The following is a 55,117-nucleotide window of genomic DNA, read 5'->3' on the forward strand; positions in this document are numbered from 1 at the left end:
CGAATTTTATGGCAGTAATGAATTTTGGTGGATTAGAACATCATAAAGTACTTTCATCTTTAGATTTATTTGGTAAGTATGTAATTCCTGCATGTAAGTGAAAAATTGATTGTTCCCCAAAACAAAAAAATGAATGTAATTCTCATAAATAAATATAGAGAAAAAATTTCCTTTGAGGATACTTCAAAATCTTAGAGAAATGGGCAGGGTTTTTTATGCCTTTCTTTATTTCGGAAAATTCTCACTTAAACTATTGACTTTATGATTGTGTTTTTTATAGAATTATATCTCGACTGAAAAAATTGGAACGGACAGGAGGGAATCATCAAATGAGTAACATATTTGAAGAAGAATTACAGAAAATGAAAGATATTTTATGTACGATGGATGAGCAATTAGAGCAGCTTGAAAAAATCCCGGTTTATTATGGAGAAGATTTTAAAGAGCAAATTCTTGAAAGTATGAGGGAGTCTAATAGACAAAACTTACGTATTGGTGTGCAAGAGCCGTATTTTGGAAGATTAGACTTCCAGGAGGATGGCAAAGAAGATGTTATGCCGATTTACATCGGTAAAGTAGGTGTTTCAGATAAAGATACGATGAAACCGATGGTTATTGATTGGCGAGCACCTGTCGCAAGTATGTTTTATTCATTTACCGGTGGAGAAGAATTAGCGTTTTATCATTCACCAGACGGGTTAGTAGAAGGCGATGTTTATTTAAAAAGAAATATTTCCATTCGAAAAAGAGAGCTTGAACGTGTTGTCGATACATATGTGAAAGGAAATGAAGATGTATCGCATGCTGATGATTTTCTTCTATATCGATTAGGTGAGAATAAAGATAATAAATTGAAAGATATCGTTTCGACTATACAATCGGAGCAAAATGATATTATTCGTGCGGAAAGAAACTTACCATTATTAATTCAGGGGGTTGCGGGAAGCGGAAAAACAACGATTGCTTTACATCGTCTTGCTTTTTTAATTTATGAATACCGTGAACAACTAGAGGCGGAGAGAATGATTGTATTCGCTCCAAACAGTTTGTTTTTAGACTATATTTCGAGTGTACTTCCTGAATTAGGTGTAGGCAATATTAGTCAAACAACGTTTCCAGATTGGGCATTACGTACGTTAGATGGTTCGGTGAAACTAAAGCAGACAGAAGAAAAATTGAAAGAAGCTTTTTCAATTAATCGTGATGAAAAAAAGGTTATGCTCGGTAAATTGAAAGGCACACTGGAATTTAAGTCGTTTATTGAAGAGAGAATGGTTCAATTTGAAAAAGATTTATTACCGACAAAAGATTTTGAGGCGTGGGATAAAGCAGTTATTCCAGTGGAAGACGTTAAAAAATGGATGCAAGTTGAATATAAACATTATCCATTAAAGAAAAGAAGAGAACGTTTAGTCGGCCGTATGAAGCGCTGGATTGAAATTGAACTTAAAAAGTTTGGAGAAACAAACGAGAAAAAGTTACTAAAAAAAGAAGCGACAAAGAGATTGAACACATATATGAATTTTTGGCCGAAAATGAGCCCACTTTCACTGTATAGTTCAATGTTGAAGAGTAAAGAAATACTCGAAGTATTACCTGAAGAGCTTGTTCAAGAAACAGAAAAGAATTCTCGTAAAAAAGAAGTGTATGTAGAAGACTTACCAGCTTTAATTTACATACATCATCGTATAACAGGAATTGAAATCGGACAGAAGTTTCATCACGTCGTTATTGATGAAGCGCAAGATTTTTCTCCTTTCCAAGTTTATGTATTAAAAGAAATTACACTAGGTAATTCTTTCACTATATTAGGTGATTTATCTCAAGCGATTTATGATTATCAAGGAATTGAAGACTGGGGTGCTTTTAAGGAAGTATTCCAAGAAACAGGTTATTATGAACTGACGAGAAGTTATCGTTCTACAAAAGAAATTATTGAATTCGCGAATGAAATAATTAAAAATGCAGAGATTCCAGTGGGACTGGCAACACCCGTTTTTCGTAGCGGTGAAGATGTTAAGGTAATCCATACAGAAGATCAATTCACTGACATTATGAAGACTTTACAGCACTTGCAAAATGAAGATGTGAAAACAATCGCGGTAATTGGAAGAACAGACGATGAATGCCGTGTTATATATGAGAAGTTAACAAATGCAGGACTAACTGTTAACGTGATTGAAGCAGATCAAAGTAAATACGAAGGTGGTATTTCGGTAGTACCTGTATATTTAGCAAAAGGCTTAGAATTTGATGCAGTACTTCTAATCGACGTTGATGAGGAACATTACAAAAATACAAAACATGATGCGAAATTATTGTATGTCGGATGTACGAGATCGCTTCATGATTTATGGATTTTCCATAGCGGGGAAGTATCTCCGTTAATTAAGAGATAAAAATTCAAGAGGCTTTTCTAGTAATGAATAGAAAAGCCCTTTTATTTTTTTATAAAAATATATAGGAGAAATGATAATGATTACAAAAGTAATAACAAAAAGAAATTGGGAAATCGCAAAAACAACTGGAGAAATTAATGAAGAATCACTTATAGAAGAGGGATTTATTCATTGTTCATTATTTGAACAAGCTTTAAAGGTTGCTCAAAAACATTTCAATCATGAAAAAGATGTTTTATTACTTACAATAGATCCATCTCTTGTAAAAGCAGAAATAAAATATGAACTTGCTTCAAACGGTAAAGAATACCCGCATGTATATGGAGTAATCAATGTTGAGGCGATTGTAGAGGTTGTCCCATTTTCTAAAGAAAAAGGAGAGTTTATATTACCAGAGATACAAAGTTAAGCGTGTTATAGTTATTTAAGTTGGCTAGAAAAGCACAAATAATATAGTTTGTGCTTTTAATTATGTATTTTTTTAGTAAATAATCATTGTTTTTGTCACACTAATACTGTACGATACATAGTATAAAACATATACTGTATGACATATAGTAATAGAAATGAGGTGAATAAATGGATGCTTTATTAAATTCGTTAATTACTGAGCTAAGAAGAGGGACATTAACATTAGCGGTTTTAAGCCAATTAAGAACGCCGCAGTATGGATATTCACTGGTCCAATTATTGGAGAAATCGGGGATTATAATTGATCAAAGTACTTTATATCCACTACTTCGCCGATTAGAAAAGCAAGAACTAGTGACGAGTAGTTGGGATAAAACGGAGAGTAGACCTCGAAAGTATTATGTTTTAAGTGAATATGGATTAGAGATATTTCTGCAGTTGAAAAAGGAATGGATAAAGGATTCGAAAGAACTTTATAACCTATTGAAGGAGGAGGACGAGAATGAGTTTGATTGATATGTACGTCCATGAAGTTGCGAAGAGATTACCTGAAAAAAATCGTGAAGATATTACACTTGAACTACGGTCAACGATAGAGGATATGTTACCTGACGATTATAATGAGGAAGATGTAAAGAGCGCACTCGAAAAGTTGGGAAGTCCAGTTTCTTTGGCTAATGGGTATTTGGATAGACCGATGCATTTAATTGGACCACGTTATTTTGATGTATATACGACGTTATTAAAAATGATTATACCAATTGCAGCTGTTATTGCACTCATTTCGATGGTTGCAGAAAATTTTATAGGCTATAGTGGTGATCAAGCGGTATTAAATGTTATTTTACAATTGATAGGTAAAGGTATTGGGGAAATTGTCGAAGTAGGCCTCCATGTATTTTTCTGGTTGACACTTGTATTTGCTGTTATAGAAAGAACTGATAAAGAAAAGGATCCACACCCATTAACAACAAGTTTAAAAAAATGGACGCCAGATGATTTGAAAAAGATTTCGTATATCCCGAAGAAAAAGGCGATCTCAAAGTTTGAAGTTTTTGGAGGTTTAATGTGGACGGCAATATGGGCTACACTTTACTTTTATGCGAATCATCTTGTAGGTGTATATAATGGTACGGCAAATGGACTGAAGTTTGTCGCGCCAACTTTTAATCAAGATGTTTTACTTCAGTACTGGCCGATCGTTGTAATAATGATCGTTTTCGAAATCGGTATATCTCTTTATAAGTTAGTCCAAGGACAATGGACGCAAAGATTGGCAATTGGGAATGCGATTCTTCAAGTAGTCGGAACAATCATATTCATTGTAATTGTAGTAAATCCGCATTTATTTAACGAAGGATTCATTACGTATGTGGCAAATGCATTTACTATTTCTCCAGAGGAATTTAAAACATGGTTAATCGGCGGTGGAATTTTCATTTATATACTGTCTGCTGTAATAAATATATTTGATGGTTTCCGAAAAGCTAGAATTCGTATATGGAAATGAGTCTGAAATTTCTGTAAGATAAAAGTGATAAAAGGATAGTTAAAGAAGATAATCACTATGAAAGGAAGAAAACAATGATAAGGGAAGCAATGAAAAAAGATGTAACATTTATTTTAGAAATTTATAATGATGCAATACTTTATACAACAGCTGTATATGCGTATAAACCTGTAACCCTTGAAAATAGAATGGATTGGTATGAACAAAAAAAGGCTGATGGCTATCCAATTTTCGTATACGAACTAGATAATAAAGTAGTAGGATTTGCGACATTCGGTCCATTTAGGGCGTGGCCTGCTTATAAATATTCAGTTGAACATTCTGTGTATGTTCATAAAGATTATAGAAAAAATGGGATTGGGACTTCTTTAATGAAAGCATTAATCGCAATTGCTAAAGAAAGAGAATATATGACCTTAATCGCTGGAATTGACGCAGAAAATGAAAAGAGTATTGCCTTACATGAAGACTATGGATTTGTTCATGCAGGGACAATAAAAAAAGCTGGTTACAAATTTAATAAATGGCTAGACTTAGCCTTTTATCAATTGGAGTTTGATGGTCCTGAAAATCCTATAGAAGAATAGAAGTTTTTCGGGGAAAATATATGGTTTTAGGTAGCGTAGAGTAATTCTTGCTACCTTTTTCTAATTGTCATAACAAATATAACTTGTCAAAAAAGGTTTTTTATATTCCATATTGAATTATTAGAAGGTGATATAACGATGTGAAAAGAGGAATGGAAATGGAAACTGTCATTCAAAAAATGAAAGAGATACAAGCGGGTCATGTAGGAGTAACTATTTATTCTACAAAAAACGAACGTATAGTTGCTTCATATAATAGTGAAATATATATTCCTTTAGCATCGGCAGCAAAAGTAGTAATTGGATTTGTAGCAGCACAAATGGTGAAGGGAAATAAACGTAATTGGAATGATATACTTCATCATATTAAATTTCATCCACATGAAGATAGTGCACAGTTATATCCGCATCTACAAGGAAGAAGTACTTTAACACTTAGTAAAGCAGTAGAAGTGATGATAGCTTGTCACGACAGCTATATCGCTCAGTCAATTGTTATGCACTGCGGAGGATGGGATACTATCAGAGAATATGTTTCAACGAAATTTTCCAAGATTCATATACAGGAAAACCCTAAAGATGAGAAAAATATTGGAGAATTAAAACAAGTTCTTTCGCTTTTATTACATATTTTCCAAGGATATAAATCCGCACCCGAATTATGGGAACCAATTATAAGTGGAATGGTAAGACAACAAGGAGAGTATGAAGGTATACCTTATTATCATCTAGCACATATGACCGGTGGATTACCCACGGCTACAATAAATATTGGTATAATAGGAATGTTTCATGAATTTCCGTTTCTTTATGTAATTGGAGGTAAAGATTTACCTAATCGATTTCATAATAAAGAGGTTGATGAAACCGTTACAACAGCTTTGAAATACATATACAAAGCATATAGTGAAAGCATGCTAGGAGTGAGCGATTGAAACGAAACTTAAAGACTTCAACGATTATCATTTTAATTGTAACAATTATAGCTTTGGAAGTTGGCATCGCGTTATATGATCGTACATTGTCATTAGATACTATTTACTTTGCAGCGATTCTTATTTGTGTTGTATTGCTTTTTGGTACACGTGTTTCTGAAGAGAAAGAACGTACATCGAAACAGAGACGAAGAAAAACGTCTCTTATATTTTGGCCATCTATTTTAATGTTAATTACTAGTTTTGCAGTTATAAGTTATGTACGAACAGGCTATGTTTCTGTTCCTGGGATAATTGGTTTTTCGTGTTTTGTTACATATGGTGGATTTGTATTCATTAGTATTTTAAAAAGACGAAATAAAAATTAGATGCAATTTACTAAGTTGAAAGGAAGAAATATATATGAAACACATAGAGAATGGTACTCGTAACGAAGGAGAATACATTAAAAATAAAGTCATTCAATATAATATGTCCATCTTAACAGATGAAGTAAAACAGCCGATGGAACAAGTAAGCCTTGTAGTGAAAGATGAGGAAGGGAAAATCTTTGGCGGTGTAACAGGAACGATGTATTTTTATCATCTTCATATCGATTTTTTATGGGTTGATGAATCCGTTCGTCATGATGGTTATGGAAGTCAACTGATACATAAAATCGAAGATATTGCGAAGGAAAAAGGATGTAGACTCATATTACTAGATTCATTTAGTTTCCAAGCACCGGAATTTTATAAAAAGCACGGCTACCGAGAATATGGTGTCGTTGAAGATCACCCGAAAGGGCATAGTCAACACTTTTTAGAAAAGAGATTATAATAACATTATGTATACTAGATAGTGGGGGAAAGAATATGTACACGTATAAATTACAACATGAACGACCAATCTGTGCAGAGAAAATAAAGAAGCTTTACGATTCTGTCGATTGGTGGCCAGAAAGAAAAGAAATCGATATTGAAAAAATGTTAAAGAATAGCATAGCAATTGGAGTATGGGAAGAAAATGAATTAATTGGATTTGCTAGAGTCGTTTCAGACGGTGTTTTTCGAGCGTACATAGAAGATGTTGTCGTACATGAAAGTGTAAGAAATAAAGGTATTGGAGAGAATATGCTTACAATGTTACTGGAAGAGATATCTCATATTGATATTGTTAGTCTATTTTGCGGAGAGAAACTCATAAAGTTTTATGGTGAACAGCAATTTAAAGCGACGAAGCAAATTGTGATGCATCGTGATCAAATAGTGAAAGAATAAGAGGTGCCATTTAGAATGAATGCAACGAGAGCATATTGTTTATCAAAAAGAAAAGCGACAGAGGATTCTCCAGATGGCTGGAGTGCAACATGTATGAGACTTAATAATAAAATATTTGCAATTGTAAACCATGAAGAAGGTGAAAAATCTACGATTACATTAAAATGTGATCCAGAGCTCGCTTTACGAATAAGAGAAGATTATCCAGACACAATAATTCCAGGGTATCATATGAATAAAAAACATTGGAATACAGTGTATATACATAAGGGAGTAGAACAGGAGCAAATTAATAAAATGATCGATTGGTCGTATGATTTGGTACTACAATCATTTTCAAAGAAAAAGCAGCAAGAGTTATTGGATTAAATACAAAGTGAAGTCGGACATAAATAGCTAGTAAAATGATTATATTTTACTAGCTATTTATAGTTTTACATTATATATTAGGAGATTTTGAAATGAATACGAAACGACATAGATTGCTATATGCGGTGTTTACTATCATTGTTATTATTTTAGGTCTTAGTTCAAGAAAGTTTGCTTTTGCATTACCTGATCTATTAAATGATTACTTAGGTGATGCATTATGGGCATTAATGATTTTCGCTGGATTCGGATTTTTGTTTCCTAAAATAGCAACGAAGAAATTAGCTTTTATTAGTTTGATATTTTGCTACGGGATTGAAATTAGTCAACTGTACCATGTACCTTGGATTGATAATATTCGTGCAACGACTTTAGGTGGACTCGTATTGGGATACGGATTTTTGTGGAGTGATTTAGTTGCTTATACAATTGGTGTAGGAGTAGGAGTGCTTTGCGAGTTTATGTTACGGAAAAAATAAGAGATTTAAAAAAGGGTGATTTGTATATGGAGCATGCACTGGAAATTGCAAAGTTTTGGTTTCAAGATAAAGATGTCACAGCTACTGAAATTCAACCTAACGTAACGAAGATTCATTGTAATAAAAAAGCGTATATTTTAAAGGAAAAGGGATCGATAAAACAGTTTTTAGTTGAACTAAATGTATTAGAACAGCTTCATGAAAAAGGAGTTAAAGTACAAAAATTAGTAAAAACGAGAAATGATGAAAGGTACGTATTTTATAAAGAGAAGAATTATTGTTTGTACGAATATGTTACCGGAAGTGTACTAGAAATAAAAGATACAGAAAAGCTAAAAGTGCTAGGAAGCAAAATTGGAGAGGAAATAGCTAATTTACATCACGAACTAAATTCAGTGAATAGTGCTAACGAGTTAATAAAAAGAGAGTTATATAAAGTGGTATACGAATGGGCTTTACCGAATTTAGTAAAGAATAAGCATATTCATCGGAATGTAATTCAAAAAATGGGTCAAATACATACAGCTTTCAAGGAAACGGTTCACTCATTACCGAAACAAATTATTCATCGCGATATGCACTTATCAAATGTAATCTTTAAAGAAAGTGATTTTCAAGGGTTTATCGACTTTGAGCTTCTAGAAGAAAACGTTAGAGTATTCGATTTATGCTATTGCTGTACAAGTATTTTAAGTGAGATATTTAGTGATGAAACATTAAGAGGGAAATGGTTACAAATTGTAAGTGAAATTTTTAAAGGATATTATAAGCAAAACATTTTAACGAGAGAAGAGCTACAATCAATTTGGTATGTAATGCTTTCAATTCAAGTTATATTTATTACTTATTTTGTTCAGTTAAAAGATTTACTAAAGTTAAATGAAGAGATGTTTTTATGGATTTTTGCTAATAAGGAAGATATTGAGGAATCTATAGAAAGAATCGTACTCATATGAAAAAAATCATATTAATTGGTTCTGGTGGTTCAGGAAAATCTACATTAGCAAAGCAGTTAGGAAATAAACTAAGTATAAAGGTGCATCATCTTGATGCATTGTTTTGGAAACCGAATTGGGTAGGTGTTCCGAGGGAAGAACAAAGAACAGTTCAAAATAACTTAATTAAAGAAGAAAAGTGGATTATTGATGGGAATTATGGGGGGACGATGGATATAAGAATTAATGCAGCGGATACAATCGTTTTTCTGGATATTCATAGGACGATATGTGTTTATCGTGCTTTTAAAAGAATTGTGCAATATCGGAATAAAGCAAGGCCAGATATGGGCGCTGGATGTGAAGAGAGGTTTGACTTGCAATTTTTTAAATGGATATGGGAATATCCTAAGTCGAAAAGACCTGCAATTATAACAAGACTAGATCAATTAAAAAAGGATAAAAGAGTTATTATTTTAAAAACCCCAAATGAGGTTCAACGATTCTTAAAGGAAGTGCAGTAAGTATAAATTAGTGCATTAAAAGAATTAAATTATATTCTATTTTGAATTGGAGGGATAATATTGAATGAAATCATTCGCTCGATTGATTCTTATATGGTAAAAATCACGGCAGGAGAGATAGTATTAAGAGATGATCGAATAAAAAAAGAATGGCAAGTTCAAATGAAACCATTTCTTCTTGCAAAGTATGCTGTAACGATGGAAACATATTATGCTATTGCGAATAGTACAGCAAATGATTATAAAGATAATCATAAACCCGTTGTTAATATTTCTTGGAATGCTGCGATTGCGTTTTGTAATTTACTTTCAAAAAAAGCGGGATTAAAAGAGTATTATTCTATTAGTGATGGCGGTCAAACGGTTAGTTGTAATTTAGATTCAAACGGCTACCGATTACCTTCTGAAGCAGAGTGGCAATATGCGTGTAAGGCAGGAACTACTGGATACATATATGGAGAGCTTAAAGAGATTGCTTGGTATAGTGAAAACTCAGATGAACATATTCATGAGGTCGGTAAAAAAGAACCGAATGCATGGGGATTATATGATATGTTAGGGAACGTTTGGGAGTGGTGTTATGATTTGTATGATGAAAAGGTGTATGGATCGTACCGAATTTTCCGAGGCGGTAGCTGGGCTGAGGAAGCGAGAGGGTGCGGTGCTACTTGTCGCCGCCGTAGCCATCCTACATTTCGTATAGATGATCTTGGGTTTAGGCTCGCTAGGTCCATTTAGAAGGAGAATAAGAGATAGGAGTATAGGAAGTGCCCGTACTCCTAATGACTACATGGAAATCATTTAATTTAAGGAGTGTTTAAAGTGGCACGTATTTTATTCATTAATGCTGGATCAGAAGGTCATATTAATCCAACAATTAAAGTTGTAGAAGAACTTATTTCACGCGGGGAAGAGGTAGTTTATTTTTCAATAGAAGCTTTCAGGGAGCGTATTGAAAAAGCAGGTGCGATTGTACGAACAATTGACGACCAAAAGTTTATAAAAGCTTTTCTTTCCGGTGGCCGAAATTATTTACCAGAAAGAATAAATGGTCTTTTACATACAGCAAATGTTATTATACCGAGTGTTCTTGAACAAATTGAAGGAGAACATTTTGATTACATCATTCACGATTCTATGTTTGGCTCGGGCCATTTAATTGCTCAAATTCTTAAGCTCCCAGCAATTAATTCATGTACATCTTTTGCACAGGATGAAAAATCGTTTATAAGAATGTTAGAACATCTTTCGGAAAATATCCCAGAGGAATCTATTGAAAAAATAAAAAATGATTATCAAAACTTAACAATAGGAATTAAAGAAAAATATGGTGTTGAAATTAAATCACCTTATGAAATTTTCTGTAATCCTGCACCACTTACAATTGTTTATACAACTAGGGAGTTCCAACCTTTTGGAGAAACTTTTGATGAAACGTATAAATTTGTAGGACCATCTATCTCTACACAATTAATAAAAGAAAACTTCGATTTTACTGCAATCGAAGGAAAGAGCCCAATTTATATTTCACTAGGTACTGTTTTTAACGAGGCCATTACTTTCTATAAGCTTTGTTTTAAAGCATTTGAGAACACTGATCATACTATTGTTATGTCTATTGGTAGTAAAACGCAAATAAGTGATTTAGTAGATATTCCGAAAAACTTTATTGTGAAAAATTACGTTCCACAAACGGAAGTACTTAAATACACAAAATTATTTATCACACACGGCGGTATGAATAGTACCCATGAAGGCCTCTATTACGACGTTCCATTAATTGTCATTCCGCAAAGTGCGGATCAGCCAGTAATTGCAAAGCAAGTTGAGGATCTCGGAGCGGGAGTTACATTGCAAATGCAAGGGTTAACTGAGAGTCAACTACGTGAAAGTGTGGATCTTGTATTAAGAAAATCATCATTTAAAGAAGCTGCGTTGAATATGAAGGAATCTTTCCGGAAAACAGGTGGTTATAAGCAAGCAGTTGATGAAATTTTAAAATTTACAGGTCGGCATGAAATGTAATATTAAACTTAAAGTTATATTTGAGAACAGTGTCTATATTGCCTAATATAGGGGTTTTTCTGTTATATGAATTGAGGTAATTATGTGGAAAGAATGAAGGCACTAAAAGTGAATTTTGAGGATATGAGAGAAACACCATTTTTCCAAGTACAAACAAATTACAGAATTAGGTTTGGTACAGAATTGATTGAAAATAATCTGAAACTATTACGAGAAATATTGAGTGGAATATTTATAGAAAATGATAGAATCGATGTTTCATTTATTTCAGGTTATATAGCGTACGATAAAAGTAAGAGAACTTATGAAAAAACAAGAATAGGGAAGTTTGTTGAAATTAAAAATTGGGAAGAAACAAAAATAACAGAAGATGGTCTTGAAAGTACAGTAATTTTTACTACGATAAAAGGTTTACATAAAGATGAAGTATATAAGTATTGCAAGTATATAGTAAATGGTGGCCAGCAGGCATATATTTGTTTTTATAATGGTACTTATTTGTTATATATAAATTCAGATGTAATTGATATTATTTCAGTAGATACAAGTTTAATAAAAAAATTAAAATTTCAATACAGAGAAGAATATGATAAGTTTTATGAAATAGAAGAATTAGAATAGGCTACAGAAGGGTATTATATGAATCCATAATGCAGATTCATATAATACCCTTTTTATTACGACAATTCTTTAATCATAAGTATATGCGGAATGCCATCTTCCATAAATATATCTGAAGAGGTATGATAGCCTAATTTTTCATAAAACCCTTCAGCTTGTGTTTGACCGTGTAGTTTAACTTTGTTTGCTTCTTTATTACGCGCAATCTCTTCTAGTGCTTTGATTATTACTTTGCCTAATCCGTATTTGCGGAAGTCTTTTAAAATACAAATTCGTTCTAGTTTACCCATTCCGTCAACGAATCGTATACGACCAGTTCCTACAGGAAGCTCGTTATAATAAACTAAAATATGTTTACATTTCTCACCGATTTCATCAAATTTATCGAATTCATCTTCAAGTGGGACACCTTGTTCTTTTACAAAAACTTCTTTTCGAATGTGAAAGGCAGTTTCTAAATCTGTAAGTTCTGTTATGAGTTTGGATTGCAAATTGTTCAGCCCTTTCTAGTGTGATATGAATGTGTTTTCATAGTATATCATACTGTAATGCTATAAAAGAAAAAACTGACTTGAAAAAGTCAGCCTTTAAAATGATTAATATTCTTTTATACCGTTTTCTGTTCCGATGATCGCTGTGCTCGTCATATTGATAAATAATCCTGTTTCAACTACACCGGTAATCATCTTTAACTCTTTATTTGTATCATTTGGATTCAATATTTTGTTTGTAAAAATACAATCAATAATGAAATTACCGTTATCGGTTATAAATGGTCCACCATCTTTCATACGTAAACGTGTTTCGCATCCTATAGATTGAACTTTCTTTTCAGTTTGTTTCCAAGAGAAGGGGATAATTTCAATAGGAAGTGGAAAAGTGCCTAAATGTGAAACGATTTTGGATTCATCTGCAATAATTATAAGCTTTTCAGAGGAGGTAGCGACAATTTTTTCACGAAGTAATGCACCACCGCCACCTTTAATTAATTGTAAATCATTATTGATTTCATCTGCACCATCGATTGTAAGATCGAGTATGTCGGTTTCATTTAAAGAGATTAAAGGAATAGCTAGTTGTTTTGCTAATACTTCAGTTTCTTTTGATGTAGGTACAGCTTGAATGGATAAACCTTCTTGTACACGTTTTCCTAATTTTTGTATCGTCCAATATACAGTTGAGCCTGTACCAAGCCCAACTTTCATTCCATTTTTTACAAAGTCAGCGGCGTATTCGCCTGCGAGCTGTTTTAAATTCATCGCTTTACTCCGCTGGACGTGGTCCAGCATCAAGACCTGAATTTTCGACTGTAAGTACCGGACGAACGACTATATCTTTATGTACGCGCATTTGACACGATAAGCGTAAATGATCTTCAATTCCTTTTTCAGTCATCGCATTTTTTTCATTAGTGTTTGCTTCACAAAAATCACCTGCTATAATTTCTACTCTACAAGTTGTGCAACGTGCTTTTCCACCACAACGATGGAGTATGTGTACACCGTTATCTTCAATTGCTAATACTAACTTTGTACCTTCTTTTACAGCAAACGTTCCCGCACCTTCAATTGTTAATTTTGGCAAATTTATTCCTCCTCACGTAAAATTGTACATAACATATTTATGACCGCGAATTATTGAACATAAACATTATTTTTTTATAAGCCCCGTAACTTTTTCGTTTAATCGATCGTTTATTAAGTAAGCGCTGAAAAGGAGTGGTTATTTTGTGCACAAAAGTAACTCAGATTTTAAAGAATCATATCGATATGAATCATTCAAATATAAATTTTTTAACTGAGAACTATGCAGAGTTAAAAAGGTATTGTACCTTTTTAACGAAAAACAAATGGGACGGTGAAGATCTCGCCCAAGAAACAGTTTGTAAAGTTCTTCATAAATACGGTAATAAAGATATTTGTATGACGCTGCTATATAAAATAGCTAGAAATCGTTGGTTAGACCAGATGAAGTCGAAATCAGTTCATGAAAAAATAAAGGAACAAATTATTGTTGAAGAACCACATGAGAAAATTGCTGATTTGCATGAAATGGTAATGAAAGTACTATCTTCATTAAATGTACAGCAATCTGCAATTTTATTATTAAAAGATGTGTTTCAATATAGTATCGCTGATATTGCTAAAGTATGTTCTGTATCGGAAGGTGCAGTGAAAGCTTCTTTATTTCGGAGTAGAAATAGGCTGAAAACTGTAAGCGAAGAAGGGTTTGAGATAGTCGAATTCACAGATGATATTGAAATTGTTGTATCGTCTATTCGTGAAGAAAGGCCGGAATTATTAACAAAGCTTCTTCCAACAATAGATTTTACTAAGTTACCATCTAAACAGCCAGTCTTATTATTTAGTGCGAAAAACCCTTCTTCCTACAGTTGTATGCTTTGCGTAGCATAACAATTATTGGAGGGATAAAAAATGAATACAATTCCATACGTTGTAGAACAAACGAAATTAGGAGAACGCTCCTATGATATATATTCAAGATTATTAAAAGACCGAATTATTATGATTGGTTCAGAAATTAACGATCAAGTAGCAAGTAGTGTCGTAGCTCAATTATTATTTTTAGAAGCGGAAGATGCAGAGAAAGAAATATTCCTTTATATTAATAGTCCGGGCGGTTCAACGACAGCAGGTTTTGCAATATTAGATACGATGAACCTTATTAAACCAGATGTGCAAACACTTTGTATGGGATTTGCGGCATCATTTGGTGCGCTTTTACTATTAGCTGGCGCAAAGGGAAAAAGATTTGCGCTCCCTAACAGTGAAATTATGATTCATCAGCCACTTGGCGGTGTAAAAGGGCAAGCGACGGAGATTGAAATTACAGCAAAAAGAATATTAAAGTTAAAACATGATATTAACAAAATCATATCTGATCGAACAGGGCAGCCAGTAGAAAAAGTAGCTCATGATACAGAAAGAGATTATTTTATGACGGCAGTAGAAGCGAAGGAATATGGAATTGTTGATGCAGTTATTGAGAAAAAATAACATGAAACGGGCTAGAGAATATGATAAATTCCCTAGCCTGTTTTTGTCACTCTTTTACCCATTCATCAACTAAAGCTTGATTTTTTTTAATCCATTTTCGCGCGGCTTCTTCCGGATCTTTCGTTTTATTTAGCATGACCATTAAAGTACCTAGTTGTTCATCGTTCATTTTCCATTGATCAAAGTATTTCACAATATCCGGATGATCTTTTTCGAAACCTTTACGAACTGAGTAATAAATGTCATCTTTTTCACCATATACTTTCTTAGGGTCTTTTAAATATTTCAAGTCAAATTCTGAAAAGCCCCAATGAGGATTCCAAAGCGTAACAGCGATTGGTTTCTTTTTCGTATATGCCTTCTTTAGTTCGCTCATCATCGCAGCTTCTGAAGATTGGACAAGTTTTAATTTGATATCATATGCCTTCATTGCTTTATCCGTTAAATTCATAAGGCTACTACCTGGTTCAATCCCAACAATTTTATTATCTAGCTCATCTTTATGTGCGTTTAAATCTTCTATGCTGTTTATATTTTTCATATAAGAAGGGACGACTAAACCTAGTCCAGTGCCTTCATACCATTTTGATTTTAAGACAATATCATCTTTATAACGAGCATTTAGCGGTTTATCCGTAACAGGCAGCCATACTTCTAAATTTGCATCGACATCACCACGAGCAACACCAGTCCAAATCGCAGCTTTTTCTAAATACATGAGCTCAACTTTATAGCCTTTTTCTTCTAATAAAACTTTCCACATGTTTGCAGTTGCAATATTTTCTTTCCAACTTGTTACACCAAGTTTTATTTTCCCTTTCGAATTTGCATTTGTTGCATTACATGAAGTGAAAATCATAGTAATAAATAATGCAAGGCATATAAGCCATATTTTCTTTTTCATCGAAACCCTCCTAAGACACGTTTGCCTTTTTAAATAAATGTATATGTAAGCATTCTTATTATGAACGGAAACGAGAATTTTAAAGAAAGCTTATGAATGTCATTTTTATGTAATATTTCTTTGTAAAATCGCAACACTATGTAAATAGATGGGTAGAAAAGGAGTAGTGACATGGATAATACAAAGGTACGTGTTGAAAATGTAACAAAAGTATTTGGGAAACATCCGCAAAAAGCGCTTACCTTATTAAAAGAAGGAAAAAGCAAATCCGAAATTTTAAAAGAGACAGGAATGAACGTTGGTGTGAAAAAGGCAACGTTTGAAGTATACACCGGAGAAATTTTCGTTATTATGGGTTTATCCGGTAGCGGGAAATCAACGCTAGTTCGAATGCTAAATCAATTAATCAAACCGACAGCGGGGCATATATATATAGATGGTGAAGACATCGCAACGATGGGGAAAGAAGAATTAAGAAGAGTAAGAAGAACGAAAATGAGCATGGTATTTCAGAAGTTCGCTCTATTCCCGCATCGTACTGTTTTACAAAACGTTGCATATGGATTGGAAATACAAGGAGTTCCGGTAGAAGAGCGAGAGAAAAAAGCGTTAGAATCTTTGAAATTAGTCGGACTTGACCATCATAAAGATAATTATCCAAGTCAACTTAGTGGTGGTATGCAGCAACGTGTTGGAATCGCAAGGGCGTTAACAAATGACCCAGATGTTTTATTGATGGATGAGTCATTTAGTGCATTAGATCCACTTATTCGAAAAGAAATGCAAGATGAGTTATTAGAACTTCAAGATAAAATGGAGAAAACAATCATTTTTATTACACATGATTTAGATGAAGCTCTTCGAATTGGTGATCGAATCGCGTTAATGAAAGATGGAGAGGTTGTCCAAATTGGAACGCCGGAAGAAATTATGATGAGCCCTGCAAATGAGTTTGTAGAGAAATTCGTTGCAGACGTGAATTTAGGAAAAGTAATTACGGCGGAGTCTATATTAAAACGACCGGAGACTTTATTAATTGATCGTGGACCGCGTGTAGCACTTCAAATTATGAGGAATGCAGGTGTTTCTACCGTATATGTTGTAAACAAAAAGTATGAGTTTTTAGGTATATTAACTGCGGATGATGCGAGTAAAGCGATGCAAAAACAGTGGCCGATTGCTGATTTATTACTTAACGATATTCCGCATGTGTATGTAGATACTTTACTGGAAGAAACGTATGCAAAAATGGCGGAGATGAAATATCCGTTACCAGTAATTGATGAGAAGAAAAGGCTACGAGGAATTATTAAACGTGAAAGTGTCATTCAAGCTCTTGCAGGTAACATTGAGGAAGAGGTGAAAGACGATGAATAGTATACCGCGTATTCCATTAGGAGAATGGGTCGATTCATTTGTTGCAAGTTTATATGAGAACTTTGAAGGGTTGTTCCGAGGATTCTCCTATATTATCGGCGGATTCGTTGATTTACTCACTAATTTTTTAACAATAATACCAGCTATATTGATGATTATTATCTTATGTTTCCTCATTTGGTACACAACGAGAAAAGCATCTTTAGTCATTTTTACACTCATCGGATTATTATTTATTTTAAATATTAACTACTGGGCACAAACGATGCAAACATTAGCACTCGTACTTACATCTGTTATTATTTCAATCATTGTCGGAATTCCAATTGGGATATTAGCATCGCAAAATGAACGTTTCTCAAAATTTCTAAAACCGACATTAGACTTTATGCAAACAATGCCCGCATTCGTATATCTTATTCCTGCGATTACATTTTTCGGAGTAGGTGTTGTTCCTGGTATTATTGCTTCAGTTATTTTTGCAATGCCGCCGACAATTCGTTTTACTGATCTAGGAATTAGACAAGTTCCAGAAGATTTAATTGAAGCAGCGAATGCATTTGGTTCAACAGCTTCACAAAAGCTATTTAAAGTACAATTACCACTTGCAACTGGAACAATTATGGCAGGTGTAAATCAAAGTATTATGCTCTCATTATCAATGGTCGTTACAGCATCACTTGTAGGAGCACCAGGACTTGGAGTAGATGTGTACCGTTCTGTTACACAAGTAAATATCGGAATGGGATTTGAAGCTGGACTAGCTATTGTTGTTATCGCGATTATATTAGACCGCATTACACAAGGATTTCATCAAAAAAGAAGATAAAAAGAAAACACACTTTAGTATACAAAGTGTGTTTTTTTGTTCGAAAAGATTACATACGAACAATAACAGAACCGCCAGCTGGTGCGCAAACTTGATTTTGTTGTTGCTCCATTGATTTTATTAATTGATTATTTTCTTCGATTAATGAGATTAATTTCGCTAATTGGCTTTCAAGGCTAGCGATGCGCTGCATCATATATTGAGAATCATAATGCAGTGTATTTCTTACTGGATGGGGGGAATAAGCATATTGTTGATTTATATTTGGATTCCAATGAGGATGCATTCCAATCGTTCCTCCTTCAATAAATTACGGATCTTTCTTATAGTAAATGCCTATGTATATGTAATGGTGACTTGAAAATCTTTTCAAATGAAGAGGAATATATAGGGGGAATGGAAAAGTGATAAAGTACATATTTTGGGAATTTTCAAGGGAGAAAGCAAATATATTAGGAAATAGCAACGTTCATATAAATGGATATTATATGGGGAAAAATTATGAGAGGAGATGCTGTTATGGCCAATAATAAAAAAAGAAATGAAGCAATGACAATCGGTATCGCTATAGGTATTGTAATCGGTGTAGTACCTAGTTTATTTACTGATAATTTAGTAATCGGAATTGTCATTGGAATTGCAGTTGGAGCGGGAATAGCAGTTTTGAGAAAATAATGAGTTGCAAATTATTAAAATGAAATTTGATGTGATAATTCCTAGTTTAAGGGATTGAATTTTCGGAATATAAAATCTGTTTTTCCTTTTTTTATGATATTATATATGAAAAGGATGGTGATGGATATGTCAATAAACAATCAAGTAGAAAAAAACTGCTTCATTTGCGAAAAACATAAAGGAAACATTATAGTTCCAGGCGGTGCTATTTATGAAGACGCTCTCATATACGTTGGACATGTCCATTGGGATAGAGAGGAAACATATCTTGGTTATGTAATGATCGATATAAAGAGACATGTACCTGGCCTTGCTGAATTAACAGAGGACGAAGCGAAAGCATTCGGACTTATAACTAGTAGAGTAAGTAAAGCGTTAAAAGAAAGTGAAGGTGCAGAACATATTTATACCTTCATTTCAGGAAATGGTGTACCTCATATGCATATGCACATTATCCCGCGTTATCCAAATACACCAAAAGAGTTTTGGTTACCAACTGAAGTAGCGGGATGGACAGGTGCACCGCATGGAGGTTCGGAGCAAATACAAAAACTATGTGAAAGAATACGAAAGTATATGGTAAATGAGTATGCATACAACAAATAATACAAAATATTCATGGGTTGGAAGTAGGGAAATGTGTTTAGAGGAATTTTCAGTACAGCAATACGGTGAAATTGTACTTGGTAAATACGGCGGGAATGTAAGTGCTGGAGCGAAAAAGAATGAAGATGGTGCGTTAGTTTGGTCAAATGGTGACTGGGAATTCGCTGTTATATTAGACGGACACAATAGCGCAGAAAGTGTTGATTTAGTAGTACATACAATCGAAAAAGAATATGAAAATATAAAAGTAATGATGAATGAATCAATTGATACAGTATTTCGATCTGTTGAAAATCATATACTTACAACTTTTCAATCACAGTCATTTAAAGAAGAATGTGAAAAAATTAAAGGTGAGACAGCTTGTTTAATCTGTGTAAGAAAAGAAAACTATATATGGTGGCTTTCCATAGGAGATTGTTTAATTTATGTATTCCATGAAGAATTACATAAATTAGGTCAATATACATTGAATCAACGCCATTTTTACGAGTGGATTGGTAATGTAAATACATTTGATTTACCTATTCCATGCTATTCATCAGGAATTCGTGAATTACGTACTGGAAAGAATCGAATTGTAATGGTCACAGATGGGGTATTAGAGTGTGGGGAAAGACGATATGAAACTCATAGAAATCTGTATAGTGATATGAATAGAAATAATAAAACACTTAAAGAAAATATTCACAATGTTTTAGAACACGTTCATCATCAATTTGGACGAGATAGTGCAACAATTATTAGTTGGGATGTTGAAAATAAAAGGAATGCTACGTATCCGAGTGATCAGCCGGAGAAAATCCAGACGATAAGGTAAAGGAGACGATCTCTCTATTGCATGTGAAAGTAATTGTATTAGTTTTATGGATCATATTCTTATTTGTCTTAGAAAATATAGTGAGAAAATGGCTAAATATACCGAAACAAAAAGGATGGAATAATAAATATGTAAATAAGCTGCATAAATGGGGAAACAGAATTATTATTTTTTCTTCTTATATAGTGGTTATGATTATATGTTCTTCTCTTTCAAATCCCCTATACATGGGCTTTCTACCTTTTCTGTTTTTAATTTCGTTATATAGTTTCGAATCATATATGGAATGGAAATATGATAGAGAATCGAGGGAGTTTTTGATGTCCTTAGGCGGGGCTGTATCGTTAATGATAACAGGGATGATTCTATATTTTCTTATTTAATACGTATTAATTACAGCCCTATAGCAATGTCATATAATGAGCAATTAAGGGGAGAGAAGAAATGAAAAGCCCTCGATTACGTGCAGAAGCAATGATTTTAAATGAAGATCATTCTAAAGTAATTGTACAATGTGATGAGAACGAATCATTTTATCGTTTTCCAGGAGGATCTATTGAATTTGGTGAAACAGCAAAAGAAGCAATAATGCGAGAGTTATTGGAAGAATATAATTTAGAAGTTTTTGTTCAAGAATTAGCTGTTGTAAATGAACATATTTTTGAGTGGAATAAAGAAAAAGGACATCACTGTACATTGATGCATTGGGGAACTGCTCGAGAGAAAGTTAGAAATGGAATAAGACATAAAGAACATAAGGATATTATATTAATATGGAAAAGTATAGAGGAATTAAGGACGAGACCAACATATCCTGAAGGAATCGTAAGTTATTTAGAAGGGAATAACCGTAATATAATCCACTTTATTTCTAAAAATAAATAAAGTAATAGGAGGGAAAGTAATGGGTAACTCTACTATTTGGATTATAGCTATCGGACTAATTATTGCTGGATACTTTATAGAAAAATTTTTAAGAAAAAAGTTGAATATGTCAAAGAGTGGTTTTTTGGGATATAAGCATGTGAATAGTCTACATGTAAAATTGGAAATAGGTCTTTTTATCGTATATCTTATAGTAAGTTTTATTTATCTGTTCAAAGCAGAAAATGCTAATATAGGAATTGCTATGCTTACTTATTTTGGAACAACATGCCTATTACGCATATGGATGGAGTGGAAATATAATAGAGAGACAAAAGAATATATTCTCTCTATTATTGGATTTTTCATATTTATTTTTATGGTTTCGATTTTGTTTTATTTTGATCCTATATCGACATAATGATATTGGAAAATACAATGATAAAAATTCAAAAAAGAGTAGCTACCATTACTTATCTTGATAGCTACTCTTTTTATTTACATCTTCTTAAAACTCCTCAAAACAAGAAATTCCCACAATTTCCACGGAAGAATCTTCTTCGCAAAAATCATAAACTTTACACCTTTTCCAATTGGATATCGTAGATTAGTACGCTTGGATTCTGCAATTTTAACTATTTTTTGGGCAACATCTATCGGATTACCAAATGTATCGCTGCCACTATTAATATGTTTTTGTATTTTATCCATATATTCCTTATAAGGAGAGGTCGTATCAGATTGGTTTTCAGCTAGTTGTTTACCAACTTCCCATATGTTCGTGTTATAAGAACCTGGTTCGATTAAAGCAACATCTATTCCGAAAGGTTTTACTTCTAAGCGAAGCGATTCACTCCAGCCTTCTAATGCATATTTTGAAGATACATAAGGGGATAAACCCGGGAATCCGACTTGGCCGCTAATACTGCTTATATTAATGATTTTTCCGTTTTTCTGTTCTCTCATATGTGGTAATACAAGCTGAGTGATTGATATAGCTCCAAAAAGGTTCGTTTCAAATTGTTTACGGTATTCCTCTACTGGAATTTCTTCTACAAAGCCTCCATTTGCATATCCTGCATTATTAATGAGAAGGTCTACTCTATTTATTTCTTTTAAAAATAATTGGAAGCTATGTATAGAACTTGGGTCTGTTACATCTAATTGTTGAACTTTTATATTTTGTTGTAAGTTGAGTTTAGCAGCTTGAGATAGTACGTTTACTTGCTTTTCAAGGTTTCTCATTGTAGCGATAACTAAATAACCTTTCTTTGCAAGTTCAAGTGTGGTTAATAGTCCGAATCCACTTGATGCCCCTGTAATAACCGCGATTTTTTTATTCATTTGTCGCTCGCTTTCTTTTTCTTTCATCATAACGAGTAATAAGGAGAAAATCTATTAATCTTACATATTGTTTTTATACAAGTAATATCAATTAGTAGTATTTCTGTATTTTAGGAGGCGGCTTATGGATTATGTGCTTTAAGTTTCTTTTAGCGCATAAGTGTGGCTAAAAAGAGGGAATCGTACAGACTCAGCGTATATAGAGAAGTGAGTGTTGCATTCATGATGATGAAATTAAGTTTTTAAAATGGGGGGAAGCAAAGTGTTCCATGTTAAAGACGTTTTAGCAGATCAGTTATTAGCAAATGCGAATGATCCTAGTTGGTATATTCCATTTTCAGATGCAGTTAAGGATTTATCTGAAAGAGAAGCTTTCTGGAAACCGAATGAGGAGAGTAATAGTATAGCTGAAATTGTACAACATTTACTGTATTGGAACTCGACATGGCAAACTAGGTATAAAGAATCAAATGTTAATGCCGTGCCCGCTATTGGTGATAATAACAAAAGTTTTATGCTATCTGATAATCAAACATTTGAAGAGTTAAGAGAAAAACTATTAGAGAAACTGTTACAATGGCAAAGTCTCATAAATGAAGACAAGGTTGAAAGTGATGTAATAGGATTTCCTGTATCTGCGAAGTGGTGGGAAGTATTAGCTAATGTAACGACTCATAATGCGTATCATATTGGTCAAATTATTTATATTCGAAAATTACAGAAGAGTTTTGATAGTGAATAGTGTAATGATTCTCTAATTTATCTAGAGCAATCCATGAAGCATTATTGCATGCTTGAAAGTAGAAAGACCAGTCTAAAATGGCTGGTCTTTCTACTTTCTATTAATATTTAAGTAACAATTAAAACTGTATAAAACTTTAGTGCCACCTATTCAATTGAAAAGATCTGTTACTATTTGATTTCAATCGCTGAAGTAATATCGTTCCAATCCGCAGCTAAATTAGCAGTTTTACCATACCAATCAGAGTGTCTAAAGGAGACACCTTTTCCATATCCTTGTGTTGAAGTATGTTCCCATAGTGTCGTTGAATAGCTTGCAGAAGGTGATGCTGTACTTACAGAAGAAATTCTGTCGTTCCAGCTAGATGGTAAGTTTTTAAAACCGCTGCTCCAGTAAATATATTGGCCACCTTTATCTTTATGTTCATAAAAATCAGTACTACCAGCACCACTACCTAAAGGGTTAATTTGATTTTTAAGTGCCTTTTTATCTTTTTCAATAAAAGCATTCAATGCTTCTCTGTTAGTAAATCCGTAGGCTAACCAATCTCCATTTTCATTTTGTTTAGGTAGTACCATAGTAATTTGGATGTCTTTTTTTGATTGATCGCTTAATTTTGCAAATGAACTAACATTCTTTTCATCAACTTTTAAATAATCAAATGTTTTAATTGTATAATCTTTTTCTGCAGCACTTACTACTTCTAATCCTCCAGTTAATGCAAAACCTGCTACTAATGTCCCTGCTACTAATTTCTTCAACATATAACCATCCCTTTTTGTTTAGATTTTTGTACAGGTAAAACTTGTACATATAAAATGTATTCCAACTCTGTGTTATTGTAAATATTCTGAAATTTTAGAAATAATAGGCGGAATATTTACAGTTTTACATTTATTCTTTAGAAAAAACGGTTATTGGAATGATATAATAAGTGGATATATTGCTTTTATTGGATGTTAAAATATTTTAGGAGAAATGTCATTGAAATATTTCACAAAAGATTGGTATAAAGAAATGCAAGTGTCTGGATTTTTAATTTTCTCAGAAACATTAGATGAATGGGGAGAGATTTTGCGAGAGAGCGAAAAGGCGGGAATGGATTATAAGCAAAGTTTGAAAGAAGATGTGGAAGAAAAGAAAGAAGATTTATTAAAGTTTCTTCCGAAGTCACTACATCCGTATATTCATGACAACACAATTAATTCAGAATATCCATCGGAAAAATTAAAGAAACTTATGCTTGAGTGGACAGAGGACTATGAGAAAAGAATGAATGATTTAGAACAAGCTTATTTAGAAAGTTTTAATTCTATAAAAGAAAAACTCCCACAGAATGTCGTTCAACTGCATGAATACTCACTACATGATAGTGTAGTCAAATCAGTAGAGAGAAGATCAAAAGATACGCTAATTATAACTTTAGATTGCAGTGGTAGTTTTAGTGATTTTGAAAAGCTTCGACTTACTTTTATAGGAGTTACGGGATGTTCTATACCGAAAAAACTTGAAGGTGCTTGTTGGATGTGTCATGAAATAGAACTTACTGAAGATGGATTTGAATTGGGTGTGTTATTTGATTGCCCATTTGAAGAAGTAATAATTTGTGCAAAAGATGTATTGCTTGAGAAATGTAACTAGTAAACTTTATTAGTTTAATAATAAAAAAAACAGTCTTAAATGACTGTTTTTTATTTAGATACTAAATTATCAAGTTTCCAATATGTATCTGTTAACGGCGCAGCTTTGCTATCTATGTATAAATACATATTACCTAAATCTTTTGGTGAAGTTTTCATATTAAATTCAATGTCGGTAGTTAAAGAAAACTCAGATGGAACCTTTTTAGCGTTCTCATTTTGTATAAATTCACCTTCGTATTTTTCACCAGTTTTTTCATCTTTTATGAAATATTTTATTTCTGAAAGATCTATCGTTTGTCCGTCAGCACGAGCGTTATTAATTGTAACACGAGTTGTAAGGCGCCACTCTTTGTCTATTTTTTCGAACTTTGCATTTTCAACAGTTGCTCTATAGTATTCGTTTTTAAATATTTCCCCATAGTGCATTGCATCTTTTTCGAGAGCGCTCTTTTCTTGTTTTGGTGTAGTACTACCATTACATCCTGCCATTAGTCCTGTAAATAATATTGCTGTACAAGTTACTTTAATTATAGATTTCATAGTAATTCCTTTCTGTATTAAAAAGTAAAACATAGGAATAATTTTACATCAATAGGAAGGTAAATAGAAGTATTTTAGTAGAATATGCAAATGTACATTTATTCGATATTAAAGTTAATGAAATAGAAAGAGAGAGAAAAACTGCATAAAGCTGAAAAAATAATAATTGAAAATATTGTAAAACGGAAGGGACATGCATATAATTAACATAAATATTTAATTTCTGAATTTTCAATAACGGCGGTGAGAATATGTTTACTGAAGAGCGTCGAGAGAACATTTTAAAATTGCTTAAGAAAGATGGAAGAGTAATCGCAAAGGATCTTGCGGAAAGCTTCGACATGTCTATCGATTCTATAAGAAGAGATTTGTCTATTATGGAGAAGGATGGTTTATTAAAAAGAACTCACGGAGGTGCAATTGAACTTACGCGAGTGAGAAACTTAGCTGCTGAACCATTTAAACGTTTTAGTGATAGTTCAATATACGAAGAAGCAATCGCTAAAGTTGCTGTATCTTATATACAAGAAGGAGATTCCGTTTTTATTGGTGGGGCTTCAATTCATTGTGCTATGTTAAAATTTTTACCCGAAACATCATTTACAGTTATAACGAATTCTATAGAGATAGCTAGTTCGTTACGAGAATATAAGAACATAGAAGTGTATTTAATTGGTGGTAAGGTAAAACCTTCAGGAAATATGACAGATACACTTGCCTCTGAATTGATAAGTAGATTATCTATTGATCTTTATTTCTCTACAGGTGGAGGCATTTCATTACATGGTATAAGTACTGCAACACCGGAAGTTGCTTATTTTGGAAAAACAGTAAGTAAAATCGCTAGAAGGAATATTTGTTTAGCTCCTCATAATAAACTCGGAATAGACTGCTTTATAAAAGGAGAGTCACTGAAAGAAATTGCCCTTATAATAACAGATGAAGAGGCTAGTAAAGAGGCAATTCAAGAATTTGAGAAACAAGGTAAAGTAATTGTAATAGCGCCAATAGACTGCATTTAAAAGGAGTTTGAAATGATTATAAAAGGACAAGAGTTTCATATAAATGGATTAACTTATACAATTCGATCTGCGGCTGAAACAGACGCTGAGCAGTTATCAAAAATTAGAATTCAGATCGATGGAGAAACTGAAAATATGGATAGAGAAGCTGGAGAGGGACTTATAGATAAGATAGGGTTTCAAAAAATAATAAAAACAGATAGTGAAGAGATTAAGAATCTCTTTTTAGTTGTAGAAGTGCACAATCGAATCGTTGGATTTTCAAGATGTGAAGGATCAAATCTGAAGAGATTATCTCATAAAGTAGAGTTTGGTGTTTGTATTTTAAGAGAGTTTTGGGGATATGGGCTGGGTAAGATTCTATTGCAACAATCTATTCATTGGGCTGATGAAAATGAAGTGAAAAAGATATCATTACAAGTGTTAGAGACAAACGAAAAAGCCATTCATCTTTATAAAAAATTAGGTTTTGAAGTAGAAGGTATACTAAAAAATGATAAAAGGCTATCGGATGGGAAGTATTATAATACGGTAGTAATGGGAAGGTTTATTAATACATTTCATAAAAGAGGTGTAGTGGAATGTTTTACAGAAGAAAGTACTATATAGTAAAAAATGAATTTATTGAAGTATTTAATGCTCATTTTAATAATACTAATTTACCTAATCAGTTAAAGCATGGCTCTAGGCTAATAGGACGCTGGATGAAAGATAATAATGATGGTACAACTGAAGTATTTGCAATATGGGAATATGATAGTTATGAAGATTATGAAGAAATTGAAATGAAAATTAGAAGTGATAAGATGCATGTTAAAAGAATACATGATTGGTATGAAAAACATGGCGGGAAAAAATATGTTTTACGAGAGTACATAATAGAGATGAAAAATGAAGAGTTACTATATACTGTAAAATGATAGGGAGTAAAGCATAATGGGGATTAGAACGAAATTATATACTAGTTTAGCAGCCACTATTTTATTCGCAATAGCGATGGTAGTTTTCTTTGTAAATAACAATCCGCAAAAGTGGTTTTGGTTATGTATTTTCTTTGGATCCATTATACAAAATATAGTACTACTAAAAAAGAATAAAGAAGCGCATTAAGGCATTCAAATTTTCAACATATTTGTATCGTTTTCTAATTATGTTGAAAACACTATTTCTCCTGTTCGATTCAGCCTTCACATCCATATATGCTTGGTATGTTAACTTCAACTGTCCATACGATTGAACGTAAATGTAGTATTTAAATACATCGAAACCAATTTTTCACAGAATAAATGATCAGGAAATATAAGAGAGTTATTAAAAGTACTAGAGCAGCATATTTACATTTTGTCGCAAGGACGGGAAATATGTGAAAAACAAATATCATTATGATTACAAATAATGATGGGAAATCAACAGCAACTTGAATTACAAGCTGAAAATAGTATGGAACATACATTAAATTTCTTTGAAAAAACACAGTAAAATAGCATGATTGAAGCGCTAGAAAATATGAACGGAAATGTTTCGTTAGCTGCAAAACTATTAGATGTGCCACGCAGTACATTTTATAAACGTATGCAAAAATTTAGGCTATAAAAGTAGATTTTTGTAATCTACTTTTTTCTTTGTGGGCTCACGTTCTGTCGGAATATGCGCTTGCCAGGGAAATAATAGAATTATTAGAAAGAAGATTTCCTGAAGGGGGTTAGCGTGTGAAGTATATTGAAATTGGCATCGGAAATAGGTGGTTCGTTCGAACAGAAACTGAAAATAAAGATGGAACTGAATTTGAGGAACGAGGAATTATAAAACCAATTTATTTTGAGTCTTTATACGTACGCATTTGGTTTCGGAAAACGTGTTTTATTTTTGATACGAAAGAGGGCTTTAAGAAAGTAAGAAAAAGTAGAGCTGAGTATAAGTTTATTGTTGGAATGGTGAGTAGGTTAAAACAATAGAATCAAATAGGGGGTGTTTTTATGATTAGAATTACCACATTCATACTCGCTATTATTGTAATGGGCTATTCTATTTACAGTTGGAATGATGACTCGAAGCAAAGTATGCTTATTTTGCAATTATTGTTAGGATTTATGCTTGCTGGTATGGGGATACAAAACGTTAAGAAGGAGGAAAAAGAGAATAAGAATATGGGGTTGTTGTTTTTACTTACATCGCTATTTTGTATCATTGTATCGTTAATAAAATATTTAAAATGAACTGTCACTTAACATGTTGAGTAACAGTTTATTTTTTTGAAGTTTTCTCATTAAAAATATTAGTTGCCGCTTGGTACATTTCTTTATCAATACAAAATCTTTCTGTTATCCAATAAGCAAGTTCAGAAGAGGTAAGGCTATGTTCTCTTTTCTTACCTTGGAAATATCGTTTTAAAACATTATCATTAATAGAAGTTGGAATGCCATCGATATAACCGAAAATCTGAATTTTCTTTAATACAGAAGAATGCATTAGACTTTTTAATGAGTTCTTTCATACTTGTTAAATGTATTGGCTATGTATTTAAGATTTTTGCTGGACCTCTAGTAATTTCAATCCTATTATTTGAAACTTCATAAGTAAAAGTCTCTCGTACATTACTTACTTGAAATGATTCATATAGTGGATATGCTTGAAATAAAGGTGCACAGTAACCAACATCAACATAATACGGTTGCTCTAAATTAACACGTAAGCATAAATGTCCGGGATTCATATACAAATAATGAACGTCAAAACCAAGGTTTGATAATAACCAATGGAATCCAATCGAGCACGTCCAACAAGTACCCCCCAGACCTTTTGTTGTAATACGGTTTATGTATGTCTCAATGGAAGGAAAATAATTACTTGTTTCATTACCTTTTTCCCAGTCAATTATTTTAGTAAGAGTTTCCCACTTTACTTTCTCTTGATGAGCTTTAACAAGTTCATTTAAAAAATTTAAACTTACAGGCTTTTTTGTAACGGATAAAAACGATAGAAACTGATTTGTTAGTTTTTCTTGTGACATTTGATCTTCCTTTCTTTATAGAAGCTGATATTAATAATATTATATAATAATTGTTAGAAAATACAGTTATTTATTGTGGAGGGAGAAAATCAAATGCCGATGTCATTATATTATAAAAGACTTCGTGAAAAATTAGGATCTGAACTTATTTTTATGCCGAGTATAGCTGCTGTTATTAAAAACGAGCAGGGGGAAATCTTATTTCAATATCCTGGAGGAGAACACTGGAGTTTGCCAGCAGGGGCAATCGAACCAGGAGAAACACCAGAAGAAGCGGTTGTTAGAGAAGTGTGGGAAGAAACAGGATTAAAAATAAAAGTGAAAAAAGAAAAAGGGGTATTTGGAGGGAAAGAATTTCGTCATACATATTCGAATGGAGATCAAGTAGAGTATATTGTTGTTGTATTTGAGTGTGGAATTATCGGAGGCGGGTTAAAAGCAGTTGATGGAGAATCTGTAAAACTAAAATATTTCCCTTTATCTGAAAAGCCACCTTTAGCATTACCGTATCCCGATAAAATATTTTTATAGATGAAAAATAGCACACCTTATGAATAAAGGGTGTGCTATTTATATAGACCTGCCGTATACATCACTGTCAATGTATGTACAACTTCTTCTAAATCTAGCTTTTTATCATTTTGCACAATTTCCCAAAGAAACATTTCATTCATCGCGAACCAACCACGTGCTACAATCTCTTTATTTAATTCAGGCTGCGCCAATCCACTTTCTTGAGAGTAAGTAATATCCTGCATAATACTTTTTATAAAGCGTTCACGAATCTCATCCCATTTTTGACTTATCTCTCTTGATAATCCTATTGCTTCTTCGACAACTTGCAAAATATCTCGTTCTTCTTCCGCTAATTGCAAAAAGGCTCTAACTTGACTTTGGATCATATCACATGCGTCTAACTTTGTTTGAGGTGAAAAAGAGCGATCAGCAATATTATAAAAGCGATTCATAACATCTTCCATCAAAACGACGAGGAGAGCATCTTTGTTTTTAAAATATACATATGCTGTTCCATAACCAGTTTCTGCATGTTTAATAATTTGCGTGATTGTAGTTTTCTGAAATCCGTTTCTTATAAAAATAGTATAACCGGAATGTACTAGTTTCCTTTTTGTTTCTAAGGAGCGGTGTTTTCTTGCTGAAAGAGTAGAATTTTTCAAGGAATCACCTCTTTATACTGAAATATCTGAAAATATAATTGTATTGTAAAAGAAGTTCGTATATAAAGTCAACTGACATAATATCATTGACGTTATATCAATTTAAGTGATATATTTCAATTAGTTAGAATAAAAAGAAAATTAAAAGAAGGTGACACCATGTATAAAGAACCATTTCAACCAACTTATGAGTATGCGCTTGAATGTGATAAACATGATGAACTGAAAGATTTTCAATCTGAATTTTATAAAAAAGAAGGAACAATATATTTAGATGGTAACTCATTAGGGTTACTTTCAAAAAGAGCAGAAAAATCGTTACTTACCTTGCTAGATTCATGGAAAGAGTTTGGAATTGATGGATGGACTGAAGGTGAGCATCCGTGGTTTTTCCTTTCGGAGAAATTGGGTGAATTGACAGCACCTCTTATTGGATCTTTACCGGAAGAAACAATTGTAACCGGCTCCACGACTGCGAATATACATCAAGTTATTGCGACGTTTTATGAGCCAAAAGGAATACGAACAAAAATTCTTGCGGATGAATTAACTTTTCCGTCAGATATTTATGCACTTCAGAGTCAAATTCGTTTAAAAGGCTTAGATCCAGATGAACATTTAGTACGAGTGAAAAGCCGAGATGGAAGAACACTTTCTGAAGATGATATTATTCATGCGATGAACGATGATATCGCTTTAATATTATTGCCTTCTGTACTATATAGGAGTGGACAAATTCTTGATATGAAGCGATTAACAGCTGAAGCTCATAAACGTGGTATTCATATCGGTTTTGACTTATGTCATTCAATCGGCTCCATTCCGCATCATTTTAAAGAGTGGGATGTAGATTTCGCTGTATGGTGTAATTATAAATATTTAAATGCAGGTCCTGGTGGTGTTGCAGGCCTTTATGTAAATAATAAACACTTTAATAGACTCCCAGGATTATCTGGTTGGTTTAGTTCTAGAAAAGATAAGCAATTTGATATGGAGCATTCATTAACTGCGGCTGACCATGCTGGAGCTTATCAAATAGGGACACCTCACGTATTAAGTACTGCACCATTAATCGGTTCTCTTGAAATTTTTAAAGAAGCTGGCATTGAAAAGTTACGTGAAAAATCATTACATATTACGAGATATATGCTTGATTTAATTGAACATGAATTAAAAGGCTTTGAATTTACAATTGGAAATCCATTAGAGGATGAAAAACGAGGCGGGCATATTTATTTAGAACATGCTGAGGCGGCACGTATTTGTAAAGCGTTAAAAGCAAATGGGGTTATTCCGGACTTTAGAGCTCCAAATGGAGTTAGACTTGCGCCTGTTGCTTTATACAATACGTATGAGGAAGTATGGAACTCTGTACAAATTTTAAAGAACATTATGAAAGACGAAGAATATAAAAAGTTTGAAAATAAGCGAGAGGTTGTGGCGTAAGCATGAAAACATCGCAGTGGATTGATATTTCGCAACCGTTAAATAATGATATCGCGACGTGGCCAGGGGATACACCTTTTTCATATGAAGTTTCATGGTCAAAAGAAAACAGTGGTTCAGTAAATGTCGGAAAGTTAACGATGAGCATTCATACAGGTACTCATATTGATGCACCTTTTCATTTTGATAATGACGGTAAGAAGGTATTAGATTTAGATATAGATGTATTTATAGGTACAGCACGAGTTATCGATGTTTCAGGGCTGGAGAGTATCGGTAAAAGAGAATTAGAAAGTTTTAACTTAGAAGGTGTAGAGCGACTATTGTTACGTACATCTTCACATGGAAAAGCGCAAGAGTTTCCAGAAGAAATCCCGTATTTACGTGCTGATATTGCACCATTTCTTTCAAGTAAGGGTATTCGTTTAATTGGAGTAGATGTACCTTCTGTTGATCCGTTAGATGATAAAGAACTAGCAGCACATCATCAATTATTTAAACACGGAATTCACATTTTAGAAAATGTCGTACTCGATCACGTAGCAGACGGCGATTACGAACTTATTGCCTTACCACTTGCATTAACAGATGCAGATGGGAGTCCAGTTCGCGCTGTTATTAGGCCAATATAAGTAGAAATATATAAAAGGGGCGTTTGACTAATATGAAAGAAAATGAAAAGGTAATTATGGAAAAAGGGATTCATACAGATTTTAAGGAGAATATGACGTACGGAGAGTATTTACAGCTAGATAGCTTATTATCTAGTCAACAAAGATTATCAGACCATCATGATGAAATGTTATTTATCGTCATCCATCAAGCGAGTGAGCTTTGGATGAAATTAATTTTACATGAACTGAATGCGGCAATTGAATCTATTAAACAAGATAAATTACCACCAGCTTTTAAAATGTTAGCACGCGTATCAAAAATTCAGTCACAAATCATTCAATCTTGGGATATTCTTGCGACATTAACGCCATCAGAATATATTGAGTTTCGTGATTCACTTGGTCAAGCTTCAGGCTTCCAATCGTATCAATATAGAATGATTGAGTATGCACTTGGTTATAAAACACCACATGCATTAAAGATTTATGAAAAGGACCCAGAATTACATGCTCGTCTTCATAAAGCACTTCATGCACCAAGTTTGTATGATGTGGCGATACAAGCCCTTGTTAAAGAAGGATTCCCAATTCATAAAGATGTGCTAAATCGTGATGTTACGCAGCCTTACGAAGAGGATGCAACTGTAGAAGCGGCTTGGATAGAAGTATATGCGGACGTGCAAAAATATTGGGATTTATATCAGCTTGCAGAGAAATTAATCGATATTGAAGACTGGCTACAACAATGGCGTTTCCGTCATATGAAAACAGTAGAACGAATTATCGGTCATAAAATGGGAACAGGTGGCTCTTCTGGTGTATCGTATTTAAAACGAGTACTTGATCAACGCTTTTTCCCAGAGCTTTGGAATGTTCGAACGAAATTATAAGAATAAACTTGTCAGCTAATAAAGGCTGGCAAGTTTATTTTTTTGTTTTAAAAACAAATATGATTTAATAGAGAGAACGAGATGAACAACAAATATTACATAATCATTTAGATGGAGGAAAATTTCTTGAATTTCGAGCAATTACAAAATAAATTTGAAAAGAAAAAAGTTAATACATTTCTTGTTTACCAAAAGGGAGAATTAACGACTGAATATTTTAAAACGAGTGACTGTAAAAATGACTTATATAAAATTAATTCGATTACAAAAAGTATCGTATCCATATTAATCGGCATCGCAATTGATAAAGGATGTATAAATGATATACATACACCAATCACAACATGGATTCCCAATGTACCGGAGAAAAAAAGGGAATTAACGCTGTATCATTTATTAACGATGACAACAGGAGAAGATTGGCAAGAATTCGGCAATGGGGTTGTTTTCCCAAATGACTTTGTGGAATCAGACAATTGGGCACAATTCATTTTTGAAAAGCCGTTCATTGAAGAAATGGGTATGAAAATGAATTATAACTCAGGTTCTTCCCACTTACTTAGTTACGTCATTCAAGAAGCAACTGGAATGTCGACGGAGCAGTTCGCGAAAAAGTATTTATTTGATCCATTAAACATTAAGGAATATGAATGGCAACAAGATCCGCAAGGTGTATATGTCGGCGGATTCGGTATGAAAATGAAATCTATAGATTTATTAAAGCTAGGAAAATTATGTTTGCAGAATGGATATTGGAAGGGAAATGAAATTATATCATCGAAATGGTTAGAGCAATCAAGTACAGCTCTATTTGAAACGTATGAACATGTCGGGGCATATGGATATCACTGGTGGGTATTAAATAACGAAAGATTTCACATACCGTATTGTATGTATTTTGCTATGGGATACGGAGGGCAATACATTATTATCATTCCGCAGTTAGAGCTCGTAGCTGTAATTAGTAGTCACATGCCTAAACGTGGCCTCGTACCATTAAAGTTATTTATAGAGCATATAAAAGAGAATGCCAATCATAAATAAGAAGAGGGAGGAGGTGTGTTATGAGAAGTGCAAAAATGATAGCAATTTATAGACTATTTTTAAGTCTTCTAGCGTTTAGTGCACTTATTACACAATTTGTTACAAGGGCACAAGTGAAACCGTTCAATCCAGTTAATTTTTTTAGTTACTTCACAATTGAAAGCAACATTTTAGTGGCGGTAATTCTTCTATTAAGTAGTTTGGGGACAGCCCTATTTGGACGTTCCGAGCAGTTTGGAGTTCTTCGCGGCGCAGCTACAGTATACATACTGACAACGGGACTTATTTATTTTTTGTTATTAAGGGGATTAGAAGAGTCACTTCAAACGCCGATACCGTGGGTAAATACTGTGCTCCATTACATCATGCCATTAGCAATGATTTTAGATTGGGTTATAAATCCACCTATGAAGACAATCACGTGGAAACAAGCAACTAGTTGGCTGATTTTCCCGATTTTATATGTTATTTATAGCTTAATACGTGGTCCATACGTTAATTGGTACCCATATCCGTTTCTCGATCCGAGAATAGGTGGATATGGGAAAGTACTTTTATATAGTATCGGAATAGCGGTTGTAATTGGAGTTATTTGTGGATTGGTGAAAATGCTAGGGAATCGATCTTTAAGTTTAAAACAATAACTTTCATTATTAAATGTGTATGAATAAACCCCTCTGTTTTACTTAAAAGAGAGGGGTTTATTTGTTCTATCGACTTGTTTTCTGGAATGACATCTTTAAAAACTTCTCTGTTTTCGTATCAAATTCTACATCAACAAAAACACCATATTCTTTTCCATCCTCACGAAGCCACAATTTAAATTTTTCAACTGTTATTTGAACAGTTTTTGGTTTTCTACCTATATGAAGGTAATCAATAATCTCTGCTTTCGGATATTGTTCTTTCGTTTTTTCAACGGCCAGTTTACCCCATTTTGCATAGGGTGGCTGTGCGTGAACTATAGATGGCCCCGTATATATATTTGAACATGTTGTTATTAAAAAAATTATAAATGCTGTACGTGTAATGAATTGCTTCATAATAAGCTCCTTTTATTCTTTTCGTATATTGTTTACATATTTCTTTAAGCATATAAGTTTGGATTTTTTTGACTTCTTTACATAAAAGCGAAGGTTTTACAAAACATAACCATGAAATCATTTCCGTAATTAAGGAGGGAAATACATGCATCAAAAGACTGTCTTTAAGATAGCGATTTTACTCGTCTTTATCGGGCTATCTTTAATGGTAAGTAGTATACAAATGAAAAATGTAGAAGCCTTTTCGAATCAAGTTATTCAAAGAGGAGCATCTGGTGAAGATGTTATTGAACTGCAATCTCGTTTGAAATATAACGGATTTTATACGGGAAAAGTAGATGGTGTTTTCGGATGGGGTACATACTGGGCACTTCGGAATTTTCAGGAGAAATTTGGACTACCTGTTGATGGTTTAGCGGGTGCTACAACGAAGCAGAAACTTGTTAAGGCAACGAAGTATGATAAGTCGACTGCTAATAAAGGTACTACAACGAATAAAGGGAATAGCGGCGGTACTGCACAAGAAAATAAACCACCACAAAGTAAAGGGACAAATGTTCCAAACGGTTATTCTCAAAATGATATTCAGCTAATGGCAAACGCTGTTTACGGAGAGTCACGTGGTGAGCCATATTTAGGACAAGTAGCAGTGGCTGCAGTTATTTTAAATCGTGTTACAAGCGCATCGTTTCCAAATACTGTTTCAGGTGTAATCTTTGAACCGAGAGCCTTTACAGCAGTAGCGGATGGACAAATCTATTTAACGCCAAATGAAACAGCGAAAAAGGCTGTATTAGATGCGATTAATGGATGGGATCCAACAGGGAATGCACTTTATTATTTCAATCCAGATACTGCGACAAGTAAATGGATTTGGAGTCGTCCACAAATTAAAAAAATCGGTAAACATATTTTCTGTAAATAGAGCGGAGGTGGAAACATGTTACGAGGTATTATCATTGTACTATTAACAGTAGGTGTAGTTGGAACAGGATATTGGGGCTATAAAGAGCATCAAGAGAAGAATGCGGTATTAATTAGAGCGGAAAATAGTTATCAGCGCGCGTTTCATGATTTAGCGTATGAGGTTGACCTATTACACGATAAAATCGGAACAACGCTTGCGATGAATTCACGTTCATCTTTATCACCAGCATTAGCAGATGTTTGGCGTTTAACATCCGAAGCCCGTTCAGATGTAGGGCAACTACCATTAACATTAATGCCGTTTAATAAAACGGAAGAATTTTTAGCGAATATCGGTGATTTTAGTTATCGTGCAGCGGTTCGTGATTTAGAAAAAGAACCGTTAAATGATCAAGAATATAAAACGTTACAAGGTTTATATTCAAATGCAGGAAATATACAAGATGAACTGAGAAAAGTGCAGCATCTGGTGTTGAAAAACAATTTACGCTGGATGGACGTAGAGATGGCACTTGCTTCAAATCGAGATCCAGCAGATAACACAATTATTGATGGATTAAAAACAGTTGAGAAGAATGTAACGTCATACTCTTCTACAAACTTCGGACCGACTTTTACAAGTGCACAAAAGAATAAAAAAGGTGGATTTGAAGCAGAAGGAAAGGCTATTTCAAAAGAGGAAGCGGAAAAAATCGCGAAATCATTTTTAAACTTAAAAGGGAATGAAAAAGTAGAAGTCGAGAAAAGTGGAAAAGGTGCGAAAGAATCATTCTACAGTGTGAAAATTCAAGATCCAGCAACGAACAATGAGTATTATATGGATATTACCGGAAAAGGTGGATATCCAATTTGGGTAATGAATAACCGAGAAATTAAAGAGCAAAAAATTAGTTTAAATGATGCAGGAAGTAAAGGATTGGCATTTTTAAAGGATCATAAGTTTACAAATATGGAGCTGTTTGATAGCTCTCAATATGATAATATCGGTGTGTTTACGTACGTTGTAAATGAAAATGGAATGCGTATTTATCCAGAAGCAATCCAAATGAAAATTGCTTTAGATGATGGATCGATTGTTGGTTTTTCCGCAAAGGAATATTTAGCATCGCATCAAAAACGAACAATTCCGAGTGCGAAACTAACTGCTGCTGAGGCGAGAAAGAAAATTAACCCCGATGTAAAAGTTATGGAAGAACGTAAAGCTGTAGTAGTAAATGACTTGCATAATGAAGTACTTTGTTATGAATTTATTGGTACTTTAGGGAAAGATACGTACCAAATTTTCATTAACGCAAATAATGGAGCAGAAGAAAAAGTGAAGAAGATGCAAGCTGTTGAAAAAATTTATGATTAAACATCAATGATAAAGTGGTGAAAATAATGAAAATCATTATATATATGTTAATGCTTTGTTTCGTTTTTACTGGATGTAGTATTGGGAAAAAAGACAATCCTAATGAAAAGCCAGAACAAAAAAATGTCTCGATGAAAAATGTTACGTATACGAATAAATCAAATAAGCCAAACGAAAAAGCTGCTGATCATTTAGCATCTTTAGCTGCAAGTATACCTGGTGTAAACGATGCGACAGCAGTAGTAGTTGGGAAATATGCTGTTGTAGGTATTGATGTAAAAGCGAAACTTGATCGAACTCGCGTGGAGTCAATTAAGTATTCTGTTGCAGAAAGTTTGAAGAATGATCCCAATGGTGCTAATGCAGTCGTTGTAGCAGATGTTGATACGTATGAAAGATTAAAACAAATAGGAAAGCAAATTAAAAATGGTAAAACTGGTGAAGGTATACTTGATGAATTAGCAGCAATTGTTGGCCGAGTAATGCCACAAGTTCCAAATGATATGATTGAAAATAGAGAAACGAATCCAATTAAAGATAATGATAAACAATTACCAAAAGATGAAGAACAAGAACTACGAAAAGAACAAGAAGATCAGTCAAATAACCATTTGAAAAAATAGTGAAAATCCCGTACTAAATTGTACGGGATTTTCCTGTAAGATTAAATATTCAGTTTATTTTTAAGGGAATATATGGTTTAATAATGAGGGGAGGGACAACCGTTATGATGAAAAAAAGCGCACTCATATTAGGTAGTTTATGCATATGTTTCAGTATGACAGCGTGTGATCAGAAGAAAGAAGTGAAGAAGAAAACGGCTACGTCTTCTACAATAACGGAAAATAAAAAGCAAGAGTCCATTAATATAAATCATTTCTCAAATATTAATGAAGGAATGACTTATTTAGAGGTGAAAGAATTAATCGGTTTTGAAGGGGATTTACTCATAGAAGAAGGGGTAGAACATTCTACACAAATTAAACAAATTTTTGCTTGGAAAGGAAGCAATCCAAAATCATTTGCTGAAATAACATTTTTGGATGGAAAAGTGCAGTCTAAAGCGCAGCAAGGTTTAAGTTAATAAGTTAAAAATGGGAGAGTTAAGCATGAACATACATACAGGGGAAATACAATTAGTTCCGTATAAGGAGCAGTATAAAGAGAGAATAGAATCATTTAGTTTACCAAGTGAACAAGTGCGATTCACAGCGAATCCAGGTGAATTACTGGAGAAAGCGAAAAATGATCGAACTAAAAATGTAGTTGTTATTTTGGACTTTAGCGGAGTACCTGTCGGTGTTTTTGCATTACAAACGGGTGACAGAGTACAGGAGTTTACAGAAAATAAAGATGCCATACTTTTAACTTCTTTTTCTATTAATCACAATAAACAAAGGAAGGGATATGCTAAAAAATCATTGGCTTTATTACAAGAATTTGTAAAATGTTATTACCCAATAAAAAATGAAGTGATTCTTGCTGTAAATGAAAAAAATATTCCGGCACAAAAGTTATATGAGAAAGTTGGATTTCAAGATAAAGGGTTTAGAAGAATGGGATCAATCGGACAACAAGTCATATTACATTTACCTATAACCAAATAATGAGATAACAAAGCTTACTCTTGAAGAAAACCATGTAGTAAGTTTTTTTATTACATGATTTGTTAGAAAAATCTATGCAAATATCTGAGGAATATGAAGATGTAAATATATCTGATTTTTAGGACTGTTAAAATGTGAGGTGTATTGTTATGACAATTTATATTGCACTACTACGGGGAATTAATGTAGGTGGACATAATGTAGTCAAAATGGCGGATTTGAGAAAAGTCTTTGAATCAATAGGGTTAAAAAAAGTGAAAACATATATTCAAAGTGGAAATGTAGTGTTTGAGTCAGAAAAAGGGATGAGTTTTTTAAAGGAACGAATTGAATGTGAAATTAAGAATGTTTTTGATTTCGATGTTCCAGTCATGTTAAGAACAAAAGATGAATTTATAAATATTATAAAAACGTGTCCTTATGAAGCCGGTTTATTGTTAGAAGGAGAAAGCATACATGTTGCCTTTTTAGCCAATGTACTTTCTGAAGAAGACAGTAATCAGTTGTTTACGATTAAAAGTGAAATAGAAGATTGCCATATTGAAGGAAAAGTAGTGTATTTGTTTTTCAAAAAAAGTATCCGGAATTCTAAATTAATGAACCAGTTTCAAAAATTACATACACCAGCTACAGTAAGGAATTGGCGGACTGTAAATAAGTTAAAAGCAATAGTGGAAGATATGTATTAAAAAAGTGGTTTTCTATTTACAGAAAACCACTTTTTTTATTTATATTGTTTTGCGACAATAAGTTCAACGATAGGATAAATAAAGAATGAAGAGCAAAGTGCTATAAATAGAGGAAGGTTCTTTATTTCATCGAGTAATAGGGATAAAAATCCTTCTGAAAATATTAATATAAGAAACATCATACACATAAGTACAAAATAAGAAATTTTAAAGCTTTTATATGTAATTTGTTGTCCCATCTCATCTTGACTTTCTTCCGATACTCCGTTTGGATCTCCCCATGTAATATGATTAATTAAATTACCAAGTATTAAAGAACCAGCGAAAATCGTCCCGCCCAAAATTGAACCTTCAGTTATGTATTTGTATGTGCCATGTACAAGTATAGCGATTAAAGAAAAAATTATGATTACAAAAATAGTTTTTTTAGTATTCAATATATATTTGCACCTCCACTTTTGTAAAAAACTCTTTACATCCATAGTATAAAATTGGAAAGGTTTCGTGTCCAATACTTTTTACACAAAAGGTGAAGGTATATAGTATTTTGTTTTAAAGATAAATAAAAAATTACATTACATTTGAATGTAAAAGAATAGGCTCGCATATATTTGGAAGGGATGTCAGATTAATTTAGGGGGTAGTTATGTCTATACTTTTAAAAGCTGGTGCAGATGCAGGAAATAATGGTTTGAAGTTAATGGTGAAAGGGCAGGACCCTATTTTTATCCCGAGTATTTATTCTTTATATATAGGAGAGCCTACAGGACTGTTAGATGAGGGAGATGTATCATTATCAGAATTAGAGAATCACATTGATGTGACCATTAGTTCTCCATCGCTAATGTTAAATAATGTACGATACATCGTTGGAGAAAAAGTGATTCAAGATCAATTAAAAGGTACTGAGGTGGAGAAGAAATCAAATAAGTCTACTGATGAATTAATGGTTATTACAATCCTTTCTGGTTTAGCGATAAGTGCTATGCGTCAAAGTCCAACTTCAAGTCATATTAATATTCGTTATGATTTATCGGTCGCTCTTCCTATGCAGCTTATTACACAGGAAATCGCTGCTGAAAATGCAAAACGTTATATGGGAAATCATAAGGTTGTTTTCCATTATCCGAACGGACGGGATGTTACGATTAATGTTTCTATTGAGTTTTGTAAATGCCTACCTGAAGGCGCTTCTGGGACGTGGGGCATTGTATATGATGAAGAAGGAAATGTTGTGAAACATAAAATAGAATGTGAACAAAATCAAGTTTCAGAAATTGATTTTGTTGATAAAACATTATTATCTTTTGATATTGGCGCGGGGACAACCGAAGAAGTTGTTTCGTTAGGGGTAAATTTCCGTCCGCAATTAAGTAAAGGGTTATCGTACGGTGTAAAAGAAACGTTACTACAAATTATTACAAGATGGAATCGGAAATATCCTACGAAAACAATTGATAGCATTACAGAATTTAACCAAATTTATTTAAATGAAAAACACCCGAGAAATGCATTGTTAGTTGAGGAATCGCAACCAGCGTTTTTAGGTTTAGCTGCACGTGTCGCAACAGATATTATTAACAAAATTGATGATATGAAAGACGATCCATATGTATTTATTTATGGTGGGGGCGCAGTTATTATTAAAAATAGCTTGAAAATGATTTTAAAACAAAAAGGACGCTTGAAAAATGTGATTTTTGTAGATAACCCGTTATTTACAAATGCTCGTGGGTTATTAGTATACACATGCTCGCCAAAATACAGAGAGCATAAGCAAAAAGAGTTAGGGTTTACAAACTTAACGATAAGTTAGTTGGTGGAAGTATGCGATCTAGGCGATATAAACGTGGTGATCGAGTGAAAATTAATATTAATAAATCAGTATCGCCTGAAATGATTGCTTGGCTTAATAAACAATCTAATCCAACTAATTTCTTTTTCTTTGCAGCCCAGCAATTATTTAAACAAGTAGGAGATATTGATGTATCAAAAACCTTGCCAAGTAGCCATGTTTTTTCTTTATATGTAGAACCTTCATCTCTATTAAAAGTTGAAATGAATCCATTTAAAAACGTACCATTAGAAACTAGTAAATCCACCGAAAATGTAAAAAAAAAATCGTGGGAATCTGTTGATCAGTTAGATTGTCCATTTTTTTAAACATAGAAAAAATAGGTAGAGCCCATCACTATACATAGGAATGCAGTGATGGGCTTTTGTTATTGTATCGTAATATCTATAAAGTGAAACTATAATCAGTGGGGGGGTTCATCCCCACTGATTATTAGCCCTCACGAATTGGGTGTTTATGGGCAGCAGGGCTTCCACCTAACTTCTTTGTTTCAGCCGAATTTTGAGGTGGGAGTTTTACTGCCCACAAATAGCGGGATAAATAGAAGGGGACAAAACAATTTGTGCCCCTTCTAAAAGTTATCCTTATCTTATATAGGATATATGTTCTGAAACTGCTTCAATAATTTTATCCCAGTCATCGGGGTGATTCTCATGTCCTGTACCTTCAAGGGTTAATAGCTTTGAGTTCGGAATTTCTTCAATAAGTGCGAGTCCATGTTCAAGTGGAAGAGCTCTATCGTCCGTACCATGAATTACTAAAGTTGGTACCAGAATTGATTTAAGTATACCCTCATAAGAATCATCACCTGTTAGGAGGGCGTGATTAAACATACTTAATAGATTGTTAGCACGTTCTATTTCTTGTTTTACTTGTTTCAAAGTTCTTGCTTCATTAAATATACGCTTTGATCCACAGAGTAGACGTGATCCTGTAACTAAATATTTCGCTATAACATCTTTATTTGTCCAATCTAAATTCACACCATTAGCATGATGTGTCAAAATTCTTTCATCCATTGGAGGCAAATCACGAGTATTGTTATCAGATCCAATAACGCTTGTTGCTAGTAATGTTAAGGTTAATATTCTTCCTGGGTGTTTTATTGCAGCAATTTGAGCAATCATACCTCCTAATGACATGCCCAGAAGGTGTGCCTTGTCAATATGATACGCATCGAGCACCCCGATTGCATCTTCAGCCATGTCTGCTACAGTGTAATTGGAAGTCCCAGGCTCATATGTAATAGAGCGCCCAACATCACGGTTATCATAGCGAATGACAAATCTCCCTGTGCTAGCTAACCTTTCACAAAATTCTTCATCCCAATAAACCATTGAACACGTAGCTCCCATAATTAATAATATTGCTGGGTTATTAGGGTTGCCAAAGCTTTCTGTACATAAATCAATACCGTTTACTTTGAAAACTTGTTCATTCATAGTACACTCTCCGTTTCATTAAAAATTAAAGAAAATATAACTTTTGTTGTTTCTTATCCGGAAACTAAATTGTATTAAAGTTAGGTACATGCTTTTTGCACTCATAATACTTAATTAGTAGAGATAAATATCACCTCCAAACATACTTATTATCATTTGAGACGAAAAATTTTGAAAAATAATTGTTAGTTATTAAAATTAACAGAAAGGAGGAGAGGAAATGAAAGCAATTATTATTGATCAATATGGTAGTGTTGAAAAATTACAAGAAAGACAAGTTCCAAATCCGGTTATTAAGTGTAATGAAGTATTAATACGCATACACGCAACATCTGTTAATCCTGTTGATTGGAAAATAAGAAAGGGAGAATTACAAGAGAAGCTGCTATTTTCATTTCCAATAATATTAGGTTTAGATGTTGCTGGAGTAATTGAAGAAGTTGGAGAAGATGTGGACCATTTCAAAATAGGAGATAAAGTGTTTACGAAACCAGAAAATATAGGGAAAGGCTCCTATGCTGAATACATTACAGTAAAATCAGATTTAGTAGCTTACATGCCAAATAATATTAGTTTTGAAGAAGCTGCGTCTATACCTCTTGCAGGACTAACAGCTTGGCAAAGTCTTGTTGATTACGCACTAATAAAAGAAAATGATCGAGTATTAATTCATGCTGGAGCTGGTGGAGTAGGTAGTTTTGCAATTCAAATCGCGAAATCATTTGGGGCCTTTGTCGCTACAACTGCAAGTAGTAAAAATGAAGAGTTTTTAAAGTCTTTAGGTGCTGACCTCATCATTGATTATAAAAAAGATAAATTTGAAGAGCTACTATCGGATTATGATATTGTGTTAGATACAATCGGCGGAGAAGTACAAGAGAAAAGTTTTCAAATTATTAAGCCTAGTGGTGTTCTAGTTTCTATCGTTCATGAACCGGTACATGAAGTACAAGGAATAAAATCAGGATTTTTATGGTTAAAACCAAGCGGAAAGCAATTATACGAATTATCAGGTTTGATTCAAGCTGAAAAAATTAAACCAATCATTAGTAAGGTTGTTCCGTTTAATGAAAAAGGAATTAGAGAAGCTCATATTTTGAGTGAAAGTCAGCATACTAGAGGGAAAATTGTAATTACAATGGAATGATGTTTACATAAATATACGAGTGGTGACTTAAAAAGAAAATTGTCACCACTCATATAAACTACAATTTTTGCATGACAAAAGTAATCGCATTCGTATTTAATTGAATGTGTGTACCGTTTCGTAGAATATCATACGCTAAACTTTTTATTTCAACTTTTACTTTTTGCCATTCGGTATAAACGCCTTTTAGTGTACGTATCATTTCTTCCGTAGAAAGGTCAATTTCAATTAAAGCATCTAATTCTTGATTCGTTTCCAAGTCAATTTCTTGAATGTTAGAGTTAACTATTAAACAATTGATACCACCACTCTTTGTCCCATTTTCCATAGAGTGAAGTACTTTTTTAAAATCGTCTATTGATCTGACATGTTCTAAACTTGATACTGCAACGATGTAGTCATAAGTATTAGGAGCAATATAGTAGTCTTCAATTGCTGCTTGTTCCGTTTTTATGTATTCAAATACACCATATTCTTTGCTATAAACTTGTAACTTCGTTAAAGCCGAATCGAGTAGATCAACACAAGTAACAGTGCCGCCACTATTCGTGATTTTTTGTGCAATCGGAATACTGTTTCTACCGACACCAGAGCCAAGGTCAAGTATTTGTAGCTCTTTCTGTCCTTCAAAATAGTTCAGCATGTCCAAAACTGTTTTAACGGGTTTATAAAGCCAAGATCCAGCTTCGAATAATTTATATTGATCATAGCAAAGATCGTGATATTTTTTCTCTTCTTGTCTTATGTAATCGATTCTGTTCATAGTGTTTCAGCTCCAATAGTTTCATGGCGAAATGAATAGGTTGGAGAACCTTTGACATTCATTTGAATTCGAAATATACCACCAGCATGTGGGTACTGTTTTAATTCCGCATCCGTCATTCTTGTTCGGGCTGTTGTGATATATAAATCGGTCAAATTAGGTCCTCCAAAAGTACACGACGTAACATATAAAGCAGGAATCGGAATACTTAAAATCTGTTTTCCAGTAAAGGGATTCCATCTAGTAATCTTCGAGCCTCCCCAATGTGCAATCCATAAACAACCTTCTACATCAATTGTCATGCCATCGGGTATACCTTCATTTTCAGGGAAGATGATAACATCTGTTGGATTGCTAATTACACCAGTATGTATATCATAATGAAAACGGACTACTTTTTTTGTAGGTGTATCAATGAAATAAAGAAATGTATGATCAGGGGACCAAGCTATACCATTTGACGTATTTACATGTGCAACTTTTTTATCTACGTTGAAATTATTGTTTAAACAATACAAGGAACCAGCAGCATTAATACCGTATAAGTCTGTAGTGCCCGCCCAAAAGCGGCCAGCTGGATCGCATTTTCCATCGTTAAAGCGATTTTCTAATAAATCTGGTTCAGGGTCATAAATATGTGTAAGTATTTTTGTGTCAAGATTAAGAGAATAAAAGCCTTGTTCCATTGCTACTAAAACTTCATCGTTCGTATATGGAACAACACAACCGATTTGTTGGTCGAGAGTGATTGCTCGGTTTGTTTTTTTAACAGGATTATAAAGACATAATTTTTTCTCGATAATATCAACCCAGTATAATAATTGTTTCTTCTCATCCCAGCAAGGACCTTCCCCTAAATTCGCCTTAGCATCAACGACTAATTCTATATTTCTGAGCAATATGTTTCACCTCTATTCATTAAAGCTATATATAAAGTTCGATAAGACGAGAGGTAAACCTTTCACTGAAATGAAATTAAGATTTCCAGTGTAAGAAAAGAGGGCCTTATCACGTAATTCGAAAATAGCGTATAGCCATGGGGAGGGAAATGCATATGATGTTTTATGAAATTGTCTGTTTTTCATGTAAAAATGTATTTCGCGTATACGAAGGAAGCGGAAAATATAGGGAATTCAAGAGAAATCCGGAGGGGAAATATTGTTGTAATGAATGTAGTCATAAAATTCAACTGGAAGCGATAAAACATTTTTTTAGATAGTTATATGCTATTTGTTTTCGTTCAGAAAAATTTGACAATGTATTCGTTATAAATTATCATATGTAAAAACTAATATTCAAAATGGCATTGAAGAGAAGAGTAGTTAAGAATGAATACATACAGAGAGCTCTGGTAGCTGAGAAAGAGCGGTTAAACATCTTAACGAAAAAAGACTTGGAGCTGCGCAAGGAACTAATTTGTTTAGGGATGGTGCGACGGGTTCTCCCGTTATAGAGATAGGGTATAAGCATATTTTGCCGTACCTGAAAAGGTTAATATGGTGACGTATTAACAAACTGAGGTGGTACCGCGAAGCTAATAACTCTCGTCCTCAAGATTAATAATCTTGGGGGTGGGAGTTTTTTTATTGTATAAAACTGAAAATGTGAAAACAAAAATACAATTGAGGTGAGTATATGCATTGGGCGTATGAAGTGGCACATAAATTAATTAGAAAACATCCCAACAAAGAAACTTTTGTTTGCGCATCTGGAATTAGTCCATCTGGTTCGGTTCATATTGGTAACTTTCGTGAAATAGTAACGACTTATTTTGTTGTAAGGTCGCTTCAAGATTTAGGGAAAAAGACTCGTTTTATATTTTCATGGGATGATTATGACAGGTTTAGAAAAGTTCCCAAAAATATTGATCCTTCTTTTGCAAAATATATTGGTATGCCATACTGTGATATTCCTGATCCGTATGGGTGTCATAATTCGTACGCAGAGCATTTTGAAAAAGAGTTTGAGGAATCGCTTCAAGCATTTGGAATTGAAGTAGAATTTATTTATCAACATGCTGAATATAGAAGCGGAAGGTATAACGAAAACATAATAGAGTCTTTGTATAAAAGAAAAGAAATATATGATATTTTAATGGGTTTTAAAACAGGAATACACCGAGAAGAGGATAGAGAAAACTTTTATCCCGTTATGTTATATTGTGAGAGCTGCGGGAAAGATGCAACAACTATTACACATTTTGATGAAGTACTAAAAACAGTTCGATATGACTGTGAATGTGGAAATCAAAATAAATTATCCGTATTAAATACAAATCAAATGAAACTGAATTGGAAAATCGATTGGCCGATGAGATGGATGATAGAGGATGTAATTTTCGAACCGGGTGGGAGAGATCATTCATCGGAAACAGGTAGTTATAATGTATCAAAAGAAATTGCAAGGAAAATATTCAGTTGTGAAGCCCCTCAATACGTTGCTTATGATTTCATTGGAATTAAAGGGCATCATGAAAAAATGTCCAGTTCTTCAGGGAATAGTATTACACCTAGCGACTTATTAAAAGTGTATGTACCAGAAGTAATTCTGTTTATGTTTGCAAAATATAAGCCTGATGCAGCTTTTCATATTGGACTTGATGAAGATGTGATTCGCAATTATACAGAGTATGAGAGATTGAAGGACAGTTATGAAAATAAAACAATCAAAAATGAAGATTTATTTGATGCAATTAAACTTTCTAGACTTGATAGCCGATTTAAAGAGTATCCAAAGTTTAATCAAGTAGCAGGAACTTTACCGTTATTAAATTTTGATTCGTCTATTTTACAAGATATATTAGAGAAAATAGATAGGTGCTATGGATTACCTGAAATGATAGCGATAAGTAATCGTGCAGAGTATTGGATAAGAAACTTTCAATCTAAAAAAATAATTGCGGTAAATAAAGAGAAAAATACGGAGTTTTATAACACATTAGATGAAAGGCAGAAAAAATGGCTAGTAGAAGTTTGTAAAATACTTCGTTCTAATAACGATCATTCTAAACTAATGGAGCAATTGTATACGATTTGTCATCATGAAAATAAAAAAATAATGAAAGAAAATCAAAAACAATTATTTACCGTTATATATAGGCTCATTATGAATCAATCAAGTGGTCCACGTATACCGTTATTAATACATGTAGTAGGCGCCAGAAAATTCGTCACATTATTAGATTTCTAAAAGATAGTTAAAAGCAACGCAAGTACTCAATAGAATAAGTACTTGCGTTGCTTAATTTTTACTATCTTGAATACATTTTTGGACATTCATCACCACTTGGTTCGTAAAAGCAATGACTTTTAAATTGTCCTGCAAACGGCTGATTATACCACTCGGATGGACAAGCTCCAACTGGACGAAAATACCAAAGAGCCCATCGTGCTGGCCAGCGCCATTCACCTTGTAAAACTTTTCTTGCGATTTCTTTTTCTGATTCACGGGCACGTTGATAAAAGTATCCGTATTGAACCGCTTCGAATCCGCCAGGGCTTTGATATACTGCATCACGCACAGATCGAAGCTCTTTAAAATCTAAACAATCACAAAACACACGATTTACGACAACACATCCAACAAGTTGTTCACCTTGTCGTCCTTCGCCCTCAGCTTCAGCACGAATTAATCGAGCGAGTAAATCAACGTCGCTTTCGTTGTATGGAATAAGGGGCATTGTAATACCACCTTTCTTTACCTGTTATAGTAAAGAGTGTATGTTTCAAAATGAGCTAAGTGCATTTTTCTTTAAAATAACTACTAATTTTAAAAAGGAGCTTATACAGATAAAAGCTAATTATTATATAGAAGATAAAAACGAAAAAGGAGAGGTACTATGCATCGTATTCATAAAGAACATATCATTTACGCAATGTCACCAGAAAATAAGCCCTGTATGGAAGTGGAAATTGGGAGCCGTCTTGTATTTGAAACATATGATTGCTTTGAAAATCAAATTGATTCTGAAGATGTTGTGTTTCAAGAATTAGATTGGAACCGAATTAATCCAGCGACTGGACCTGTATATATTAAAGGTGCAGAATCTGGTGATATATTAGCCGTAACGATTGAAAAGATTAAAATTGCAGAGCAGGGTGTTTTAACTACAGGTGCGAACCTCGGTGTAATGGGGGATGAGCTAAATGAAAATACAGTGAAAATTGTCCCAATACATAATGAACATGTTATATTTTCCAATGAAATACATATTGCAATTAACCCCATGATTGGTGTAATTGGTACGGCCCCGAAAGAGGAGAGTATTTCCTGTGGAACACCGCATGACCACGGCGGAAATATGGATTGTAAAGAGATAAAAGAAGGCACTACATTATTATTACCTGTAAATGTTCCTGGCGCTCTTTTGGCATTAGGAGATTTACACGCTGCAATGGGTGATGGTGAAATTGGTGTTAGTGAGGTGGAAGTTGCTGGAGAGGTAACTGTAACTGTTCAAATTATAAAAGAAAAAAAATGGCCATTACCAATGGCTATCCAAAAAGAAAAAATAATGACGATTGCTTCAGAGAAATTGTTAGACGATGCAGCGAATCGTGCTGTACGTAATATGGTGACATTTTTACATGAAGAATTAGAAATGTCTAAAGCAGATGCAACTCTTTTATTATCAGCAGCGGGTAATTTGAAAATTTGTCAAGTTGTGGATCCACTAAAAACGACGCGGATGGAACTAGGAATGGAATATGTGGAGAAGCTGGGTTTTAATTGGAGTAAATTTAATATTAAATAAGAATAATAGAAGAAGGATGCTGTTTTTTTTAGTATCCTTTTATAATTTACGGATTAAATAAAAAGAGGTAGTATTTATTTTGTATAAGTATATTTGAGATTGTGAATTAAAAGGAGTTTAAGAATGGTCAAAATTATGATTGTTGAAGATGATATGAAAATTGCGGAGCTATTATCAACTTATGTTGCGAAATACGGTTACCAAGGAATAGTTATATCGGATTTTCAAAATGTGTTAGACATATTTTTAGAAGAACAGCCAGAGTTAGTTTTATTAGATATTAATTTACCAAGCTTTGACGGCTACTATTGGTGTCGTCAAATTCGCGGAGTTTCCACATGTCCAATTTTATTTATCTCGGCCCGTGAAGGTACGATGGATCAAGTTATGGCGTTAGAAAATGGTGGCGATGATTTTATTCCGAAGCCTTTTCATTATGAAGTTGTAATGGCGAAAATTCGTAGTCATTTAAGACGTGCTTATGGAGACTATGCACCGAAAATAGAAGAACGAATGGTTGAGCAACAAGGTCTTTGTTTATATCCTGAAAGACTTGTTTTGAAGTTGCGGAACCAAGAGATTGATATAACGAGAAATGAAGCCATTTTATTAGAAATGTTAATGAAAAACTATCCGCGTGTTGTGAGTAGGGAAGTATTATTAAATAAATTATGGGATAGTGAATCTTATGTTGATGATAATACATTAAGTGTAAATACAACACGTGTGCGTAAAAAGTTAAAAACGTTACAAATTGAAGGAGCAATTGAAACAATTCGTAGTGTTGGGTATAGATTACATATTACTTGGGATAATGGTATGGAAAAATGATAAGGTTGTTTATACGTGATCATATACCACTTATTTGTTTTACTGCGATCCAACTACTAGCCATATTCTTAGTTTATTGGTTTGATGGACATAATCATATTACTACAGCATTATATGCAATGTTTTTAGGTGCTTTTTTTATGGTAAGCTACTTAGTATTTCGTTATTTTACACATCGTTCTTTTTATGAGCGCTTAGCAAATCCATTGCAATCTTTGGATGAATCCGTTCAAAAATCTGATTTTGCAGTTTTATCTACCGCTCTCCAAGATTTGCTTGATGCACAATATCGTCATTATCAAAATCAGCTGCAATTACAAGAGAGAAAAAATAATGATCATTTAACCTTTATGAATCAGTGGATTCATCAAATGAAAACACCTCTTTCTGTAATAGAATTAATTACACAGGATGAAGTGGATTCGCGTTTTGAAAGTATTAACGAGGAAACAGATCGATTGAAAAAGGGATTAGAGATGGCATTATATGTCGCACGTTTAGAAGCATTCACACAAGATTTTTATGTAGAAAGAGTACAACTACATAAAATAGTGAATGATTCTGTACATGAACATAAACGCTTCTTTATCCGAAATTTTGTATATCCAGAGCTTGAAATTGATAAAGGTATTACGGTAGAAAGTGATGCGAAATGGTTGCAATTTTTAATTGGACAAGTTATATCGAATGCGATTAAATATTCATCAGGTAGTAGAGAAAAGATTAAAGTGAAAGCATATAAGGAAGGTAATACAGTTGTACTTGAAATTATCGATAGTGGCGTAGGGATACCGAAGCAAGATTTACCAAGAGTATTTAAACCTTTCTTTACCGGAGAAAATGGTAGAGATTTTAAAGAATCAACGGGAATGGGTCTATATCTTGTATATGAAATTACGAAACAATTGGGACATAATGTAGAGATCCATTCAGAGGTTGGTAAAGGTACCGTTGTACGAATAATATTTTTTAATGTGTAACAAGTGATCAAGGCTAAAGGCTAAAGAACTTTGAAGATAAGTTTTTTAGCCTTGTTTTGTACCACTTGGGAATAAAGAATTATTTACCTAAGAGAAGTAAAAGCGAATTGTTTATTATTCGTTTATGGTAGGGGGATTGTAATGGATATTCGGAAAATGAGATATTTCATAACAGTGGCAGAAGAATTAAACTTTAGTCGTGCAGCAGAGCGTCTTATGATGGCACAACCTCCTTTAAGTCAAGAAATTCGTAAATTAGAAGAAGAGTTAGGAGTTCAACTTTTTCATCGAACAAAAAGAATGGTTGAACTTACGGATGCTGGAAAAATATTTTTAGAAGGTGCGCGGCAAACATTACTTCAAGTAGATAGAACCATTAAAGAAACACAGCTTGCGGATGAAGGGAAGATAGGCCATTTAATAATCGGTTTTGTCGATTCTACAGAAACTGTAATAGAGATATTAAAAAAATTTCGAGAACGTTTTCCTAGAATACAGCTTATATTACGCGAGATGACAACAGACCAGCAAATAAAAGCGCTATATGAAAAACAAATTCATATTGGATTTATTCGTTCCAAGCAGAATAATGAAATATTAGCTTCCGAAGTTTGTTCTGAAGAATGTTTAAAATTAGTTTTGTATGAAGAGCACCCTTTCGTTTCGTTACCTAACATTTCAATCAAATCATTAGTAGATGAACCATTTATTTTATTTCCACGTCATTTTGGTACAAACTTTTATGATTTAATTATTAGTTACTTTTGGGAACATGGAGTAAGTTTAAATATTGTTCAAGAAGCAATTCAGATGCAAACGATTGTGAATTTAGTTGCAGCAGGAATGGGGATTTCTGTCGTTCCATCATCAGTGGAAAGTTATAAAAAACCGGGAGTTATATATAAAGAAATTCAAGAAAATACCCCGAAAATAAATTTATATGCTGGATGGAGACTAGATGAAAAATCTGTTGTGTTAGAGAACTTTTTAACAGTTGTTAGAGAGGTTTATACGATCTCACAATGTGAATGTAAAAGATAAAAACCCATCTTTATAGGATGGGCAGTGTGGATTTGGAAAGGAAAGCCTCTTTATAGGGAGAATTCACTGATGTTTTAACCTGTTTTGCTCGGATCGTACTCAATGAAACCTTTTAGTACACCATCAATTTGATCCATAATTTCAGGTTGCAATTTAACACTAGAGGCAATTACGTTTTCTCTTATTTGCTCCGGATTTGATGCGCCAATAATTGCAGAGGAAACAGCTGGATTTTGTAGCACCCAAGCAATTGCGAGTTGAGATAAGGTAAGATTAGTTTCTTGCGCGATGGGATTAAGTTTCTGAATTGCAGTGAGTACATCATCACTCATCCAACGTTGCACGAGTTTTTGGAAAAATGGTTTACCAGCATCAGAGTTAGCACGTGATTGATTCGGCAATGGTTTACCAGGTTGATATTTTCCTGTGAGAATACCTTGTGCAAGGGGGGACCATACGATTTGACCAAGTCCCTCACGTTGACATGTTGGTATTACATCAGTTTCAATAACTCGCCACAACATCGAATATTGAGGTTGGCTAGCGATAAGTGGAATGTTCAATTCTCGTGCGAGTGCTGCACCGCGGGTGATTTGTTCTGATGTCCACTCGCTTACGCCTAAATAAAGGACTTTACCTTGTCGTACAAGATCAGCAAAAGCTAACATCGTTTCCTCAAGGGGAGTGGTTGTATCATATCTATGTGCATAATAGGCATCGATGTAGTCTGTCTGCAATCGACGTAAAGATGCATTACAATTTTCTAAAATATGCTTTCGTGATAAGCCTCGATCATTTTTTCCGGGTCCAGTCGGATGGCAAACTTTTGTACAGAGTTCTATACTTTCTCGGCGTATACCGTTCAAAGATCGGCCAAGTACTTCTTCGGCTATAGTGTCTGAATAAACATCAGCAGTATCGAACGTTGTAATTCCGACATCTAGTGCTGCTTTCACACAATCATTTGCAGTATCCTCATCTACTTTTCCACCATGGTTTATCCAGTTCCCATATGCAATCTTGCTAACTGTTAATCCACTGTTTCCTAGTCTGCTAAATTCCATTATAGTGTCCCCCTTTAAAATGATACCTTTATTATAAGAACTGAAATTCAATATGTATAATATATAATTGATCATAAATTTATATAAAAATTATATAAGGAGGAGTATATAGAAGTTTATAGATAGGGAAATCTAAAGTAAGAAGAACATGAAAATGTAGTTTGTATTTTATTGATATGAAGTGCAATGAGGGAAAATAAACTTTTTTACGTACAAACAATGATATTTACGCATACAATACCACTATGGTACAATATGGTTACTAACGACGGAAAGGAATGATGGGTGGACGATGATTAACTAATCTTATTTTTAAACGTTGAAATTCAATAAATTTCAATTTATAAAAAATAGGATTAGTCTGCCCAATTCCATTCAACGGTATTGCTATTTGATTTGCGTAATAGCTTATTTGGGTATAAATAATGTAATGACTAATCCTGCCAAAATTACTTTGGGAGGATTTTTTTGTTCTCCCTTAATGAAAGGGATCGGTAATATGAAAGAGCTTTTAAAATTAAATGATGTGTATGTTGAAATAAAGGAAAATACTTTGTTAGAAAAAATGAATGTAGTAGTAAAACAAGGAGATGTTATCGGATTAATTGGTAAAAATGGTGCTGGTAAATCAACGTTGCTTCAATTAATAAATGGGAAGATTGAACCATCAAAAGGTACTGTTGAATGGCAGCAAATAAATATGACAACCGCATATGTTGAACAAGAAATAGAATCTTTTATTAGTAATGATGTGATTGCAAAAGAAGCAGAGCTTCTTGCAAAATGGGGCGTGCCAACGAACGATTTTCATACTTTAAGTGGTGGTGAAAAGCTGAAAGTTCGGTTAGCGAAAGGATTTGCGGGAAATCCTAATGTCTTAATATTAGACGAACCGACAAATCATTTAGATGAGATGAGTACGGAATTTCTCATTAAACAAATAAAAAATATGAAAGGTACAGTTATCGTTGTATCACATGATCGATATTTTTTAGATGTTGT

General features: G+C 33.5%; 73 protein-coding genes, 2 pseudogenes and 1 other annotated feature (2 of these 76 only partly in view). Of the genes and pseudogenes, 58 read left to right on the forward strand and 17 right to left on the reverse strand.

All coding sequences use genetic code 11. The annotated features are described in order from the left end of the window. The 17 genes from JDS80_RS16480 to JDS80_RS16560 all read left to right on the forward strand — a co-directional run. Positions 1–101 carry the final stretch of an LLM class flavin-dependent oxidoreductase gene (locus JDS80_RS16480; RefSeq protein WP_071746175.1) on the forward strand. The gene continues 886 nt to the left of window position 1, outside the view, so the window shows 101 of its 987 coding nt (coding positions 887–987); the start codon falls outside the window, past its left edge; its stop codon occupies positions 99–101. 228 nt (positions 102–329) lie between these two features. Next, a complete protein-coding gene (locus JDS80_RS16485) occupies positions 330–2,399 on the forward strand; it encodes a HelD family protein (RefSeq protein ID WP_071746174.1) in 2,070 nt (689 codons plus the stop codon). Between the two features lie 76 nt (positions 2,400–2,475). Continuing rightward, on the forward strand, positions 2,476–2,808 hold the full coding sequence (locus JDS80_RS16490) for a DUF952 domain-containing protein (protein WP_071746173.1): 333 nt from the start codon (positions 2,476–2,478) through the stop codon (positions 2,806–2,808). Positions 2,809–2,978: 170 nt separating this feature from the next. Further along, a complete protein-coding gene (locus JDS80_RS16495; protein WP_071746172.1) occupies positions 2,979–3,326 on the forward strand; it encodes a PadR family transcriptional regulator in 348 nt (115 codons plus the stop codon). After that, a complete protein-coding gene (locus JDS80_RS16500) occupies positions 3,313–4,320 on the forward strand; it encodes an HAAS signaling domain-containing protein (protein ID WP_071746171.1) in 1,008 nt (335 codons plus the stop codon). Before JDS80_RS16495 ends, JDS80_RS16500 begins: the two co-directional genes overlap by 14 nt. Before the next feature lie 74 nt (positions 4,321–4,394). Continuing rightward, positions 4,395–4,907, forward strand: a complete 513-nt coding sequence (locus JDS80_RS16505; protein WP_071746170.1) for a GNAT family N-acetyltransferase — start codon at positions 4,395–4,397, stop codon at positions 4,905–4,907. Between the two features lie 158 nt (positions 4,908–5,065). After that, positions 5,066–5,842 (forward strand): serine hydrolase, encoded by a 777-nt coding sequence (locus JDS80_RS16510; protein WP_071746169.1) that lies wholly within the window; start codon positions 5,066–5,068, stop codon positions 5,840–5,842. Continuing rightward, the gene (locus JDS80_RS16515) at positions 5,839–6,210 is read left to right on the forward strand and encodes a hypothetical protein (RefSeq protein ID WP_071746168.1); all 372 of its coding nucleotides are present in this window, start codon (positions 5,839–5,841) and stop codon (positions 6,208–6,210) included. The genes JDS80_RS16510 and JDS80_RS16515 overlap by 4 nt, the downstream gene beginning before the upstream one ends. A gap of 34 nt (positions 6,211–6,244) precedes the next feature. Then, positions 6,245–6,661 carry a GNAT family N-acetyltransferase gene (locus tag JDS80_RS16520; protein ID WP_071746167.1) on the forward strand — a complete coding sequence of 139 codons (417 nt, stop codon included), beginning with the start codon at positions 6,245–6,247 and terminating at the stop codon, positions 6,659–6,661. 35 nt (positions 6,662–6,696) lie between these two features. Further along, positions 6,697–7,101, forward strand: a complete 405-nt coding sequence (locus JDS80_RS16525; protein ID WP_071746166.1) for a GNAT family N-acetyltransferase — start codon at positions 6,697–6,699, stop codon at positions 7,099–7,101. A gap of 15 nt (positions 7,102–7,116) precedes the next feature. Beyond that, complete coding sequence (locus JDS80_RS16530) at positions 7,117–7,470, forward strand: MmcQ/YjbR family DNA-binding protein (protein WP_071746165.1); 354 nt, start codon at positions 7,117–7,119, stop codon at positions 7,468–7,470. A 92-nt stretch (positions 7,471–7,562) separates the two neighbouring features. Then, complete coding sequence (locus tag JDS80_RS16535; RefSeq protein ID WP_071746164.1) at positions 7,563–7,949, forward strand: ribosomal maturation YjgA family protein; 387 nt, start codon at positions 7,563–7,565, stop codon at positions 7,947–7,949. Positions 7,950–7,975: 26 nt separating this feature from the next. Further along, the gene (locus JDS80_RS16540; RefSeq protein WP_071746280.1) at positions 7,976–8,905 is read left to right on the forward strand and encodes a phosphotransferase enzyme family protein; all 930 of its coding nucleotides are present in this window, start codon (positions 7,976–7,978) and stop codon (positions 8,903–8,905) included. Continuing rightward, entirely contained in the window at positions 8,902–9,408 is a 507-nt protein-coding gene (locus JDS80_RS16545; RefSeq protein ID WP_071746163.1) for a DNA topology modulation protein, read from the forward strand. The genes JDS80_RS16540 and JDS80_RS16545 overlap by 4 nt, the downstream gene beginning before the upstream one ends. A 93-nt stretch (positions 9,409–9,501) precedes the next feature. Next, on the forward strand, positions 9,502–10,146 hold the full coding sequence (locus tag JDS80_RS16550) for a formylglycine-generating enzyme family protein (RefSeq protein ID WP_199639338.1): 645 nt from the start codon (positions 9,502–9,504) through the stop codon (positions 10,144–10,146). A gap of 84 nt (positions 10,147–10,230) precedes the next feature. Then, positions 10,231–11,433 (forward strand): macrolide family glycosyltransferase, encoded by a 1,203-nt coding sequence (locus tag JDS80_RS16555; protein ID WP_199639295.1) that lies wholly within the window; start codon positions 10,231–10,233, stop codon positions 11,431–11,433. An 84-nt stretch (positions 11,434–11,517) separates the two neighbouring features. Further along, entirely contained in the window at positions 11,518–12,054 is a 537-nt protein-coding gene (locus JDS80_RS16560) for a phosphatase (protein ID WP_071746160.1), read from the forward strand. A gap of 56 nt (positions 12,055–12,110) precedes the next feature. Here the strand turns inward: JDS80_RS16560 and JDS80_RS16565 are convergent, their stop codons facing one another. The 3 genes from JDS80_RS16565 to JDS80_RS16575 form a co-directional block, all read right to left on the reverse strand. Further along, the gene (locus tag JDS80_RS16565; protein ID WP_071772737.1) at positions 12,111–12,545 is read right to left on the reverse strand and encodes a GNAT family N-acetyltransferase; all 435 of its coding nucleotides are present in this window, start codon (positions 12,543–12,545) and stop codon (positions 12,111–12,113) included. 105 nt (positions 12,546–12,650) lie between these two features. Next, entirely contained in the window at positions 12,651–13,313 is a 663-nt protein-coding gene (gene rpiA / locus JDS80_RS16570) for a ribose 5-phosphate isomerase A (protein ID WP_071746159.1), read from the reverse strand. A gap of 4 nt (positions 13,314–13,317) precedes the next feature. Next, complete coding sequence (locus JDS80_RS16575) at positions 13,318–13,638, reverse strand: 2Fe-2S iron-sulfur cluster-binding protein (RefSeq protein ID WP_071746158.1); 321 nt, start codon at positions 13,636–13,638, stop codon at positions 13,318–13,320. Between the two features lie 143 nt (positions 13,639–13,781). Between JDS80_RS16575 and JDS80_RS16580 the strand changes: the two genes are divergently transcribed. Then, complete coding sequence (locus JDS80_RS16580) at positions 13,782–14,468, forward strand: RNA polymerase subunit sigma-70 (protein ID WP_098890164.1); 687 nt, start codon at positions 13,782–13,784, stop codon at positions 14,466–14,468. A 21-nt stretch (positions 14,469–14,489) separates the two neighbouring features. Further along, entirely contained in the window at positions 14,490–15,071 is a 582-nt protein-coding gene (gene clpP / locus JDS80_RS16585) for an ATP-dependent Clp endopeptidase proteolytic subunit ClpP (protein WP_199639297.1), read from the forward strand. Positions 15,072–15,117: 46 nt separating this feature from the next. On the opposite strand, the gene JDS80_RS16590 is transcribed toward clpP, so the two are convergent. Beyond that, complete coding sequence (locus tag JDS80_RS16590; RefSeq protein WP_071746155.1) at positions 15,118–15,975, reverse strand: glycine betaine ABC transporter substrate-binding protein; 858 nt, start codon at positions 15,973–15,975, stop codon at positions 15,118–15,120. 171 nt (positions 15,976–16,146) lie between these two features. Here JDS80_RS16590 and JDS80_RS16595 point away from each other — a divergent pair, with 171 nt between their 5' ends. Both JDS80_RS16595 and JDS80_RS16600 read left to right on the forward strand, forming a co-directional pair. Next, complete coding sequence (locus tag JDS80_RS16595) at positions 16,147–17,352, forward strand: quaternary amine ABC transporter ATP-binding protein (protein ID WP_071746154.1); 1,206 nt, start codon at positions 16,147–16,149, stop codon at positions 17,350–17,352. Continuing rightward, a complete protein-coding gene (locus JDS80_RS16600) occupies positions 17,345–18,181 on the forward strand; it encodes an ABC transporter permease (protein WP_098890165.1) in 837 nt (278 codons plus the stop codon). The genes JDS80_RS16595 and JDS80_RS16600 overlap by 8 nt, the downstream gene beginning before the upstream one ends. A 49-nt stretch (positions 18,182–18,230) precedes the next feature. Here JDS80_RS16600 and JDS80_RS16605 read toward each other — a convergent pair whose 3' ends face one another. Then, positions 18,231–18,467: a hypothetical protein gene (locus JDS80_RS16605; RefSeq protein ID WP_071746152.1), complete on the reverse strand. Its 237-nt coding sequence runs from the start codon at positions 18,465–18,467 to the stop codon at positions 18,231–18,233. A gap of 215 nt (positions 18,468–18,682) precedes the next feature. Between JDS80_RS16605 and JDS80_RS16610 the strand changes: the two genes are divergently transcribed. From JDS80_RS16610 to JDS80_RS16635, 6 genes are all read left to right on the forward strand, one after another. Further along, complete coding sequence (locus JDS80_RS16610; protein ID WP_071746151.1) at positions 18,683–18,856, forward strand: glycine zipper domain-containing protein; 174 nt, start codon at positions 18,683–18,685, stop codon at positions 18,854–18,856. A 105-nt stretch (positions 18,857–18,961) separates the two neighbouring features. Beyond that, positions 18,962–19,462, forward strand: a complete 501-nt coding sequence (locus JDS80_RS16615) for an HIT family protein (protein ID WP_199639299.1) — start codon at positions 18,962–18,964, stop codon at positions 19,460–19,462. Next, positions 19,446–20,282 (forward strand): PP2C family serine/threonine-protein phosphatase, encoded by an 837-nt coding sequence (locus JDS80_RS16620; RefSeq protein ID WP_116733467.1) that lies wholly within the window; start codon positions 19,446–19,448, stop codon positions 20,280–20,282. The genes JDS80_RS16615 and JDS80_RS16620 overlap by 17 nt, the downstream gene beginning before the upstream one ends. 17 nt (positions 20,283–20,299) lie before the next feature. Beyond that, entirely contained in the window at positions 20,300–20,665 is a 366-nt protein-coding gene (locus JDS80_RS16625) for a DUF4181 domain-containing protein (protein ID WP_199639301.1), read from the forward strand. A 61-nt stretch (positions 20,666–20,726) separates the two neighbouring features. Next, a complete protein-coding gene (locus tag JDS80_RS16630; protein ID WP_071746148.1) occupies positions 20,727–21,167 on the forward strand; it encodes an NUDIX domain-containing protein in 441 nt (146 codons plus the stop codon). A gap of 19 nt (positions 21,168–21,186) precedes the next feature. Continuing rightward, positions 21,187–21,567 carry a DUF4181 domain-containing protein gene (locus JDS80_RS16635; protein ID WP_071746147.1) on the forward strand — a complete coding sequence of 127 codons (381 nt, stop codon included), beginning with the start codon at positions 21,187–21,189 and terminating at the stop codon, positions 21,565–21,567. Positions 21,568–21,644: 77 nt separating this feature from the next. Here the strand turns inward: JDS80_RS16635 and JDS80_RS16640 are convergent, their stop codons facing one another. Further along, a complete protein-coding gene (locus JDS80_RS16640; protein ID WP_206774608.1) occupies positions 21,645–22,490 on the reverse strand; it encodes an oxidoreductase in 846 nt (281 codons plus the stop codon). A gap of 262 nt (positions 22,491–22,752) precedes the next feature. On the opposite strand from JDS80_RS16640, the gene JDS80_RS16645 reads away from it, so the two are divergent. Then, positions 22,753–23,232, forward strand: coding sequence for a DinB family protein (locus tag JDS80_RS16645; protein WP_071746145.1), 480 nt, complete (start codon positions 22,753–22,755; stop codon positions 23,230–23,232). 170 nt (positions 23,233–23,402) lie between these two features. Here JDS80_RS16645 and JDS80_RS16650 read toward each other — a convergent pair whose 3' ends face one another. Next, positions 23,403–23,996 (reverse strand): hypothetical protein, encoded by a 594-nt coding sequence (locus JDS80_RS16650; protein WP_071746144.1) that lies wholly within the window; start codon positions 23,994–23,996, stop codon positions 23,403–23,405. Positions 23,997–24,216: 220 nt separating this feature from the next. Here JDS80_RS16650 and JDS80_RS16655 point away from each other — a divergent pair, with 220 nt between their 5' ends. Continuing rightward, complete coding sequence (locus JDS80_RS16655; RefSeq protein WP_071746143.1) at positions 24,217–24,873, forward strand: DUF4085 family protein; 657 nt, start codon at positions 24,217–24,219, stop codon at positions 24,871–24,873. Positions 24,874–24,923: 50 nt separating this feature from the next. Here the strand turns inward: JDS80_RS16655 and JDS80_RS16660 are convergent, their stop codons facing one another. Beyond that, positions 24,924–25,415: a hypothetical protein gene (locus tag JDS80_RS16660; protein WP_071746142.1), complete on the reverse strand. Its 492-nt coding sequence runs from the start codon at positions 25,413–25,415 to the stop codon at positions 24,924–24,926. Between the two features lie 251 nt (positions 25,416–25,666). Here JDS80_RS16660 and JDS80_RS16665 point away from each other — a divergent pair, with 251 nt between their 5' ends. From JDS80_RS16665 to JDS80_RS16695, 7 genes and pseudogenes are all read left to right on the forward strand, one after another. After that, on the forward strand, positions 25,667–26,437 hold the full coding sequence (locus tag JDS80_RS16665; protein ID WP_071746141.1) for a DeoR/GlpR family DNA-binding transcription regulator: 771 nt from the start codon (positions 25,667–25,669) through the stop codon (positions 26,435–26,437). A 12-nt stretch (positions 26,438–26,449) separates the two neighbouring features. Further along, positions 26,450–27,046 (forward strand): GNAT family N-acetyltransferase, encoded by a 597-nt coding sequence (locus JDS80_RS16670; RefSeq protein ID WP_071746140.1) that lies wholly within the window; start codon positions 26,450–26,452, stop codon positions 27,044–27,046. Continuing rightward, positions 27,019–27,357, forward strand: coding sequence for an NIPSNAP family protein (locus tag JDS80_RS16675; protein ID WP_071746139.1), 339 nt, complete (start codon positions 27,019–27,021; stop codon positions 27,355–27,357). The genes JDS80_RS16670 and JDS80_RS16675 overlap by 28 nt, the downstream gene beginning before the upstream one ends. Positions 27,358–27,373: 16 nt before the next feature. Then, positions 27,374–27,547 carry a hypothetical protein gene (locus tag JDS80_RS16680; RefSeq protein WP_180237397.1) on the forward strand — a complete coding sequence of 58 codons (174 nt, stop codon included), beginning with the start codon at positions 27,374–27,376 and terminating at the stop codon, positions 27,545–27,547. Between the two features lie 120 nt (positions 27,548–27,667). Further along, positions 27,668–28,030: pseudogene (locus tag JDS80_RS16685) on the forward strand (helix-turn-helix domain-containing protein); the annotation flags it as partial. Between the two features lie 116 nt (positions 28,031–28,146). Continuing rightward, complete coding sequence (locus JDS80_RS16690) at positions 28,147–28,392, forward strand: DUF3977 family protein (RefSeq protein WP_002119911.1); 246 nt, start codon at positions 28,147–28,149, stop codon at positions 28,390–28,392. A 21-nt stretch (positions 28,393–28,413) separates the two neighbouring features. Continuing rightward, positions 28,414–28,653: a DUF3953 domain-containing protein gene (locus JDS80_RS16695; protein WP_071746138.1), complete on the forward strand. Its 240-nt coding sequence runs from the start codon at positions 28,414–28,416 to the stop codon at positions 28,651–28,653. Between the two features lie 28 nt (positions 28,654–28,681). Here JDS80_RS16695 and JDS80_RS16700 read toward each other — a convergent pair. Next, a pseudogene (locus tag JDS80_RS16700) lies at positions 28,682–29,447 on the reverse strand (arylamine N-acetyltransferase). Positions 29,448–29,540: 93 nt separating this feature from the next. Between JDS80_RS16700 and JDS80_RS16705 the strand changes: the two are divergent. Next, positions 29,541–29,978 (forward strand): NUDIX hydrolase, encoded by a 438-nt coding sequence (locus JDS80_RS16705; RefSeq protein ID WP_071746136.1) that lies wholly within the window; start codon positions 29,541–29,543, stop codon positions 29,976–29,978. Between the two features lie 35 nt (positions 29,979–30,013). Here the strand turns inward: JDS80_RS16705 and JDS80_RS16710 are convergent, their stop codons facing one another. Further along, entirely contained in the window at positions 30,014–30,625 is a 612-nt protein-coding gene (locus tag JDS80_RS16710) for a TetR/AcrR family transcriptional regulator (protein WP_199639305.1), read from the reverse strand. A gap of 159 nt (positions 30,626–30,784) precedes the next feature. On the opposite strand from JDS80_RS16710, the gene kynU reads away from it, so the two are divergent. The 5 genes from kynU to JDS80_RS16735 all read left to right on the forward strand — a co-directional run bounded on the left by kynU (position 30,785) and on the right by JDS80_RS16735 (position 35,263). Beyond that, on the forward strand, positions 30,785–32,071 hold the full coding sequence (gene kynU, locus JDS80_RS16715; protein ID WP_199639307.1) for a kynureninase: 1,287 nt from the start codon (positions 30,785–30,787) through the stop codon (positions 32,069–32,071). Between the two features lie 2 nt (positions 32,072–32,073). Further along, positions 32,074–32,703: an arylformamidase gene (kynB, locus tag JDS80_RS16720; RefSeq protein WP_071746133.1), complete on the forward strand. Its 630-nt coding sequence runs from the start codon at positions 32,074–32,076 to the stop codon at positions 32,701–32,703. 32 nt (positions 32,704–32,735) lie between these two features. After that, entirely contained in the window at positions 32,736–33,575 is an 840-nt protein-coding gene (gene kynA, locus JDS80_RS16725; RefSeq protein ID WP_071746132.1) for a tryptophan 2,3-dioxygenase, read from the forward strand. Between the two features lie 126 nt (positions 33,576–33,701). Then, positions 33,702–34,619: a serine hydrolase domain-containing protein gene (locus JDS80_RS16730; protein ID WP_199639309.1), complete on the forward strand. Its 918-nt coding sequence runs from the start codon at positions 33,702–33,704 to the stop codon at positions 34,617–34,619. Between the two features lie 20 nt (positions 34,620–34,639). Continuing rightward, positions 34,640–35,263: a Pr6Pr family membrane protein gene (locus tag JDS80_RS16735; RefSeq protein WP_071746130.1), complete on the forward strand. Its 624-nt coding sequence runs from the start codon at positions 34,640–34,642 to the stop codon at positions 35,261–35,263. Positions 35,264–35,329: 66 nt separating this feature from the next. Here the strand turns inward: JDS80_RS16735 and JDS80_RS16740 are convergent, their stop codons facing one another. Continuing rightward, positions 35,330–35,662, reverse strand: a complete 333-nt coding sequence (locus tag JDS80_RS16740) for a DUF3889 domain-containing protein (RefSeq protein ID WP_002119887.1) — start codon at positions 35,660–35,662, stop codon at positions 35,330–35,332. A 145-nt stretch (positions 35,663–35,807) separates the two neighbouring features. Between JDS80_RS16740 and sleB the strand changes: the two genes are divergently transcribed. From sleB to JDS80_RS16770, 6 genes are all read left to right on the forward strand, one after another. After that, on the forward strand, positions 35,808–36,587 hold the full coding sequence (gene sleB, locus JDS80_RS16745) for a spore cortex-lytic enzyme (RefSeq protein ID WP_071746129.1): 780 nt from the start codon (positions 35,808–35,810) through the stop codon (positions 36,585–36,587). Between the two features lie 15 nt (positions 36,588–36,602). After that, positions 36,603–37,943 (forward strand): germination protein YpeB, encoded by a 1,341-nt coding sequence (ypeB, locus tag JDS80_RS16750; protein WP_071746128.1) that lies wholly within the window; start codon positions 36,603–36,605, stop codon positions 37,941–37,943. 26 nt (positions 37,944–37,969) lie between these two features. Further along, complete coding sequence (locus tag JDS80_RS16755) at positions 37,970–38,566, forward strand: YhcN/YlaJ family sporulation lipoprotein (protein ID WP_199639311.1); 597 nt, start codon at positions 37,970–37,972, stop codon at positions 38,564–38,566. Between the two features lie 83 nt (positions 38,567–38,649). Further along, positions 38,650–39,027 (forward strand): hypothetical protein, encoded by a 378-nt coding sequence (locus JDS80_RS16760; RefSeq protein ID WP_199639312.1) that lies wholly within the window; start codon positions 38,650–38,652, stop codon positions 39,025–39,027. Between the two features lie 25 nt (positions 39,028–39,052). Beyond that, entirely contained in the window at positions 39,053–39,550 is a 498-nt protein-coding gene (locus tag JDS80_RS16765; RefSeq protein WP_071746125.1) for a GNAT family N-acetyltransferase, read from the forward strand. A gap of 149 nt (positions 39,551–39,699) precedes the next feature. Further along, on the forward strand, positions 39,700–40,239 hold the full coding sequence (locus JDS80_RS16770) for a DUF1697 domain-containing protein (protein WP_071746124.1): 540 nt from the start codon (positions 39,700–39,702) through the stop codon (positions 40,237–40,239). A gap of 35 nt (positions 40,240–40,274) precedes the next feature. Here JDS80_RS16770 and JDS80_RS16775 read toward each other — a convergent pair whose 3' ends face one another. Beyond that, positions 40,275–40,676, reverse strand: a complete 402-nt coding sequence (locus tag JDS80_RS16775) for a hypothetical protein (RefSeq protein WP_199639314.1) — start codon at positions 40,674–40,676, stop codon at positions 40,275–40,277. Positions 40,677–40,885: 209 nt separating this feature from the next. Between JDS80_RS16775 and JDS80_RS16780 the strand changes: the two genes are divergently transcribed. Both JDS80_RS16780 and JDS80_RS16785 read left to right on the forward strand, forming a co-directional pair. Further along, on the forward strand, positions 40,886–42,055 hold the full coding sequence (locus JDS80_RS16780; RefSeq protein WP_071746122.1) for a ParM/StbA family protein: 1,170 nt from the start codon (positions 40,886–40,888) through the stop codon (positions 42,053–42,055). Positions 42,056–42,066: 11 nt separating this feature from the next. Next, positions 42,067–42,402, forward strand: coding sequence for a hypothetical protein (locus JDS80_RS16785; protein WP_071746121.1), 336 nt, complete (start codon positions 42,067–42,069; stop codon positions 42,400–42,402). Between the two features lie 276 nt (positions 42,403–42,678). Here the strand turns inward: JDS80_RS16785 and mle are convergent, their stop codons facing one another. Beyond that, on the reverse strand, positions 42,679–43,536 hold the full coding sequence (mle, locus tag JDS80_RS16790; protein ID WP_071746120.1) for a BCA family alpha/beta fold macrolide esterase: 858 nt from the start codon (positions 43,534–43,536) through the stop codon (positions 42,679–42,681). A 220-nt stretch (positions 43,537–43,756) separates the two neighbouring features. Between mle and JDS80_RS16795 the strand changes: the two genes are divergently transcribed. Continuing rightward, positions 43,757–44,683 carry an NADP-dependent oxidoreductase gene (locus tag JDS80_RS16795; protein ID WP_071746119.1) on the forward strand — a complete coding sequence of 309 codons (927 nt, stop codon included), beginning with the start codon at positions 43,757–43,759 and terminating at the stop codon, positions 44,681–44,683. A 58-nt stretch (positions 44,684–44,741) separates the two neighbouring features. Here JDS80_RS16795 and JDS80_RS16800 read toward each other — a convergent pair whose 3' ends face one another. Then, on the reverse strand, positions 44,742–45,446 hold the full coding sequence (locus tag JDS80_RS16800) for a class I SAM-dependent methyltransferase (protein WP_199639316.1): 705 nt from the start codon (positions 45,444–45,446) through the stop codon (positions 44,742–44,744). Then, a complete protein-coding gene (locus JDS80_RS16805) occupies positions 45,443–46,345 on the reverse strand; it encodes an SMP-30/gluconolactonase/LRE family protein (RefSeq protein WP_199639317.1) in 903 nt (300 codons plus the stop codon). The genes JDS80_RS16800 and JDS80_RS16805 overlap by 4 nt, the downstream gene beginning before the upstream one ends. A 149-nt stretch (positions 46,346–46,494) precedes the next feature. Here JDS80_RS16805 and JDS80_RS16810 point away from each other — a divergent pair, with 149 nt between their 5' ends. Further along, a complete protein-coding gene (locus JDS80_RS16810) occupies positions 46,495–46,665 on the forward strand; it encodes a DUF2197 domain-containing protein (protein ID WP_071746116.1) in 171 nt (56 codons plus the stop codon). Positions 46,666–46,743: 78 nt separating this feature from the next. Beyond that, positions 46,744–47,001, forward strand: a binding site (T-box leader). Positions 47,002–47,081: 80 nt separating this feature from the next. Continuing rightward, positions 47,082–48,635, forward strand: a complete 1,554-nt coding sequence (lysS, locus tag JDS80_RS16815; protein ID WP_199639319.1) for a lysine--tRNA ligase — start codon at positions 47,082–47,084, stop codon at positions 48,633–48,635. A 61-nt stretch (positions 48,636–48,696) separates the two neighbouring features. Here the strand turns inward: lysS and JDS80_RS16820 are convergent, their stop codons facing one another. Beyond that, complete coding sequence (locus JDS80_RS16820) at positions 48,697–49,125, reverse strand: cell wall hydrolase (protein WP_071746114.1); 429 nt, start codon at positions 49,123–49,125, stop codon at positions 48,697–48,699. Between the two features lie 159 nt (positions 49,126–49,284). On the opposite strand from JDS80_RS16820, the gene JDS80_RS16825 reads away from it, so the two are divergent. The 4 genes from JDS80_RS16825 to JDS80_RS16840 all read left to right on the forward strand — a co-directional run bounded on the left by JDS80_RS16825 (position 49,285) and on the right by JDS80_RS16840 (position 53,051). After that, positions 49,285–50,199, forward strand: coding sequence for an acetamidase/formamidase family protein (locus JDS80_RS16825; protein ID WP_199639321.1), 915 nt, complete (start codon positions 49,285–49,287; stop codon positions 50,197–50,199). A 123-nt stretch (positions 50,200–50,322) separates the two neighbouring features. Further along, positions 50,323–51,030, forward strand: coding sequence for a response regulator transcription factor (locus JDS80_RS16830; RefSeq protein ID WP_071746112.1), 708 nt, complete (start codon positions 50,323–50,325; stop codon positions 51,028–51,030). Continuing rightward, positions 51,027–52,010, forward strand: coding sequence for a sensor histidine kinase (locus tag JDS80_RS16835; RefSeq protein WP_071746111.1), 984 nt, complete (start codon positions 51,027–51,029; stop codon positions 52,008–52,010). Before JDS80_RS16830 ends, JDS80_RS16835 begins: the two co-directional genes overlap by 4 nt. Positions 52,011–52,151: 141 nt before the next feature. Then, on the forward strand, positions 52,152–53,051 hold the full coding sequence (locus JDS80_RS16840; protein ID WP_071746110.1) for a LysR substrate-binding domain-containing protein: 900 nt from the start codon (positions 52,152–52,154) through the stop codon (positions 53,049–53,051). 74 nt (positions 53,052–53,125) lie between these two features. Here the strand turns inward: JDS80_RS16840 and JDS80_RS16845 are convergent, their stop codons facing one another. Then, the gene (locus JDS80_RS16845) at positions 53,126–54,115 is read right to left on the reverse strand and encodes an aldo/keto reductase family protein (RefSeq protein WP_199639323.1); all 990 of its coding nucleotides are present in this window, start codon (positions 54,113–54,115) and stop codon (positions 53,126–53,128) included. A 499-nt stretch (positions 54,116–54,614) separates the two neighbouring features. Here JDS80_RS16845 and abc-f point away from each other — a divergent pair, with 499 nt between their 5' ends. Next, a protein-coding gene (gene abc-f / locus JDS80_RS16850; protein ID WP_199639325.1) for a ribosomal protection-like ABC-F family protein crosses the window boundary here: on the forward strand, positions 54,615–55,117 show its beginning. Its footprint extends 1,126 nt past the window's final position; the window shows 503 of its 1,629 coding nt (coding positions 1–503); the start codon lies at positions 54,615–54,617; its stop codon lies beyond the right edge, outside the window.

Source organism: Bacillus cereus group sp. N8, assembly GCF_016483685.1.
Taxonomy (GTDB): Bacteria; Bacillota; Bacilli; order Bacillales; family Bacillaceae_G; genus Bacillus_A; species Bacillus_A proteolyticus.

What these genes read in the sequence shown, in the direction of transcription:
- JDS80_RS16485 (WP_071746174.1), top strand. Translation starts at nt 330, where the DNA reads ATGAGTAACATATTTGAAGAAGAATTACAGAAAATGAAAGATATTTTA.
- JDS80_RS16490 (WP_071746173.1), top strand. Translation starts at nt 2,476, where the DNA reads ATGATTACAAAAGTAATAACAAAAAGAAATTGGGAAATCGCAAAAACA.
- JDS80_RS16495 (WP_071746172.1), top strand. Translation starts at nt 2,979, where the DNA reads ATGGATGCTTTATTAAATTCGTTAATTACTGAGCTAAGAAGAGGGACA.
- JDS80_RS16500 (WP_071746171.1), top strand. Translation starts at nt 3,313, where the DNA reads ATGAGTTTGATTGATATGTACGTCCATGAAGTTGCGAAGAGATTACCT.
- JDS80_RS16505 (WP_071746170.1), top strand. Translation starts at nt 4,395, where the DNA reads ATGATAAGGGAAGCAATGAAAAAAGATGTAACATTTATTTTAGAAATT.
- JDS80_RS16510 (WP_071746169.1), top strand. Translation starts at nt 5,066, where the DNA reads ATGGAAACTGTCATTCAAAAAATGAAAGAGATACAAGCGGGTCATGTA.
- JDS80_RS16520 (WP_071746167.1), top strand. Translation starts at nt 6,245, where the DNA reads ATGAAACACATAGAGAATGGTACTCGTAACGAAGGAGAATACATTAAA.
- JDS80_RS16525 (WP_071746166.1), top strand. Translation starts at nt 6,697, where the DNA reads ATGTACACGTATAAATTACAACATGAACGACCAATCTGTGCAGAGAAA.
- JDS80_RS16530 (WP_071746165.1), top strand. Translation starts at nt 7,117, where the DNA reads ATGAATGCAACGAGAGCATATTGTTTATCAAAAAGAAAAGCGACAGAG.
- JDS80_RS16535 (WP_071746164.1), top strand. Translation starts at nt 7,563, where the DNA reads ATGAATACGAAACGACATAGATTGCTATATGCGGTGTTTACTATCATT.
- JDS80_RS16540 (WP_071746280.1), top strand. Translation starts at nt 7,976, where the DNA reads ATGGAGCATGCACTGGAAATTGCAAAGTTTTGGTTTCAAGATAAAGAT.
- JDS80_RS16545 (WP_071746163.1), top strand. Translation starts at nt 8,902, where the DNA reads ATGAAAAAAATCATATTAATTGGTTCTGGTGGTTCAGGAAAATCTACA.
- JDS80_RS16550 (WP_199639338.1), top strand. Translation starts at nt 9,502, where the DNA reads ATGGTAAAAATCACGGCAGGAGAGATAGTATTAAGAGATGATCGAATA.
- rpiA (WP_071746159.1), bottom strand. Translation starts at nt 13,313, where the DNA reads ATGAATTTAAAACAGCTCGCAGGCGAATACGCCGCTGACTTTGTAAAA.
- clpP (WP_199639297.1), top strand. Translation starts at nt 14,490, where the DNA reads ATGAATACAATTCCATACGTTGTAGAACAAACGAAATTAGGAGAACGC.
- JDS80_RS16590 (WP_071746155.1), bottom strand. Translation starts at nt 15,975, where the DNA reads ATGAAAAAGAAAATATGGCTTATATGCCTTGCATTATTTATTACTATG.
- JDS80_RS16595 (WP_071746154.1), top strand. Translation starts at nt 16,147, where the DNA reads ATGGATAATACAAAGGTACGTGTTGAAAATGTAACAAAAGTATTTGGG.
- JDS80_RS16600 (WP_098890165.1), top strand. Translation starts at nt 17,345, where the DNA reads ATGAATAGTATACCGCGTATTCCATTAGGAGAATGGGTCGATTCATTT.
- JDS80_RS16605 (WP_071746152.1), bottom strand. Translation starts at nt 18,467, where the DNA reads ATGCATCCTCATTGGAATCCAAATATAAATCAACAATATGCTTATTCC.
- JDS80_RS16610 (WP_071746151.1), top strand. Translation starts at nt 18,683, where the DNA reads ATGAGAGGAGATGCTGTTATGGCCAATAATAAAAAAAGAAATGAAGCA.
- JDS80_RS16615 (WP_199639299.1), top strand. Translation starts at nt 18,962, where the DNA reads ATGAAAAGGATGGTGATGGATATGTCAATAAACAATCAAGTAGAAAAA.
- JDS80_RS16620 (WP_116733467.1), top strand. Translation starts at nt 19,446, where the DNA reads ATGCATACAACAAATAATACAAAATATTCATGGGTTGGAAGTAGGGAA.
- JDS80_RS16630 (WP_071746148.1), top strand. Translation starts at nt 20,727, where the DNA reads ATGAAAAGCCCTCGATTACGTGCAGAAGCAATGATTTTAAATGAAGAT.
- JDS80_RS16635 (WP_071746147.1), top strand. Translation starts at nt 21,187, where the DNA reads ATGGGTAACTCTACTATTTGGATTATAGCTATCGGACTAATTATTGCT.
- JDS80_RS16640 (WP_206774608.1), bottom strand. Translation starts at nt 22,490, where the DNA reads ATGAATAAAAAAATCGCGGTTATTACAGGGGCATCAAGTGGATTCGGA.
- JDS80_RS16650 (WP_071746144.1), bottom strand. Translation starts at nt 23,996, where the DNA reads ATGTTGAAGAAATTAGTAGCAGGGACATTAGTAGCAGGTTTTGCATTA.
- JDS80_RS16660 (WP_071746142.1), bottom strand. Translation starts at nt 25,415, where the DNA reads ATGAAATCTATAATTAAAGTAACTTGTACAGCAATATTATTTACAGGA.
- JDS80_RS16665 (WP_071746141.1), top strand. Translation starts at nt 25,667, where the DNA reads ATGTTTACTGAAGAGCGTCGAGAGAACATTTTAAAATTGCTTAAGAAA.
- JDS80_RS16670 (WP_071746140.1), top strand. Translation starts at nt 26,450, where the DNA reads ATGATTATAAAAGGACAAGAGTTTCATATAAATGGATTAACTTATACA.
- JDS80_RS16675 (WP_071746139.1), top strand. Translation starts at nt 27,019, where the DNA reads ATGTTTTACAGAAGAAAGTACTATATAGTAAAAAATGAATTTATTGAA.
- JDS80_RS16680 (WP_180237397.1), top strand. Translation starts at nt 27,374, where the DNA reads ATGGGGATTAGAACGAAATTATATACTAGTTTAGCAGCCACTATTTTA.
- JDS80_RS16695 (WP_071746138.1), top strand. Translation starts at nt 28,414, where the DNA reads ATGATTAGAATTACCACATTCATACTCGCTATTATTGTAATGGGCTAT.
- JDS80_RS16705 (WP_071746136.1), top strand. Translation starts at nt 29,541, where the DNA reads ATGCCGATGTCATTATATTATAAAAGACTTCGTGAAAAATTAGGATCT.
- kynU (WP_199639307.1), top strand. Translation starts at nt 30,785, where the DNA reads ATGTATAAAGAACCATTTCAACCAACTTATGAGTATGCGCTTGAATGT.
- kynB (WP_071746133.1), top strand. Translation starts at nt 32,074, where the DNA reads ATGAAAACATCGCAGTGGATTGATATTTCGCAACCGTTAAATAATGAT.
- kynA (WP_071746132.1), top strand. Translation starts at nt 32,736, where the DNA reads ATGAAAGAAAATGAAAAGGTAATTATGGAAAAAGGGATTCATACAGAT.
- JDS80_RS16735 (WP_071746130.1), top strand. Translation starts at nt 34,640, where the DNA reads ATGAGAAGTGCAAAAATGATAGCAATTTATAGACTATTTTTAAGTCTT.
- JDS80_RS16740 (WP_002119887.1), bottom strand. Translation starts at nt 35,662, where the DNA reads ATGAAGCAATTCATTACACGTACAGCATTTATAATTTTTTTAATAACA.
- sleB (WP_071746129.1), top strand. Translation starts at nt 35,808, where the DNA reads ATGCATCAAAAGACTGTCTTTAAGATAGCGATTTTACTCGTCTTTATC.
- ypeB (WP_071746128.1), top strand. Translation starts at nt 36,603, where the DNA reads ATGTTACGAGGTATTATCATTGTACTATTAACAGTAGGTGTAGTTGGA.
- JDS80_RS16755 (WP_199639311.1), top strand. Translation starts at nt 37,970, where the DNA reads ATGAAAATCATTATATATATGTTAATGCTTTGTTTCGTTTTTACTGGA.
- JDS80_RS16760 (WP_199639312.1), top strand. Translation starts at nt 38,650, where the DNA reads ATGAGGGGAGGGACAACCGTTATGATGAAAAAAAGCGCACTCATATTA.
- JDS80_RS16765 (WP_071746125.1), top strand. Translation starts at nt 39,053, where the DNA reads ATGAACATACATACAGGGGAAATACAATTAGTTCCGTATAAGGAGCAG.
- JDS80_RS16770 (WP_071746124.1), top strand. Translation starts at nt 39,700, where the DNA reads ATGACAATTTATATTGCACTACTACGGGGAATTAATGTAGGTGGACAT.
- JDS80_RS16780 (WP_071746122.1), top strand. Translation starts at nt 40,886, where the DNA reads ATGTCTATACTTTTAAAAGCTGGTGCAGATGCAGGAAATAATGGTTTG.
- JDS80_RS16785 (WP_071746121.1), top strand. Translation starts at nt 42,067, where the DNA reads ATGCGATCTAGGCGATATAAACGTGGTGATCGAGTGAAAATTAATATT.
- mle (WP_071746120.1), bottom strand. Translation starts at nt 43,536, where the DNA reads ATGAATGAACAAGTTTTCAAAGTAAACGGTATTGATTTATGTACAGAA.
- JDS80_RS16795 (WP_071746119.1), top strand. Translation starts at nt 43,757, where the DNA reads ATGAAAGCAATTATTATTGATCAATATGGTAGTGTTGAAAAATTACAA.
- JDS80_RS16800 (WP_199639316.1), bottom strand. Translation starts at nt 45,446, where the DNA reads ATGAACAGAATCGATTACATAAGACAAGAAGAGAAAAAATATCACGAT.
- JDS80_RS16810 (WP_071746116.1), top strand. Translation starts at nt 46,495, where the DNA reads ATGCATATGATGTTTTATGAAATTGTCTGTTTTTCATGTAAAAATGTA.
- lysS (WP_199639319.1), top strand. Translation starts at nt 47,082, where the DNA reads ATGCATTGGGCGTATGAAGTGGCACATAAATTAATTAGAAAACATCCC.
- JDS80_RS16820 (WP_071746114.1), bottom strand. Translation starts at nt 49,125, where the DNA reads ATGCCCCTTATTCCATACAACGAAAGCGACGTTGATTTACTCGCTCGA.
- JDS80_RS16825 (WP_199639321.1), top strand. Translation starts at nt 49,285, where the DNA reads ATGCATCGTATTCATAAAGAACATATCATTTACGCAATGTCACCAGAA.
- JDS80_RS16830 (WP_071746112.1), top strand. Translation starts at nt 50,323, where the DNA reads ATGGTCAAAATTATGATTGTTGAAGATGATATGAAAATTGCGGAGCTA.
- JDS80_RS16835 (WP_071746111.1), top strand. Translation starts at nt 51,027, where the DNA reads ATGATAAGGTTGTTTATACGTGATCATATACCACTTATTTGTTTTACT.
- JDS80_RS16840 (WP_071746110.1), top strand. Translation starts at nt 52,152, where the DNA reads ATGGATATTCGGAAAATGAGATATTTCATAACAGTGGCAGAAGAATTA.
- JDS80_RS16845 (WP_199639323.1), bottom strand. Translation starts at nt 54,115, where the DNA reads ATGGAATTTAGCAGACTAGGAAACAGTGGATTAACAGTTAGCAAGATT.